This is a genomic window from Proteus sp. LHD240705, from assembly GCF_047921555.1.
Lineage (GTDB): Bacteria > Pseudomonadota > Gammaproteobacteria > Enterobacterales > Enterobacteriaceae > Proteus.
Map to the genome: position 1 here is coordinate 173015 of NZ_JBLRMI010000005.1, position 57671 is coordinate 230685.

The 57671-nt window shown below is 38.2% G+C and carries 48 protein-coding genes and 2 tRNA genes (2 of these 50 running past the window's edge); 16 read left to right on the plus strand and 34 right to left on the minus strand.

The window, feature by feature from the left end; translation table 11 throughout:
- From ACNART_RS11660 to ACNART_RS11705, 10 genes are all read right to left on the minus strand, one after another.
- Window positions 1–697: the 5' portion of a hypothetical protein gene (locus tag ACNART_RS11660; RefSeq protein WP_198620722.1), read on the minus strand. It extends 155 nt beyond the left edge of the window; only the first 697 of its 852 coding nucleotides appear in the window; the start codon lies at window positions 695–697; its stop codon lies beyond the left edge, outside the window.
- Window positions 698–703: 6 nt separating this feature from the next.
- The gene (locus ACNART_RS11665; protein WP_349442872.1) at window positions 704–1240 is read right to left on the minus strand and encodes a fimbrial protein; all 537 of its coding nucleotides are present in this window, start codon (window positions 1238–1240) and stop codon (window positions 704–706) included.
- Complete coding sequence (locus tag ACNART_RS11670) at window positions 1240–1731, minus strand: fimbrial protein (protein WP_109372984.1); 492 nt, start codon at window positions 1729–1731, stop codon at window positions 1240–1242. Before ACNART_RS11670 ends, ACNART_RS11665 begins: the two co-directional genes overlap by 1 nt.
- 16 nt (window positions 1732–1747) lie before the next feature.
- On the minus strand, window positions 1748–2233 hold the full coding sequence (locus tag ACNART_RS11675; protein ID WP_109372983.1) for a fimbrial protein: 486 nt from the start codon (window positions 2231–2233) through the stop codon (window positions 1748–1750).
- A gap of 4 nt (window positions 2234–2237) precedes the next feature.
- The gene (locus ACNART_RS11680; RefSeq protein WP_368927804.1) at window positions 2238–2984 is read right to left on the minus strand and encodes a molecular chaperone; all 747 of its coding nucleotides are present in this window, start codon (window positions 2982–2984) and stop codon (window positions 2238–2240) included.
- Between the two features lie 26 nt (window positions 2985–3010).
- Window positions 3011–5506: a fimbria/pilus outer membrane usher protein gene (locus tag ACNART_RS11685; protein WP_368927805.1), complete on the minus strand. Its 2496-nt coding sequence runs from the start codon at window positions 5504–5506 to the stop codon at window positions 3011–3013.
- A 93-nt stretch (window positions 5507–5599) separates the two neighbouring features.
- Window positions 5600–6166, minus strand: a complete 567-nt coding sequence (locus ACNART_RS11690) for a fimbrial protein (protein ID WP_109372980.1) — start codon at window positions 6164–6166, stop codon at window positions 5600–5602.
- Between the two features lie 1223 nt (window positions 6167–7389).
- On the minus strand, window positions 7390–8667 hold the full coding sequence (locus tag ACNART_RS11695) for a sigma-54-dependent transcriptional regulator (protein ID WP_368927806.1): 1278 nt from the start codon (window positions 8665–8667) through the stop codon (window positions 7390–7392).
- The gene (locus tag ACNART_RS11700) at window positions 8645–11020 is read right to left on the minus strand and encodes an ATP-binding protein (RefSeq protein WP_198620716.1); all 2376 of its coding nucleotides are present in this window, start codon (window positions 11018–11020) and stop codon (window positions 8645–8647) included. The genes ACNART_RS11695 and ACNART_RS11700 overlap by 23 nt, the downstream gene beginning before the upstream one ends.
- Window positions 11021–11077: 57 nt before the next feature.
- Window positions 11078–12367 (minus strand): ABC transporter substrate-binding protein, encoded by a 1290-nt coding sequence (locus tag ACNART_RS11705; RefSeq protein WP_109372977.1) that lies wholly within the window; start codon window positions 12365–12367, stop codon window positions 11078–11080.
- 313 nt (window positions 12368–12680) lie between these two features.
- Here ACNART_RS11705 and ACNART_RS11710 point away from each other — a divergent pair, with 313 nt between their 5' ends.
- Together ACNART_RS11710 and pyk are read left to right on the plus strand one after the other, a co-directional pair.
- Window positions 12681–14018 (plus strand): MFS transporter, encoded by a 1338-nt coding sequence (locus ACNART_RS11710; protein ID WP_109372976.1) that lies wholly within the window; start codon window positions 12681–12683, stop codon window positions 14016–14018.
- A 65-nt stretch (window positions 14019–14083) separates the two neighbouring features.
- Window positions 14084–15535 (plus strand): pyruvate kinase, encoded by a 1452-nt coding sequence (gene pyk, locus ACNART_RS11715; RefSeq protein ID WP_198620715.1) that lies wholly within the window; start codon window positions 14084–14086, stop codon window positions 15533–15535.
- Between the two features lie 106 nt (window positions 15536–15641).
- Here the strand turns inward: pyk and ACNART_RS11720 are convergent, their stop codons facing one another.
- Window positions 15642–16046: a Rap1a/Tai family immunity protein gene (locus ACNART_RS11720; RefSeq protein WP_198620714.1), complete on the minus strand. Its 405-nt coding sequence runs from the start codon at window positions 16044–16046 to the stop codon at window positions 15642–15644.
- Between the two features lie 285 nt (window positions 16047–16331).
- Here ACNART_RS11720 and ACNART_RS11725 point away from each other — a divergent pair, with 285 nt between their 5' ends.
- The 4 genes from ACNART_RS11725 to ACNART_RS11740 all read left to right on the plus strand — a co-directional run bounded on the left by ACNART_RS11725 (window position 16332) and on the right by ACNART_RS11740 (window position 20470).
- Complete coding sequence (locus ACNART_RS11725; protein ID WP_311747760.1) at window positions 16332–17519, plus strand: ROK family transcriptional regulator; 1188 nt, start codon at window positions 16332–16334, stop codon at window positions 17517–17519.
- A gap of 39 nt (window positions 17520–17558) precedes the next feature.
- The gene (locus tag ACNART_RS11730; RefSeq protein WP_198632379.1) at window positions 17559–18857 is read left to right on the plus strand and encodes a hypothetical protein; all 1299 of its coding nucleotides are present in this window, start codon (window positions 17559–17561) and stop codon (window positions 18855–18857) included.
- A 27-nt stretch (window positions 18858–18884) separates the two neighbouring features.
- Window positions 18885–20045 (plus strand): MFS transporter, encoded by a 1161-nt coding sequence (locus ACNART_RS11735; protein ID WP_099660231.1) that lies wholly within the window; start codon window positions 18885–18887, stop codon window positions 20043–20045.
- 158 nt (window positions 20046–20203) lie between these two features.
- Complete coding sequence (locus tag ACNART_RS11740) at window positions 20204–20470, plus strand: DksA/TraR family C4-type zinc finger protein (RefSeq protein WP_198620711.1); 267 nt, start codon at window positions 20204–20206, stop codon at window positions 20468–20470.
- Window positions 20471–20566: 96 nt separating this feature from the next.
- Here the strand turns inward: ACNART_RS11740 and ACNART_RS11745 are convergent, their stop codons facing one another.
- Window positions 20567–22303 carry a pyridoxal phosphate-dependent decarboxylase family protein gene (locus ACNART_RS11745; protein ID WP_198620710.1) on the minus strand — a complete coding sequence of 579 codons (1737 nt, stop codon included), beginning with the start codon at window positions 22301–22303 and terminating at the stop codon, window positions 20567–20569.
- 693 nt (window positions 22304–22996) lie between these two features.
- Here ACNART_RS11745 and ACNART_RS11750 point away from each other — a divergent pair.
- On the plus strand, window positions 22997–23446 hold the full coding sequence (locus ACNART_RS11750) for a hypothetical protein (protein ID WP_196532848.1): 450 nt from the start codon (window positions 22997–22999) through the stop codon (window positions 23444–23446).
- 83 nt (window positions 23447–23529) lie between these two features.
- Here the strand turns inward: ACNART_RS11750 and deoD are convergent, their stop codons facing one another.
- The 13 genes from deoD to ACNART_RS11815 all read right to left on the minus strand — a co-directional run bounded on the left by deoD (window position 23530) and on the right by ACNART_RS11815 (window position 37377).
- A complete protein-coding gene (gene deoD / locus ACNART_RS11755; RefSeq protein ID WP_100158856.1) occupies window positions 23530–24246 on the minus strand; it encodes a purine-nucleoside phosphorylase in 717 nt (238 codons plus the stop codon).
- Between the two features lie 77 nt (window positions 24247–24323).
- The gene (gene deoB, locus ACNART_RS11760; protein ID WP_099074519.1) at window positions 24324–25550 is read right to left on the minus strand and encodes a phosphopentomutase; all 1227 of its coding nucleotides are present in this window, start codon (window positions 25548–25550) and stop codon (window positions 24324–24326) included.
- Window positions 25551–25616: 66 nt separating this feature from the next.
- Entirely contained in the window at window positions 25617–26939 is a 1323-nt protein-coding gene (deoA, locus tag ACNART_RS11765) for a thymidine phosphorylase (protein ID WP_198626229.1), read from the minus strand.
- A 70-nt stretch (window positions 26940–27009) separates the two neighbouring features.
- A complete protein-coding gene (gene deoC / locus ACNART_RS11770; protein WP_109372968.1) occupies window positions 27010–27789 on the minus strand; it encodes a deoxyribose-phosphate aldolase in 780 nt (259 codons plus the stop codon).
- A 519-nt stretch (window positions 27790–28308) separates the two neighbouring features.
- Window positions 28309–29610, minus strand: coding sequence for a NupC/NupG family nucleoside CNT transporter (locus ACNART_RS11775; RefSeq protein WP_109372967.1), 1302 nt, complete (start codon window positions 29608–29610; stop codon window positions 28309–28311).
- A gap of 342 nt (window positions 29611–29952) precedes the next feature.
- Window positions 29953–30747: a TatD family hydrolase gene (locus ACNART_RS11780; protein ID WP_198620707.1), complete on the minus strand. Its 795-nt coding sequence runs from the start codon at window positions 30745–30747 to the stop codon at window positions 29953–29955.
- Window positions 30740–31804, minus strand: a complete 1065-nt coding sequence (locus tag ACNART_RS11785) for a patatin family protein (RefSeq protein WP_368927807.1) — start codon at window positions 31802–31804, stop codon at window positions 30740–30742. Before ACNART_RS11785 ends, ACNART_RS11780 begins: the two co-directional genes overlap by 8 nt.
- Window positions 31805–31933: 129 nt before the next feature.
- The gene (locus ACNART_RS11790) at window positions 31934–32278 is read right to left on the minus strand and encodes a BON domain-containing protein (protein ID WP_198632381.1); all 345 of its coding nucleotides are present in this window, start codon (window positions 32276–32278) and stop codon (window positions 31934–31936) included.
- 694 nt (window positions 32279–32972) lie between these two features.
- Complete coding sequence (prfC, locus tag ACNART_RS11795) at window positions 32973–34562, minus strand: peptide chain release factor 3 (protein WP_109374372.1); 1590 nt, start codon at window positions 34560–34562, stop codon at window positions 32973–32975.
- Between the two features lie 277 nt (window positions 34563–34839).
- The gene (locus tag ACNART_RS11800; protein ID WP_368927808.1) at window positions 34840–35076 is read right to left on the minus strand and encodes a hypothetical protein; all 237 of its coding nucleotides are present in this window, start codon (window positions 35074–35076) and stop codon (window positions 34840–34842) included.
- Window positions 35076–35918: a type IV toxin-antitoxin system AbiEi family antitoxin domain-containing protein gene (locus ACNART_RS11805; RefSeq protein ID WP_368927809.1), complete on the minus strand. Its 843-nt coding sequence runs from the start codon at window positions 35916–35918 to the stop codon at window positions 35076–35078. Before ACNART_RS11805 ends, ACNART_RS11800 begins: the two co-directional genes overlap by 1 nt.
- A 633-nt stretch (window positions 35919–36551) precedes the next feature.
- On the minus strand, window positions 36552–36998 hold the full coding sequence (gene rimI / locus ACNART_RS11810; protein WP_109374374.1) for a ribosomal protein S18-alanine N-acetyltransferase: 447 nt from the start codon (window positions 36996–36998) through the stop codon (window positions 36552–36554).
- The gene (locus ACNART_RS11815) at window positions 36967–37377 is read right to left on the minus strand and encodes a DNA polymerase III subunit psi (protein ID WP_023582915.1); all 411 of its coding nucleotides are present in this window, start codon (window positions 37375–37377) and stop codon (window positions 36967–36969) included. The genes rimI and ACNART_RS11815 overlap by 32 nt, the downstream gene beginning before the upstream one ends.
- 129 nt (window positions 37378–37506) lie before the next feature.
- Here ACNART_RS11815 and rsmC point away from each other — a divergent pair, with 129 nt between their 5' ends.
- From rsmC to ACNART_RS11830, 3 genes are all read left to right on the plus strand, one after another.
- Window positions 37507–38523 carry a 16S rRNA (guanine(1207)-N(2))-methyltransferase RsmC gene (rsmC, locus tag ACNART_RS11820; protein WP_198620704.1) on the plus strand — a complete coding sequence of 339 codons (1017 nt, stop codon included), beginning with the start codon at window positions 37507–37509 and terminating at the stop codon, window positions 38521–38523.
- Between the two features lie 169 nt (window positions 38524–38692).
- Window positions 38693–38779 (plus strand) — tRNA-Leu (locus ACNART_RS11825).
- Between the two features lie 35 nt (window positions 38780–38814).
- Window positions 38815–38901, plus strand: a tRNA-Leu gene (locus tag ACNART_RS11830).
- Between the two features lie 141 nt (window positions 38902–39042).
- On the opposite strand, the gene ACNART_RS11835 is transcribed toward ACNART_RS11830, so the two are convergent.
- From ACNART_RS11835 to ACNART_RS11855, 5 genes are all read right to left on the minus strand, one after another.
- Window positions 39043–39231, minus strand: a complete 189-nt coding sequence (locus ACNART_RS11835) for a DUF1435 domain-containing protein (RefSeq protein ID WP_416303604.1) — start codon at window positions 39229–39231, stop codon at window positions 39043–39045.
- A 207-nt stretch (window positions 39232–39438) separates the two neighbouring features.
- Window positions 39439–39987 carry a GNAT family N-acetyltransferase gene (locus tag ACNART_RS11840; protein WP_198620702.1) on the minus strand — a complete coding sequence of 183 codons (549 nt, stop codon included), beginning with the start codon at window positions 39985–39987 and terminating at the stop codon, window positions 39439–39441.
- A gap of 2 nt (window positions 39988–39989) precedes the next feature.
- Complete coding sequence (locus ACNART_RS11845; RefSeq protein WP_109374378.1) at window positions 39990–41615, minus strand: Na/Pi cotransporter family protein; 1626 nt, start codon at window positions 41613–41615, stop codon at window positions 39990–39992.
- A gap of 420 nt (window positions 41616–42035) precedes the next feature.
- Window positions 42036–43475 (minus strand): alkaline phosphatase, encoded by a 1440-nt coding sequence (gene phoA, locus ACNART_RS11850; RefSeq protein ID WP_196532858.1) that lies wholly within the window; start codon window positions 43473–43475, stop codon window positions 42036–42038.
- Window positions 43476–43662: 187 nt separating this feature from the next.
- On the minus strand, window positions 43663–45222 hold the full coding sequence (locus ACNART_RS11855) for an alpha/beta hydrolase-fold protein (RefSeq protein ID WP_368927810.1): 1560 nt from the start codon (window positions 45220–45222) through the stop codon (window positions 43663–43665).
- 231 nt (window positions 45223–45453) lie between these two features.
- Here ACNART_RS11855 and ACNART_RS11860 point away from each other — a divergent pair, with 231 nt between their 5' ends.
- Both ACNART_RS11860 and ACNART_RS11865 read left to right on the plus strand, forming a co-directional pair.
- Window positions 45454–45723, plus strand: a complete 270-nt coding sequence (locus ACNART_RS11860; RefSeq protein ID WP_072069015.1) for a hypothetical protein — start codon at window positions 45454–45456, stop codon at window positions 45721–45723.
- Between the two features lie 14 nt (window positions 45724–45737).
- On the plus strand, window positions 45738–46088 hold the full coding sequence (locus tag ACNART_RS11865; RefSeq protein WP_198630393.1) for a type II toxin-antitoxin system RelE/ParE family toxin: 351 nt from the start codon (window positions 45738–45740) through the stop codon (window positions 46086–46088).
- A gap of 73 nt (window positions 46089–46161) precedes the next feature.
- Here the strand turns inward: ACNART_RS11865 and ACNART_RS11870 are convergent, their stop codons facing one another.
- The 4 genes from ACNART_RS11870 to serB all read right to left on the minus strand — a co-directional run bounded on the left by ACNART_RS11870 (window position 46162) and on the right by serB (window position 51345).
- Complete coding sequence (locus tag ACNART_RS11870) at window positions 46162–47301, minus strand: ElyC/SanA/YdcF family protein (protein ID WP_198620698.1); 1140 nt, start codon at window positions 47299–47301, stop codon at window positions 46162–46164.
- Between the two features lie 380 nt (window positions 47302–47681).
- Window positions 47682–48926 carry a multifunctional transcriptional regulator/nicotinamide-nucleotide adenylyltransferase/ribosylnicotinamide kinase NadR gene (gene nadR / locus ACNART_RS11875; protein WP_109374384.1) on the minus strand — a complete coding sequence of 415 codons (1245 nt, stop codon included), beginning with the start codon at window positions 48924–48926 and terminating at the stop codon, window positions 47682–47684.
- 11 nt (window positions 48927–48937) lie between these two features.
- The gene (gene radA / locus ACNART_RS11880) at window positions 48938–50329 is read right to left on the minus strand and encodes a DNA repair protein RadA (RefSeq protein ID WP_075672711.1); all 1392 of its coding nucleotides are present in this window, start codon (window positions 50327–50329) and stop codon (window positions 48938–48940) included.
- 38 nt (window positions 50330–50367) lie between these two features.
- Window positions 50368–51345, minus strand: a complete 978-nt coding sequence (gene serB / locus ACNART_RS11885; protein WP_109374385.1) for a phosphoserine phosphatase — start codon at window positions 51343–51345, stop codon at window positions 50368–50370.
- A gap of 109 nt (window positions 51346–51454) precedes the next feature.
- On the opposite strand from serB, the gene ACNART_RS11890 reads away from it, so the two are divergent.
- From ACNART_RS11890 to ACNART_RS11905, 4 genes are all read left to right on the plus strand, one after another.
- A complete protein-coding gene (locus ACNART_RS11890; protein WP_196532861.1) occupies window positions 51455–52183 on the plus strand; it encodes a YtjB family periplasmic protein in 729 nt (242 codons plus the stop codon).
- A gap of 226 nt (window positions 52184–52409) precedes the next feature.
- Window positions 52410–53951 (plus strand): YjjI family glycine radical enzyme, encoded by a 1542-nt coding sequence (locus ACNART_RS11895; RefSeq protein ID WP_198620696.1) that lies wholly within the window; start codon window positions 52410–52412, stop codon window positions 53949–53951.
- The gene (locus ACNART_RS11900) at window positions 53923–54789 is read left to right on the plus strand and encodes a YjjW family glycine radical enzyme activase (RefSeq protein WP_198626232.1); all 867 of its coding nucleotides are present in this window, start codon (window positions 53923–53925) and stop codon (window positions 54787–54789) included. Before ACNART_RS11895 ends, ACNART_RS11900 begins: the two co-directional genes overlap by 29 nt.
- Before the next feature lie 509 nt (window positions 54790–55298).
- Window positions 55299–57671 carry the 5' portion of an autotransporter domain-containing protein gene (locus tag ACNART_RS11905; protein WP_416303605.1) on the plus strand. The gene runs 552 nt beyond the window's last position, so only the first 2373 of its 2925 coding nucleotides appear in the window; the start codon lies at window positions 55299–55301; its stop codon lies off the right edge, out of view.

A 57671-nucleotide genomic window follows, 5' to 3' on the forward strand; every position in this document is an offset into this window, starting at 1 on the left:
TTAAAAAAGAGCGGATGCTACCATCTGGTTTTAAGTTTAAAAAATGATCTTCCATCGAACTGGTAATTTTTACTGGCATAGTTTCATTACAAGTGAGCGCAAATTGTTCTTCCGCCTCATTACCATCAACTTGTGTCACATCAAGTACACCATGTGAAATAGTAAGATTATTAGAAACAAATGCACATTTACCTTCAGGCGGTGGAGCAATACCACATACGCCACCAGGTACCATTCTTCCACTTCCTCCCGTTGCACTACTCGTCATAAAAAAAGCAATACATTCATCAACAGTAACAGATCCAGCATGAGTACTATAATTCACATAAGGGAAAGTCAACCCGCATTGATTAACAGCCACATCGCGTATTTCAGCCATAGAGCTTAAATGTTGTAAATCTACATCACACCGCCATCTCGCTCGATGCTCAGTACCCGTTCCTCCTTTATCAGGTTTTGAGTGGAAGTGGTTTAATTGAATATAACACCGACCACTCAAACCTAAACTTTTACAAGGGTTTGGCGTAAATCCCATTTCCGTCCAATATTCCAACACATAGTCATAACGAATATTACCTTTAATTTCTGGAGAAGGACCTGATTTAGTAATATAAGTAAAATAACCTGCTTGTACACTAAATAGAGAAAAACTGCATAGTACAATTAATAACTTTAAAATTTGCTGTATTTTTTTCATTATCTTTTACTCATATTTCAAAGAAAACACGGCAGTAGCAGAAAAATGCCCCGGCTTAATTGATTTATCTGCGATCGCTTTTGCTGTCGCTTGCAAATAAGCAATAAAATTAAGCTCAAAAATGCCATTATTAGGAATATTATATAAGCTAGTGTAATCCCCTAATTTAATAGGGACTCCTTCTTTAGTCGTAATTTGTATTCCTAAATCAGGATTATTAGCGTTATCGTCTAATGCTAATAATCCGGCAAGTTCATTATGAGTTGCCCCTTCAAATTTTATTTTCACTTGCTTGGCAATAGAGATATCGCACTCTGATAAAGTAATTTTGAAATCCTTTTTCTCGAATTCAAAATAACTTTTATAAATATCATCTAAGCGAATTTCATCAAATACCACATCAACCTGAGAGTGTTCAGGTAGAACTTTGCAAGGTGCGATAATTAATGAACCAAAGATATTAAGATTTTCAGCCGCAAAGATAGAAGATGAAAACAATAAACAACCACCAATAATACAACCAGATAACATTGATTTATTCATTATTGGTACTCCACAAACAAGGTGCCACCCGCGGTAAAATTACCTGGTACCAGTTCACTATTTTCTTTTTTCACCAATACTGCCCAAATTTTTTCAGGGTTATTTAAATTAACCGAATACTTTTTATTTAAATCAATAATGGAATCACCCATCATAAATTTTACGGTTAACTCATTAATATTGGTTCTCAGCCCATTAGGATCGAAGCTACTTTTATTACCATCAATTGATAAATACATATTCCAGTTATTTAAATTTTCTTCACAGGTAATTTGGTAATTAATTTCTCTTTTTTGGTCATAGCCTTTAATTGTTTTTATCGCCACAGGACCAAAATTCACCTCAATCATATTACCGTCATTCACTTTGCAAGGTGGTGGCGTTAATAAATTACCTTTAATCAGCACCTGTGTCTCATTATCTTTCGCTAGACTAGGTGAAGATGATATTGAAAATAAAAATAACATCGTGAGGAATGGATAATAACGCATACTGTTTATTCCTCCGTTAGTTGTAATAAACCTGCATAGTTGCAGTCGCCGTAAAGGAGCCAGTTGGTAGCGCGGCGCCACTTTTTTTCACGAGTACAGCATAAAGCTCAGGTCGAGTTTGATAGTTAAACTTAAACGGCTCTGTCATATAAACATTGGTGTCAGCGGTTTTAAATAACACCCCTAAATCTGTCACGCTTGTTTTTAAATAACGCGTATCAAACCCAGCGCCGTCACCAGTAAATTTCAGTGACATACTTGGGTCACCTGTTGTTTTACAATCCAAGGTGTAATCCATTTTTTGTTTATAATTTTCGTTTTCTATTCTTGTGGTCATCACATCATTAAAGTTCACTTCAATAGGTTTACCATCGTTAATCTTGCAAGGGCGTGACTCCACACTCCCGCTCACAGTCACTCTTAAAAAGCCAGAAACAGCCCATACAGAAGGAGCGAGAAAACTCATACAAAGAAAAAGTATTACACCTCGGAATATAAGCATAATATTACGCCTTCTTATCTTTGATATTTGCTGAACAAATATCTCCACGACATTGGAATGTTAAGTCAACCAGCCCACCAAAATCATTGAGATATTCAAGGGTAGGTGTCGTACCTAAATCACCCACTTTTGTTCCCAGTGAACGTTGACCAAAAGGTTCAATCATCACCGCTTCAAAGTCTTTTACTTCCGTATTGTTCTTTCTGACTTTGGTAATGGTTAAGTAATAAGGCGACGGATTTTTCACATTGTAATGGTCACTTTGTTTTTCAATCACAATGTCTTTTTCCATTGGATTAGCCTCTAAACGGCTTGGTGCAACAATGCTTTTTGGTCGATAAAACACTTTAATTTTTGTCTGCAATGCAATCTGTAAAACATTAGGAGAATCACTACGAGGTGGAATTTCACGAACATTAAGGTAATAAATACTTTCTCTGTCTGTGGGCAACATATTTGTTGCTGGTAATGCCTGTATTTTAATTTGGCTTTTACTACCGGCTTCGATACGCTGAACTGGCGGTGTTACCACAAAAGGAGAATTGATTTTTTCATCTTTACTATTCTCAAGCCAAGACTGTGCTAAATAAGGTTTAGATTCATTTTCATTTTCTAAAACCATACTGACTGAGCGCTCACCTTCATTATATAAAACACGAGTTCTATCTAATGCGATAGCGGAATAAGCGGATTGAGAAAAAAGGCAAAGTATAACGATAGCGCCCAATGTTTTTGTATTGATATATTTCATTTCATTCACCGTTGACTTAAATTTAATTACTTACAAGGAAGCAACAACATGTTGCTTAAATTATTTTCTAGCACTTGAGGTAATTGGAATTGGCAAGTTTCGCCATTCCAAGCAAGATCTAATGTTTCACCTGCTTTTACACCTGATAAATAAACAAAACCATCATCTGAAATAATGCCGACTTCTAATTTATCTTTGTTATAAACACTGGCGCCAAAAGGAGGATGTTTCTTATCAGGCATCGTGATCACCGCTAAGACTTTCTCACCTTCAATCACGTTAAATTTACGGTAACCGATCGCCCCTTCTGTCAAGGTAGCGTATTGGGATGATTGAACAGCATCAGCATTTTCAGGAAGATTATTGATATCAATCGTAATATGGCTACGAGAATAGTTTTGCACACCCATTAAAACTGCTTTACCGTGACGGTTAGTTTCAATTGGTGTTAAACCTGTTTTAATCGGAATATCTTCAACATTATTGGTATCAACCAATATGCGTGAATTTCCCATTGAAGTGACTCGGTGCAATGCTCCCCCTTCTGGGGTTAGCGTTATCCCACCTATTAATTGCATCGATAAAGCGCTTTGATTATTTTGGGTATAAGTTCCACTTGTCGTCAGTTTTGCTAAATTACCGTCGTAATTATAGAAACCTGACAGATTCACTTTATCGCTATCCCACGTACCCGCAGATAAGTTATAGGTACTTCTTTCATTCAGTCGCTCATAATAGTTAACAGAATTACTCGTATTATGGCGATTAAATGATCCCGAATAACTAATATTGGCATCATTACGCTCTAGCGGTACACCTAATGACACATAAACCCCTTCATCATTATTATGGCTAGATTCCACTTTATACGCGGATAAGTTAATGGATAAATTTTTAAAATTAGCCCAATCAAAATAACTAGAAACCGTAAAACTGTAGTTATCAGTTGAAGATCGATTCCAATAGGTTTGGCGAGAATAGTTTAAATACGTATTGATATTGTAATCAGGGAAAGCTGTACCAAAGATGGCGGTATAAAGCTCTTTACCACTGTCAATATGAAGCCCACGATAACGACCATCTAAAAATTGAGTCATACTTAAATAGTCTCGTTGAGAGAAGCGATAACCCGCAAACGTAATCTGGCTATTTATTTGATCAAATTGTTTCGAATAGGTAACGTTATAAGAAGTACCAGATAGTGTCTTATCATCAAAATTACTGCCCATCTCAGCACGCGAAGCCGAAATATTAAAAGAAAGCACCCCAAATGGCGCTAAGTCTTGCCCTAGACCTAAAGCAATATTTTGATATTCAGTTGAGGCTAATAATCCGCCATAAATCGTGGTGTTATTCGCTGCCCCCCATGAAAAGGAGCCTAATGAAAATGCAGGACCTTCAGTGTCATGTTCATTTTTAGTTGGCTTACCCATCACCAGCTTATATAAAAACTGGCCAGGTCTTGTCAGTGTACCTAAACGCGAGGTTTCTACTTTAAATGTTTGAACAGAACCATCTTGTTCTTCAATAGAAACATCTAAGGTACCGCCCCCAAATGTGTTGACGTCTTGAATTCGAAACGGCCCTGGACTTACTTCATTTTGATAAACAATACGACCATCTTGACGCACAATAACCGTGGCGTTCGTTCTTGCAACTCCCGCAATTTCAGGTGCATAGCCCTGTAAACGAGGCGGGATCATCGCGTTATCACTTTCTAATGAAGCACCAAGATAACGGAAGCTATCAAAAAGCTCTGATGAGAGATATTGTTCACCTAACGTTAATTTTGCACCTAAAGATCGAATAGCTCGGAAAATATAAAGCTGGTTCCAACGCCATGATTTATCGTTGCTATTTAAATTACCGCCAGAGGCTTGCCAATCTGAACGAAAACGCCAAGCGCCCATATTAATGCCCATTACACCACTAATATTGGTTCCCGTTTCGGTCCTTTTATCGTTGTTTTCATATCGAATAAGGCGATTACTCATATTGTAATCAAGAAAGGATCCCGCAATACCATCATCCCAACGTGATGGCGGATCCCAACTTGGATCTTGATATTCCATAAAGGCTTGAGGAATGCTGATACTTAAAATACCGGTGTAGAGATCACCCACAGCATTCATATTTGGCACGGAGCGGAAATCAAGACACTGGGTATTATTCGTTGTTAACCAAGTGACTTTTTTTTCCCATTCAGATTTTAAACCTAAAATGGGGTAAACCTCTGGGGTGATACAAGGAATAGATAACTCTGCGTTGTAATCTGGGGAAAAAAATAAAATAGGCTCTTCGTTTCTTACTCTTTGTTTATTAACGTCAGTTGCCAGTAAATGAGTGCCTGGTTGAATATAATTTGCGTAAGAGAATTTAGTAAAGTCAGTATTTTCAATACCTTTGTCTGTTAAGAAATCGGTATTAAAATCTACAGCTTCTTCTGCAAAAATAGGCAACGAAAAAGGAACAAAGAATAAAAGCATTACTTTTGTGATCGTATTTATTTTCATGCTTTTCATTTTGCTATGCCATCCTCAGCATTATTAACAGAAGACAATATTGATGAGATGCATGGCGCCTAAGCGCCACACATCTTATAAAAAAAACAACAATTATTCGTAGATAACTTTGAAGTTAGCTACTGTGTCGAAAGAACCCGTTGTTGCTTTCTTATCAACAGCTTCATTACCTTTCACGTAAGCTGAGAACTGCAATGTTGTGAGAGAGCCGTCACCATTATTTAAAGCGTGACCTGCTACTGGGAAACCTTGACCAAAAGTAATTGGATTATTACCACGGTCAGTGATAACGATACCTGCATTTTGTACTTTGCCACCTAAGCCCAGTAATTCGCCAGTATAACCGTCAAAACCACTTACGGTTGCACCAGTGAATGATACTTTTGCAGTTTTGTAAGTTTCAGTTGAGCAGTTTTTCAGAATAATATCGAAGTTTTCGCTATCTGAACGGAATTTATTGCTAGTCAGTTCATGCAATGCGATTTCACCAAACTTAACAGTTTGATCTAAACTTTTATCATCGATTGAACAAGGAACATCATTGATAAAGCCAGTAAAACGCACTTTACCTTCACGGCTTTCCGCTGGATCTGCTGCAAAGCTAGGAGCAGCAACAACTAAAGATAACGCAACACCTAAAGCTAATTTAGTAAATTTCATAAAATTTCCTTTATATACAATAAAGATAGTGATATTTCTTGGCTTCTGACTAAATAAGCGATAAATAATAAATACATCGCCCTTCTACAATTTAAACTTCTTTAAACTTCACAGATCCATATAAAACCAAAATAGGGGATATTCTACGAATGTGTCCTTTATGCATTCATATTCAAATTAATTTACGGAATAAGTTAACCTTATTAACTTTTTAAACGTCATTTTTAAATATTTTAGAAATTAAGTTTCTTAATTAATAAAAACATCTTAATTTGACATATAAATAATTAATAAATTTTAATCAGAAAGTAAGAGTAAGAAATTAAAGAAAAGAAACAATTTAAATAATATTTCTTTACTTGTTTTGCAATGAAATACTCGCAAAAGGCGTAAATTAAGTCAAAAGTCAAAAAATGATATTATTAGTATAATAAGAGGATAGTTATCAAATGAAACAATTCTTTAGATGAGCAATTAAAGTATTTTAAACTAAAATTACATATAGATTAGATATTATTACTTAATAAAAAATAAAGCCGCCATCATTAACACTCATAGCAAGTAAAATGAATATAAAAACCAAACAAATAAAAATAATAAGTTTTTTATAACGAAAAAATATCAAAATATAGAAAATAATATCTTGCTGACACGATAAAGCCAGCATATATACAAAAACACTTAGGATTCATCTCAATTGAGAAATTATATTATATTCTTTAATTTAATTAGAAATAAGATAATCTAATTATGACAACATATTTAAATATCGTTAATTTGTTCTCAACAAGAATTAAAAATAAATTATAAATACAAATTAAATATGATACTCCTTTAAAGAGCATTCTTTTTAATATAGTCAATTATGGAGCAATAACAATAATATCTCGTAACTGTTATATAAAAAATACCATTATTAACGTCAAATAAAGACACCCAATTTTTATATTTAGCTATTAATAAGATTTTAAGAAAAATAAATTTAAAACAGCTCACTATTTTGACACGCAAAAGGTGTAAATATTGAATAAAAAAATAACAGAGTTTTTATCCACAACAAGACCTATTAAAATATAAAAAATGATAAATTCTATCTTTTTACGATTACAGGTAAAATAAAAGGCAAAATAAACTTAATATAAAATATTAAATATAATAACAACAAAAGAAAACTGTGAAAGAGCGCCAGTATGGCGCTTCTTTGTTATTGAATAGTGGGTAAATCAAACTTTTGGTTTATAGCTATCTTTATCGAGATCATGTTTTTTCATTCGTAAATACAGCTTTTTACGTGGAATACCCAAATAATCCGCCACATCACTAACACGTCCCGCAAATAAATATAACGCATCTTCGATTAATCGACGCTCATATTCATCCACAAGATTATCCAAAGGGCCTTCAGGTGGAATAATGGCGCGATGTTGTTCACTATCAACCATTTTCACAATGCCTACCGCATATAATTCAGCAACATTTCGTAACTCACGAATATTACCCGGCCAATCGTAACGCTTTAAAATATCGAGATAATTACGATCAATTTTCGGTACCGCAATACCGAGCCTCTGTGCACTTTGTCGTAAGAAAGCCCTAAATAACGGAATAATGTCTGGGCGTCTGGCACTTAACGGAGGCAGTGAAAAAGTGATTTGTGAAAAATAGTAATAGAATTCAGGGATTAATCGTCCTTCTGTTACCAGTTGCTGTGTATTATTTTCTAAAATCGCAATCGTTCTAAAGTGGCGCTTTCCTTGGCGTTCCATATCTAATAGATAAGAACTTAACCAGCGTTGTGCCTCAGATGATAAATCATATGGAGAACGTAAAATCAGCGTTCCTACTTCATCCGCTTCAATTTGAGCAATAACCTGTTTGATATCCGATAAATTTTGGCAATCGACTGTTTGGATAGCTTTATCACTATGCGGGCTTAATTCATGCAATAGCTGAGCAAGAAGATGACGCCCTGTTCCCATTTCCCCTTCTATCATTAAATCTTTATCAATATCGGCAATTTGTTGTACTTGCTCTCTAATCGCGGTGATTTGCGCACTGTCTCCCACTAATCGCTCTTGTGTGGTACTTATTACCGCATTCCTAAGCGAAAGAATGGATTGACGCTCTTTGTGTGCCTTCGCCACTAACTCTAAGAAAACAGGTGGATTAATCGGTTTTTCAATAAAATCATAAGCGCCTTTTTTTACCGCTTCTACTGCTAACGGTATATCGCCATGTCCTGTGATCATGATAACGGGGATACGAAAGTCAATTTGTTTAATGCGCTCTAATACTTCCATGCCATTCATTGCTGGCATATAGATATCAAGTACAACAGCACCCTGCCATTCTGGTGTTAAAAGGCTTAATGCTTTTTCTGGTGAGTCGGTTACTCTAGCAACCATTCCCGCAAGATTGAGTAAATGGCGATAAGATTCAAGAATATCTTCATCGTCATCAATTAATAAAACGTCGATATCAGGCATGTGTGATTGTGTCATCTGTAAACTCCAAAACAACCATGGCGCCACCATTTAATGTAGAGGCCAAGTAAATTTCATAACCAAACCGTTGCATAATTGAACGGCAAATGGATAACCCTAACCCAAGCCCCACATCTTTTGTGGTTGTAAATGGGGTAAATAGTTTTGGTAAAACATCTGAATTGAATCCTTTTCCACTGTCCGCGATCGCCACTAATTTTCGTTTAGGATCAACAGATAAAAGATCAATTGTGATTTGGCTTTCACCAACACCCGCAATAGCATCCATTGCATTAACAAACAAATTAACCAAGACTTGCTCAATTTGTGTCGGGTCTGCACAAATGGTTAATTCATCAGGAATATTATTCGTAATAATGCACTGCTCTCGTTTAGAACGGGACTCCACCAGCACCATCGCACTATCTACCAGCTCTTTTAATGGCGCTGAAACAAAGCTAATTTCAGACGAAGATTTACGTGAAAAATTACGCAATGCAGTAATTATTCGATTCATTCGTGCGCACAGCTTTTCAATGCGTTCGATAGAATCAGGTAATTGATCGTATTTTTCCATCTGCATAGTCAGTTTTGCACTGTATAGATAGGTGTTAATTGCAGAGAGTGGCTGATTAAGCTCATGTGCAAGGCTTGTCATCGCCTGCCCTACAACTGCCATTTTAGCTGCTTGTACTAACTCTTCTTGTGTCTGAATTAAATGTTTCTGTGCCTGTTCTCGGCGCAATATCTCTTCATTTAATTGCTGGTTTTTATCCTGCAAATCTTGTGTTTTTAATGCCACCAGCCGTTGAAGCTCTAATCTGCTTAGCTCTTGGCGCGTAATATCCGTGATCGTCACAATATATTTATGTTCATCTTTATGAGGATATTCTCGAATATTAAATTGTAAGAAATGAGGCTCACCTTCTTTTACCATCCTGATAGTACATTCACTCTGCCCTAATAAGTAAAGCTGACCACTTGAACTAAATTGCGCTTTAAGCATGGTGCTCGCCTCACCACTAAACAGTAACCAAAGTGGCTTATTATTTTGTTCTTTTCCTGTACCTAATAGTGTTGCTGCACTTGGGTTTACCGTTTCTATTCTGCCATCGTGGTGACAGGTAATTAAACTTGCATCGGTATTATTAATAAGATTTAACGCATTGCTGGTTTCAACTTCTTTCATTTGACGCCAAAATCGACGAAGCCGGCGACTTAACAGGCCAATTTCATCTTGTCCTTCAATCAGTACAGGCTCGGTTAAATGACCTTTGGCTACATGCGCTAAGTCATCACTTAGTTTATTCAATCTTGCGATAAGTCTTCTATCAATCAAGATTTTCATCACAATAATACTCAGCAATAGTGATGCAATAATGATGACTACAATAACGATTTTCCCTGTTGCCATTAGTTTGCGGGTATTATCATTAAGCTTATTTAGCGCTTCACTTGTAGCAAAAACATTACCTCTGACGGCATTATCAAATTGTGATAATTTTTCATTTAATTCAGGAGTTAATGCTTTGAGCTTTTTCTCGTTTTCCACATCATCAATCAGTGTTTGATAGATATCACCGTCATAACGGGTGATCGCAATAATCTCTTGTAATACCTGACGATGGGCAATAGTCGATGGATAACTTTTTAGTTTCTGATTTAAGGCAATAATTTCATCAATTTTGACGCTGATATAGTGGAAAGCGACATCAATATCACGGCTATAACGTTGATGTGCAATTTCTTCAACCAAGCTGATTAATTCATTTTCTGTCGTAAACAACTCTTGTAATAAGGTTGATTCCAATAGGAGTTGTAGGCTGTTTTCCTGTACATTTTTTTCATTGATCATTTGGCTGACATGCCACTCAATTTCATTAAGGAGTGGTTTAATGTCTTCACCAACGGCGTCATGCATCCACGCCAATTGCCCTAATAATTGTGCAAGGCGGTTTTCTAATTCACGTCGTTTATCCAATAATACATCTTGTTGATTAATAAGCTCCGATAACTCATCAACAAGTTGAGTATAAAAATCACGCTGTGGCTTTTGCTCAATAGGAAACTCACGCAAATTATCTAATAACTGATGAATTTCCTGCTGTTGTTGCTCTGAAATCGATTTTCGTTGAGTCTGTTCTCGCTCTTTTAATAGCATCTGTAAATTGGTGCTATAACGCTCCATGGTATAGCTGGTGGTTAACATCGGTAGAGACTCTCCCACTGACGCATTAATTTGTGTCGCCAGTTTTCCCCACATAAAAAAGATAACCACACCAATCAATAAGGTGAGTAAAGAACTAAAGATAAACGCCATATACAGGCGTCTACCTAGTTTGCCAAATTGTTTAGGCACTAATAATTTCATCCGTAATACCTTTCATAAAAACAGCGCTTCCTGCTGTATATTTGAACCACAAGGCGGTTAGGGTGATTTTGTCTCTTTCAATAAAACCAGTGCTTGTTCAAGCCTTTCAGCTTCTAATGTGCGCCATTGATACAGCACAGCTAATGCTTGATCAGAGTATTCTCGCTGATCGGCTTCTTTCATAAATAACGCTTGTAATGTCGGTGAATTAGCCTCTTTTTCGCTAATAAGCACTGAACTTGCTATTTTTCGCGCTTTACTGATCGCAGAAATACGTTCTGGCGTTTTATTTTCCTGTCTTTCTGCTTCGTGGATATCATTCCAAACTTGGCGCATTAAAGGAAAATTATGAGTGATCATTTGATCAAATAACGCATTAACGACTTCACTACGGCGATACGCCTCATTGCTGTTTAAAATAAATTCCGTGTTATTAGCAAGTTCATCGTTATTACGTAAAATCTCTTTGCTTAATGGGATCTTTGCCATATCACTTTTATAGATGATCTCTTGTCCTTCATCCGATAAAAGAAAGGCAATAAATTTAGCTGCGGTGTCTCTTTTACTGCTTTCGGCAACAATAGCAACATAAGCCGGTAAAATAATCGACTTATCAAAATAGCTAAATTCGACAAAATCAAAGCGTTTCTGATGATTAAAAGCGTAGTTATCGATAATTGGGCCTGCCCCTACAATGCCTCTGGCGATAGCATCACTGACACGGGAACTACGTGCCGAAATCGAGGAAAGATTACCACTGGTTTCGAGTAAGATCTGCCATCCACGCTCCCAGCCGTACTCTTGTAGCACATTTTCCACCATTAATTGCATCGTGCCAGAGTTCGCTGGAGTGGTCATGGTTAAGTGCCCTTGGTAAATAGGATCACTTAAATCAACCCAACTTTTAGGTGCAGGAATACCGAGTTTTTGTAGGTATTGCGTATTACTCATAATCCCAATACCGGAATAACCAACCGTGGTTATCTTATCGTTTAAGATATCACTATGGCGCGTTAACCATTTTGGCGTTTCGTAATTTACGGGTAATCGAGCTAGTAGCCCTTCTCTATCTAGATGATGGAAAAAATTAGCCGATGACGACATCACAATATCAACTGGCTGTGTGGGATATTGTTTCATCATCCGTGTTGCAATCGCGACGCGACGATAAACCACTTGCACCTTAGTATCTGGATAACGAGCGCTAAAAGCCTCTGTAAGTGGTCGCATTGGTGTATCTGAAAGTGTCGTCAGTATAACAAGTGGCTGCTCATCACTACGCACCGGTGTGATAAACAGCCAACTAAACAGTAAACAGACGAGGCTCAGTGTTATTTTTATTCTCATGGACATACCCCTGGTTTTGTTTTGAATAAACATAAAAATGTGTCGAACTTCAAACTTCTGATATTTAGCAATATTTATTATTTTGGGCTAATGAGTCCTTAATGACTCATTTCTAACAATGATACGACGATATCTTCACTCATTTTTAAACCAACGCCTAATAGCGATGTTACAAATTTGACTCACCGATTCAGCAGAATGTGTCATCGATGACTCAAATTCCCTCTTTTGCACCAAGATGACCTAAATGAATAGCATCAGCTCTGAAAACCAAAATCAGCTTCAGACATGAATAATATTCGGAGTCATCTCTATGCTAAGTTTCTTTAAAACCAGAAAGGATCTGCCGCTAATAGAAGCGTCAAGTGAAAAGATCCGCGCAATATATAAAAAGCACCAATGGCAGGTCTTCTTTGGTCTTGTTCTTGGTTATGCCATGTTCTATGTGGTTCGTATGGCACTCGGTGTGGTGAAAAAACCTATGCTGGATGCAGGTATCGTAACCACCGCTGAACTCGGTTTAATGGGTTCTGCGTTCTTCTTTACCTACGCTTTTGGTAAGTTCTCTAACGGCTTCTTGTCAGATTATGCCAATATTGGACGCTTTATGTCCATCTCGTTGATTGCCTCATCCTTTGTTTGTATCTTCATGGGAATGTCAACGGCGAGCCTGTTCTTTATCCTATTATGGGGTATTAACGGCTGGTTCCAATCTGTCGGTTCGGCACCTTCTTGTGTCTCTATCTTCCAATGGTTCTCGCCAAAACAGCGCGGTACAGTTTATTCCATCTGGGGTGGCTCGCGTAATATCGGTGAAGCAATTACGTGGATCTTAACGGCAACCATAGTGAGCTTCTTCGGCTGGCGTGCAGGTTTTATCGGTGCAGGTATCGCAGGTATTGCTGCGGGCATCATCTTGCTGATGATTTTGAAAGATCGTCCTCGTACTTATGGCTTACCTGATCCAGCAACCGCATATGGCGAAGAATCAGAAGCCGTTAAATCAAGTGATCCTAAAGAAACACGTCGCGCTCAGTTATTCGTATTAAAACAACCAACAGTGTGGATCATCGCAGCAGCATGTGCGGCTATGTATATCTCTCGTTATGCAATCAGTTCATGGGCCGTTCTTTACCTACAAGGTTCAAAAGGCTACTCACTGATTGATGCGGGTTTCGCCATGTCGACTTACCCAATCGCGGGTTTCTTCGGCGCAATCTTAGCGGGTATGGCTTCAGACAAACTGTTTAACGCTAACCGTCATATTCCAACTCTAATTTATGGTATCGCCAACATCGCTGGTTTTGCACTGATGTTCTGGGGTCCACAAAGCCGTGTTATGGATGCTGTTGCATTAAGTATGGTTGGTTTTGCAATGGGAGGTCTGGTTGTGTTCTTAGCAGGTTTAACCGCTTGTGACCTGATGCCGAAAAACGCAGTAGGTGCAGTAAAAGGCTTTATCGGACTGTTCGCTTACATTGCAGCATCGGCTCAAGAACTGATTTCAGCATCACTGATTAAAGTCACACAAGTTGGCGATATCACTCACTACGACTTCACCACAGTACAGTATTTCTGGATTGGTTCTGCCATCGTTTCCATGATTTTAGCGACGCTAGTCTGGAATGCGAAAAAAGTTACCATGGATTAATGAATTAATTAAGTTGTCATCAAGGGATACCTTTGGGTATCCCTCTTTAAAAAGAGAATGTCATTATGCGTAAGACAAAAATTGTTGCGACTCTTGGCCCAGCTAGCTGTTCAGAACAGATGATTGAAAAGCTGATTATGGCGGGTGCTAACGTATTTCGTTTAAACTTTTCACACGGCACTCGCGAACAGCATCAGGCCACAGCCGCAACTATCCGTCAGGTCGCAGAAAAACATCGTGTATTTATCGGGATCTTAGCTGACCTGCAAGGCCCGAAAATTCGTATCGCTAACTTTAAAAATGATTCAGTTCAATTAAAACAAGGCGATAGCTTTATTCTAAATGCAGATTTAGACAGCACATTAGGCGACGAACAACAAGTTGGTTTGGACTACCCACAACTTGTTCAAGAAGTCACACCAGGGAATATTCTGTTACTTGATGATGGCAATATTCAATTACAAGTCAGCGCCGTCAATAATAATAAAATAGAGACTGTCGTTACTGTTGGAGGCAAATTATCTAACCGTAAAGGCATTAACTTACTTGGTGGTGGTTTATCTGCTCCTGCATTAACAGACAAAGATAAACAGGACATACACACAGCAGCGGCTATTCAAGCAGATTACATCGCCGTTTCATTCCCACGTAATGGTGCTGATATTGAATATGCACGAGGCTTAGTGATTGCAGCAGGGAGTCACGCCAAAATCGTTGCTAAAGTTGAACGAGCAGAAGTGGTTTCTTGTGAAGAAAACATGGATGACATCATTAAAGCATCTGATGTCATTATGGTGGCACGCGGTGATTTAGCAGTAGAAATTGGTGATGCCAGCTTACCAGGCGCACAAAAGCAACTCATTGCACGTTGTCGCGCATTAGGTTGCCCTGTTATTACCGCAACTCAAATGATGGAATCGATGATTGAAAGCCCAATGCCAACGCGTGCTGAAGTGATGGATATTGCGAATGCCGTAGGTGATGGAACGGATGCTGTGATGCTTTCAGCGGAAACAGCAGCAGGGAAATACCCTGTAGAAGCCGTTAGTGCAATGGCGCGAGTCGCTGAGGGAGCTGAGCGTTCTTTTGCAGCAAACGCAGAAAACCCATGGCAATCACCGTCTTACTATTCACAAACAGGTCGTTGGATTGCATTAGCCGCGGCAACCACAGCATTCCATGACGACAAGCATTTAAGTGTTGCCGCATTAACAGAAAATGGCAAATCAGTGACCTTATTGTCACGCTTTATGCCGAACAACAACGTATATGCATTAACAGATAATCCCGCACTTGCAGGTCAATTAACTGTATTACGTGGTGTAACACCTGTGGCTTATCAACGTCAAAATAACAATGACTGCGATGAAAGCATCATGCAAAAACTGCAAACAGAGGGATTATTAACAGACATGAATTCACTCTTGATCACCCGTTTATCAACTTTTGAGAAAACCGGTGAAAGCGATTGTTGTCATCTTGTTCCTGTAAAACAAGTTGAAGCAGCGACGGCTTGAGTATCTTCCATTAAGGGGCTTATGAGAGAGGCAACCTGAAGTAAATAACAAGAAAAAGAGCACACCAAAATCATTTTAGCCACAGGGAGTGTGGCTATTTTTCTTTCTACTTATCGCAAGGATAAGCATCTTGTAATGCAAGAATATAAACCAATTCTATGGGTGCATTTTTTTGTTTCTGCTTAACAATGGGATTTTTATCTAAATAAGCATCAATATGCTTAACCATAAAATCTCCATTTTGTTCTATTTTAGGCGGTGGGCAATAAAGAGGACGAAAATCATCGTTATTTTGATTCTCAATTTTCACAGCAACAGCATAAAAATTCAATCCATTCGCAATACCGTTTAAATAAGCTTGTGTCACGGACTCTAATTGTTTATTAGCAGGATTATCTTGAGTAAGCAATTGTTTAACTTGAAGATAAGCACTCAGCGTTATCGCTTGTGAATACACTGGGAATAACAATAACATTCCTATTATCCCCTTTAATAACATTCCTTTTTTCATTCTAATGTTCTCTTTATTTCAATAGATATGGATTTAATTCTAGCCGTTTTATTGCGTTAAGAATATGTGCAGTGAATATATACACTGAAGATTTTTTAGAGGATCACATTGTGCAAATCAAACTCATCAAATTGTGATCATAAACTCATTTAGGATGGTTTCTAAACTAATTAGTTGGTTTATACTTTACAAAGTAAATAAAACGGTGCATAACTGTCAAACACAGACGATTTTATATAAAAAAAACATCTTTTAGTTTTGTTTCTAAACAAATGGAGTAGTAACGTGACACCGAACGTACCCAATACATTACGGCAAATGAATGCCTCGCTTGTATTAAATGTCATTCGTCATCAAGGTCCTTTGTCACGGGCTCAGATAGCCAAAATTAGCGGAATTACAAAAGCGACGGTGTCTGAAATTATTAACGATCTCCTTGAAGAAAAAAGCGTTTATGAAAGCGGAGTCAGTTCGCCAGCCGGACAAGGCAGAAAAGGTATTTTAGTTAACTTCGATCCTCAACACAGTTTAGGTGTCAGCATTGACTTAGGTGGAACCAAGATAGCTTATGCGGTTTTTAACTTAGATGCCGAATTGTTGTATGAATATCAAGAACCTACCTTTGATACTGACGACCGTGATGACTTTATTACGCAATTTGCACAAAGTATTGAAAATGTGATCGAAAAAAGCGGCGTAGACCGTCAAAAGATCAATGTTATCGGTGTCGCCACACCAGGGATCATCGATATCAAAAATGGTGTTGTGCTAGAAGGCTCCCCTAACTTACCTCAATGGGATAACTTACCTTTAGCACAACAGCTTACAGAAAAACTCAATGTACCCGTTGTACTCGAAAATGATATTCGTGCAGCACTTGTGGGTGAAATGTGGAAAGGCCGCTGCCGTCATACACACAGTTGTGCACTGATTGGTATTGGCACAGGATTAGGCTCCGCCTTGCTGATGGATGGAAAAGTTATCCGCGGCGCAAACAATGCGGCTGGTGAAATCGGCTATATGATGTTTGCTCGTGATCATCTTTTTCGTAATTGGCGCAATAAAGGGTGCTTTGAGAGTTTCTGCTCCGGCTCAGGTTTAAGTGAGCGAATGGCGAGCTTGCGAGGGGAAAATCTTAGTGCGATTGAGATTATTCAAGCCTCACAACAAGGTGATCCGCTTGCTCAATCCTTAGTTGAGGAAATGGCAGATTATCTTGCTATCGGCATTATGAATTTAGTCGCCATTGCAAATCTGGAAAAAGTGGTATTAACAGGCGGGATCACCCGTTCTGCTGACACCTTTTTACCGCGTGTTCAGGCAAATCTAGATAGACATTTATTTGCTAACACCAAAGTGAATATCGAGCTTTCTGAATTATGGGAAAAAGGCCCGCTTTATGGCATTGCTATTCTCGCCTTAGCTACGGTTTATCCATCAATTCAATTTATGCCCGAGATCCAATTGAGATAACCCTAATAAAAAAGTCTTTAAACGAGATGGGAGCGACTCATGGCAGGAATACATCTTCACCCACATGATATTTTAGACGAAGGCATGCCCGCTATTCTTCAACGCCTTGACGGTATGAAGCATGTTGAGCATTTATTTGTCGAAATTAATACGATTTTTGAACGTAACCCTTACCCTGTTGGCGATCTGCCTCATAACCCTATTCATAATGTGGTTATGGGAACAGGTACATTACACATCAATACTCATACCGATTTTCCTCGTCTAAGCCAACGTGTTGATCCCACAATTTTATCGGGTGCAGATCCGCTAATGACGATAAAAAAAGCCACTGATGGTGGAAAATATAAAGTCATTCCATGGGCTAATATTCTTAATGGCGACTTCATCGGGGATGTAGAACATAATCAAGTAGTGGACTTTAAAGGCCGTCCACAAGCGCATTGGCTCTGCCCTAACGCTCCCGATGTTGCACAACTTTGGCAAAAGACATTCACAGCATTAAAACAAAACTACGGTTATGACACCTTTTTAATTGATCGAATTCGATTCCCTGATTGGGCAGGCAAAGAAGTGAATCCAGCAGGGTTATTTACCTGTTTTTGCCCTCACTGTGAAAAGAAAATGGTGCAACAAGGTTTACCCGTTAATAAAATCAAACATCGCCTTGCTGCTTTAGCTGATTCATTAAAACAAGGGGATTTCGAAACGCCTGTTACCGCATTAAAAGAAGAACCTCTGTTAAAAGCATGGCAACTATTTCGCCAACAAAGTGTGACTCAATTGGTTGAAAGATTACTGTCTGATGCAAAACAAACAGCAGGTGGAATTACGTTATGGCTCGATTTGTGGCCACCCGCTTACAGTTGGATCTTAGGTCAGAACTATCATGAATTAACGCGTTATTCTTCAACACTCAAACATTTCCCTTATCATAAATTAGGGGGTGGTGCAGATGTTCAAGGGTTAATTAATCATTTTGCTCATGACAGTGAAAGCCAAGAGCGTGCATTTACTGCGTTTAAACGTTTATTTGAACTACCTTATGATATTTCATATGAAACCTTTAAACAGCAAGGCTTCCCTATTCACTTTGTTGCAGAACAAAATAATAAAGTTCGCCAGCTTTCACAGCCAAAGACCTTTATTTATAGCGGTATTCAAATGTGGAATTTACCAGCCTCTCAATTAATTGAAGCGGTTATTGCTGCAGAAGAAAGTGCATGTGATTCTCTGCTTTATTATTGCTACGGATGGGCGACGCAAGAATTATTTGATGCGATTGGTGAACACAATACACCTAATAATAACTCTTATAACAACACAGTTAAAAAATAATACACCGTGGAAAATCAGGATCAAATTATGGCTAAACAACAAAAATGGAAAGTTTTTTTCCTTCTGTTTGTCACGATGTTTTTACTCGGTGGCATTCAAAATACAAAAGGGCTTATTCTCGAACAGGTTCAACATGATATTTCATTAAATATGAGCCAAGTAGGCTCATTAATTACCTTTTTCCAAATCGGCTTTTTAGTCGCCAGTTTATTAACGGGCTATTTTACCGATAAGAAAGGGTTAAAAGTCATGATGTTTATTGGCTCATTAATGATGGCTGTCGGTTTAACAGGAACCAGCCTTGCTTTCAATGTGATGCTATTTTTTGGCTTTTATCTGGTGATTGGTTTAGGGATTGGCTCGATGCTTGTCTCTATCGTGACGGTTATTCCGACTTTCTATAAAGAGAAAGCAGGGATGATGTTTAACGTCTCTAACGCCATGTTTGGTGTAGGGATGATTGTCACCCCACTTATTTTACAATATCTCTTCTCACACTCTATTTCATGGCGTACCTTTTATGTGGGTGTTGCCGTTATTGTTGCTGTGATTATTTTAGTATTAAGCACCTTAAAAATAGAAAGTAGCGCACAAGTCGATATGAAATTCAGTGACTTTTTAGAGTTACTGACACAAAAGTCACTGTTACTGGTTATTTTATTTATCACTTTATATGTTGCCGCCGAAGCCGCGTTCTTAAACTTCTTCCCTATTTTCTATACCTCTATGGATATTGGGAATATGAGCAATGCGCAAAAAGCAGAAACAGCGGCTTATGTTATTTCTAGTTTTGCTTTCTTATTTACCATCGGTCGCTTTATTGGTGGCTTTATTAACCTTGCATTAGGTGATCGCAAAACGCTTATTCTGTTCTCACTGTTTTCTCTGATAGCCATTATTGTGAGCCGTATTTTTGTGCAAGACGTGGTTTATCTATTTATGGTGTTTGGTTTTGCATTATCTGTTCTATTTCCAACAGCCGCAGCGGTTGCTACAAAATTAACCAGCAAAAGTGGCTCTGTGATGGGATTGATTTATGTTGCTTCAGGATTGGGCGGAGCCTTAGCTGGTTCATTAATCGGTCAGGTTTCAGAAAGCTATAATGTTTCTGTTGGCTTTAACCTAATTATCGTATTCGTCGCCCTCTTCTTTATTATTTCTCTGTTTATTAGAGAACAAAAACAATAACAACGACGTATTATGCCTCTAAAATTTACCCCTCTGCATGAGGGGTTTTTTATTTCTCTTGCAATATCCTAAGACGCATTTCCCCTTTCTCTCTGTTGATTTTTTCACCAAAGCCCCAATAATAATGTTTATATTCACTGTTAAAGTAGGAGAATATGATGGCAAGTGGATGGGCTAATGATAGTGCTGTTCAAGAGCAAATCGATGCCACCATTGATGATGCAATTGCAAGAGCTCGCAATCAAATGACACACGGCGAAAGCGCTGCGTTTTGTGATGAGTGCGGTGAGCCAATCTCTGTGGCTCGGCAAAAAGCCGTTCCTGGCGTACGTTATTGTTTAAATTGCCAAGAGGTAATTGATAAAAAGAATAATGCCTTTAGTGGATATAATCGCCGTGGTAGTAAAGATAGCCAACTCAGATAATCTGCAACTATTATCATATAAAACAAAAACTGTACCTTAATATGAGTTTCCTCTACTAAAGTACAGTTTGTTTTATTTAATCAGACAAGGATTTAATTAGATTTTTGCAGCCTTTTTCCAGCTCATATTTTGACTCATTTCAGTTAAAATCTTCATGAAATTATCAATATGTGCGCGTTCAGTATTTGGGTTCATAAATACCGCTTTTTCACCTGGAAGATAAATATAACGGTTATTTTTTGCATATTTAGAACAAGCAATAGAATCAACCCAGTTAGTAAATAAGCCTTCTCTACCGCGCTGTAAGAAAAGTTTTCTATGCCACTGAGTATTGTGAACCATAAAATCATACGCTTCTTTGTCTGTAGCGCACGTTAACTCTAGATCAAAAGCAACATTAGGATCTTTCACTAAGTTTGGATCATACAATTTAAAGCCAACACTTGGCCCTTGGTTTTGTGGCACGATCACTTTTGCATTGCCCATCTCTAATAACTGATGGCGCATATAGTTCGCGTTTTGCAAACAGTGGGCAATAATAGTTTGGTAACCTTCAATGCCCATATAGTGCATCGCAGAATAAGCACCAAAAATACCCACACCACTACGTGTACATTCAATAGTTGATTGTAAGTGGGTTTGACCTTCTAATTCGTGCTCAAAATAGGTGAAGTTTTCAGGATCGTTTTCCAGTGCAACGAAGTCATTACCATTTTTCACTAGTACTAAGCTTGAGGTGTAAGGTACATATCCCCATTTGTGGAAGTCGATAGTGATAGAGTCGGCATATTTCAGATGTTTGAATTTCTCAACGTTCTGGCGTAAACCTTCTAAAGTGACATCATTAATTGCTAGAGGGTTACCGCTAAAGTCATATTCTAAGAAGAAAATAATCGGCCAACCAACGGCAGCATCAACGTGGACATGTGGCTTAACAGGGATCTCAAATTCTTCACATAAGCGGTCACGTAATTCACAAACACCTTTCACATCATCGACACCAAAGGTATCTGTTGTGCCTGTGGTTAACATGATAGTTGGCACTTTACACTTAACAGTAAAGCAGGCTCTTAATTCACGCTCTAAGTGTTCTAGATTAATCGTATTATCTTCAGATACTTTAATACGGATCGTTTTGTTATCGACATCAACACCTAATAGTGCAAGGTTGGTCATGTTTGAATAGTGACCACCTTGAGAGTTAATAATGCGATAGTCTTGATCTGCTGCCATACCTAAATGTTTAGAATTTGGCATAGATTTGCGTAAGCCAAAAAGATAACCATATAAGTTACACATGGTGCCACCTTGAGTGAATACACCAGAGGCAACTTCAGGATCGTATCCCACTAATTTTGCGACTTTTTTGATCGTCACTTTTTCTAACGCATCAGCAACACCTGAATATTCGCAATACACCATATTAGGATTGCCCATTAATCCTAAGATTGATCCATAAACACCTGGATCACTTGGCATCGCAATAACGTTTTCAACAGCGAGTGGGTTTTCCCAGTTTTTACACAGTGTCGAAACTAACATCAGTAATTCATTAGGATCGTTTTCTGGGTAATTAATGTTTTGTTGGATTTGTGTATCTGCCATTAAACGTTCAAGTAATTGTGGCCCATTAGAATAACGCTGTAATTGGTCATTATCATTAGTCGTTGTTTTTCTAAACTGTGTAATCGATTGGATGGTTTTATCCTGAAATATCGGCCAATACTTCGGATCTCGGCTGAAAAAGTGAGCAATAACGTCGTGGTATTTCTTCTCAAATTCCGCATTTAGAATGTTAGCAGAAGATAGACCTAATAAATCTTGATTTTTCACTATATTCTCCAAATAGAAACCGACAAAATTTTAAATTGATTGCATAGCAATACTATACATTTTCTAATTAAATTAGTTAGTGCTTCATGCGATCGCATAGGTTCTGCTGGCAACCACATAAAACAAAATATTTTATTTAATATCAATACAATAGAAATTTTCGGAAAGTTAAATTTACAGATGTGATTATTTCATTTATATGCTTATGTGACTGACATCACAATGAAAATAAAGATAAAAACAAAAATAATCACCTGCAATACTATTAACTATTTGAAATATAATCAAAATATAACAATAGAATGCTAACCAACTGATATTACTGAACTCTTAATTTAATTAATTGAATTAATCTGTTATTTCTACAATTGGCACAGTGAAAATTACATTTAATTTAATTAAAAAGAACAAAATCAAAAGAAATCACTATGATATTTTTCATAATTAGCAAATTAATTCTAATTTTAACTATTATTAGGTATAAAATATTGGATAAGGCTGGTTTGGCAGATAACATTCAATGAAAAAATAAACAAAGAAATTATCACAGTTGATTATTCTGGAAATAAAACAAATATTGGTTAAAATGAAAATTAGTAACTTGGCTAAATAATCAGAATATTTACTCTACATATTTTGTTTTCTTTGCCGATACTTAAAGTAATAGAGTAGGTAATTAACGGAGAACACAATATGAAAGCACATATGGCTGTTGTTGCTGTATTCGTATTATTATCCGCAAGTGTCCATGCTGAAGAATTTACCTGCCAACTTGAAAATGGTAAGTATGTCAGTGTATCCGCTGAACAGGGAAAACCCCCTGTGTATCGTTATGGCACACTTGCTAAAACAGAGATAACACTACCAGTACCTCAACAACCCAATAATAATGTCTTTTACGGGCATCAGATGTTTGTTGCAGGGGCATCGACTTATGTTCGATTTAAGAATGGGAACTACAGCTACGTTGTTTACGACGGTGAAGGTAGAGGATGGCAATTTAATGGTGTTATTGTTTATAAAGACAATAATATTATCAGTAAAAAAGAGTGCAAAGGGCCATTAACACCAAGTCTGGATAATTTAAAAAATTACTCAATTAAAATGGATCCTTATTTAGAAACCTATATTTATGCGCCTTAATTTGCCATATTATTGATTAGACATAAAAAAACCCAATTCAAAGAATTGGGTTTTTACTATTATTAAGCAACGAGATGTATTGATTAGTCTTCTAATAACAGAACAGATTCTAATGCAATTTCAATCATTTCGTTAAAAGTCGTTTGACGCTCTTCTGCTGTAGTTTGTGTCCCTTTTTTGATGTGATCAGAGACAGTACAGATAGTTAGTGCTCTTGCACCATATTCAGCGGCAACACCATAGATACCAGCAGCTTCCATTTCAACACCAAGGATGCCGTATTTTTCCATAACATCAAACATTTCTGGATCTGGAGAGTAGAACAGATCAGCAGAGAAGATATTACCAACACGAACTTTAATATCTTTTGCTTTAGCTGCAGATACTGCATTTTGAACTAATTCAAAATCTGCAATAGCGGCAAAGTCTTGGTCTTTGAAACGTAGACGGTTAACTTTAGAGTCTGTACATGCACCCATACCGATAACAACGTCACGTAGTTCAACGTCTGGTAATACCGCACCACATGAGCCCACACGGATGATCACTTTTACGCCGAAATCAGTAATTAATTCTTTTGCGTAAATTGAGCAAGAAGGAATACCCATACCGTGACCCATAACAGAAATCTTACGGCCTTTATACGTACCTGTAAAACCTAACATACCACGAACGTTATTTACTTGACGGACATCTTGTAAAAAAGTTTCAGCGATGTATTTAGCACGAAGCGGGTCGCCCGGCATTAAAACGACATCAGCAAAATCGCCCATTTCTGCGTTAATATGAGGGGTAGCCATAACTCTTCCTTTTAATTGATCTTTTTACTATTTAAATATTATTCGGTAGGTATATTGCTATACCTACCGAAATAAAATTAGAACATCGCTTTACCGTAATCGACTGGTGATAAACCGAAGTATTTCACAACAGTTTGACCGATATCCGCGAAGGTTTCACGATGACCTAATGAACCTGGTTTAACTTTAGGACCATAAACCAGAACAGGAATGTGCTCACGAGTATGATCAGAACCTGGCCAAGTTGGGTCGCAACCGTGGTCTGCGGTTAAAATAAGAATGTCATCTTCTTTTACCAGTTCCATCAGTTCTGGTAAGCGACGATCGAATAACTCAAGTGCTTCACCATAACCTACAGCATCACGACGGTGACCGTAAGAGGAGTCAAAATCAACAAAGTTGGTAAAGACGATAGTGTTATCACCCGCAAGTTTCATTTCTTCAAGTGTCGCATCAAACAGAGCATCAATACCCGTTGCTTTCACTTTCTTAGTGATACCTACGTTTGCGTAGATGTCAGCAATTTTACCGATAGAAACAACGTGGCCTTGTTTTTCATCAACCAGTTTTTTCAACATAGTTGGTGCTGGTGGCTCAACCGCTAAATCATGACGGTTACCTGTACGAGCGAAGTTACCTGGTTTGTCACCGATAAATGGACGCGCAATAACACGACCAATATTGTAATCGCCTTTGTTTAGTTCATCACGAGCAATTTCACACAGCTCATATAATTCATCTAAACCGTAAGTTTCTTCATGACATGCAATTTGGAATACAGAGTCAGCAGAGGTATAGAAAATCGGCTTACCAGTTTTCATATGCTCTTCACCCAGTTCATCCAGAATCACTGTACCAGATGCGTGGCAGTTACCTAAGTATCCAGGTAATTTGGCACGTTTAACGATGTTTTCTAACAGCTCTTGTGGGAATGAATTTTTCAGTTCTTTGAAGTATCCCCAATCAAATAGAACAGGAACACCTGCGATTTCCCAGTGGCCTGACGGAGTATCTTTACCAGAAGAGATTTCACTCGCGTAGCCATAAGCACCGATAATATCTGCGTTTTTGTCTAAACCGATAGGGAATTTACCTGTTGATTCTTCCGCAGCTTTACCTAAACCTAAACGGCAAAGATTAGGTAAATGAAGAGGACCTTTACGGCCGTCTCTATCTGCTTTACCGTCAGCAAACGCTTGTGCGATATGCCCTAAAGTGTCTGAACCTTGGTCACCGAATTTCTCCGCATCACCGGCAGCACCGATACCGAAGGAATCTAATACCATGATATGTACACGTTTCATAATTCTCTCTCCTGTGTCATTCTCCGTAGGCTACGGATATGTCACTTATAAATCGTAATTGAGTTCTTATTCGCTGATTTGGCGGTACACCATTGGTGAAGCTTCGCGTTTGCTGTCACCAATTACCATCGCTTTACGGACTTCAGCCGCAGCTTCTTGCCATGACTTTTCACTGTTAGCATGGATCATTGCTAAAGGTGTATCTGTATTGATCTCAGCACCAAGTGCTGCGATGTCGCTTAAGCCAACACTGTAATCAATAGCATCAGTCGCTTTACGGCGACCGCCACCTAATGTCACAACAGACATACCTAATGCACGTGTATCCATTTCTGTGATGAATCCTGTTTTCTCAGCGAATACAGGTTTACTTAATACCGCAGTTGGCAGGTATTTATTGTAGTTTTCAACAAAATCAGTTGGGCCTTTCTGTGCTGTAACCATACGACCAAAGACTTCTGCTGCTTTACCGTTATCCAACACATCTTGCAGTTTTTGGCGAGCTTGTTGACGATCATCCGCTAAACGACCTGATACTAACATTTCAACACACAGCGCCATAGTGACTTCAAATAGACGTGGATTACGATATTCGCCTGTTAAGAATTGAACCGCTTCACGAACTTCAACCGCATTACCTGCGCTAGAAGCTAATACTTCGTTCATATCAGTTAACAGTGCAGTGGTTTGACAGCCAGCGCCATTTGCTACTTGGACAATTGACTCAGCCAGCTCTTCCGATTTTTGATAAGTCGGCATAAAAGCACCCGAGCCAACTTTAACGTCCATCACTAATGCATCTAAGCCTTCAGCTAATTTTTTACCTAAAATAGATGCAGTGATAAGCGGGATTGAATCAACTGTAGCAGTAATATCACGGGTAGCATAAAAGCGTTTGTCAGCAGGTGCTAATGAATTAGTTTGTCCAATGATGGCAACGCCGACATTGCGAATAATGTCGCGGAATTTCTCATCATCAGGGAAAATATCAAAGCCCGGTATTGCTTCAAGCTTATCTAATGTTCCGCCTGTGTGACCTAATCCACGACCAGAAATCATAGGAACATAACCACCACAAGCAGCAACCATTGGCCCTAACATCAGTGAAGTAACATCACCCACACCACCGGTTGAATGTTTATCAACAATTGGGCCATTTAAGTTTAAGCTTTTCCAGTTCAGTACTGAACCGGAATCACGCATAGCTAATGTCAAAGCAACACGCTCTGGCATTGTCATGTCGTGGAAATAAATAGTCATTGCTAAGGCAGCAATTTGACCTTCAGAAACAGTATTATCTCTGACGCCATTAATGAAAAAACGAATTTCTTCCTCAGTTAAAGGATGACCATCACGCTTTTTACGAATAATCTCTTGGGCAAGAAACACTGCAACCTCCTGGTTTTATAGCATTGGTAACGCCCACAATAACGAAAAGTGGGCGTATTTCACGAATGGATTAGTAACCACTAGACGATTTTTGTTCGCCATGACCTAAAGTGGCTAATAAATTACCTAACAGGCTTGACGCACCAAAGCGGAAGTGACGGGCATCAACCCAGTTGTCACCCATAATGCGGTTAGCTAATGCAAGGTATTGAGCAGCTTCTTCAGCGGTACGTACACCACCCGCTGGTTTGAAACCAACTTCTTTGCCAACACCCATATCGTGGATCACTTGGATCATTAACTCAGCGCTTTCCAGTGTTGCATTTACAGGTACTTTACCTGTGGAAGTTTTAATAAAGTCAGCACCTGCTTTGATTGAAATTTCAGATGCTTTACGGATAAGCGCTGGATCTTTCAGCTCACCCGTTTCAATAATTACTTTCAGTAAAGCACCCGCGTCTGCGCAAGCTTCTTTACATGCTTTAACGATATCAAAACCGATTTGCTCGTTACCTGCCATAAATGCACGGTAAGGGAAAACTACGTCAACCTCATCTGCGCCATAAGCTAATGCCGCGTTGGTTTCTGCTAATGCGATATCTAAATCATCATTACCATGAGGGAAGTTAGTTACGGTTGCGATACGGACTTCTGGAGTACCCTGTTCGCGTAACACTTTACGTGCTAACGGAATAAAACGTGGATAGATACAAATAGCGGCTGTATTCCCTTCAGGGCTTTTAGCCTGATGACACAATGCAGTCACTTTTGCATCAGTGTCGTCATCATTTAATGTAGTTAAATCCATCAAAGACAGCGCAAGGCGCGCTGCAGCGGTTAAATCTGTCATAAAACTCTCCAACGATGTTTCTCAAGCCCTTTTGGGCGTACGCTTAAGGTTAGCGATTAAATTTGTTGGCGAGCGGACTTGGTTCCTTGAAGATGTTGTTGTAACTTGCGCTACAACGACAGCTGAGCTCCCTCTCACCGCGCTATGCTCACTTCGGCGACCCGTCATTGAGCCTTCGCCATTCCATGAAGTTTCAGCACATCTTATTTGAACACGCTAAGGAACAATTAGATGTGCTTTACGTCACACTAATCAAATGCAACTTGCAAACAATGACATATAAGTGTGACCAACATCACAATTAGGTCATTTTCTGGTTTAATGTTACTCGAATAACGCCTCTAAGTCGTCTTTATAACGCAAAAAAAGCGAGATCAATATGAAATGATATCGCTATTGACCCTATTCAATACAAATTGCGAAATATCTCTCACAATAAAAGTAGTTAACATTACAGCAGAAAACAAACATAAAAGAGCAGACAGGCAAAACCCATCTGCTCTTTATAATCAAAATCAATTAAGCAGCAACAACAGCCATTGCGGTTAATGCAAAGAAGAAACCTGCAATCGTCGCACTCATTAAGTTAGAGAGTGTACCAGCAAGTACGGCTTTCATCCCTAAACGAGCCACGTCTTTACGGCGATTTGGAGCCATTCCGCCTAAACCACCTAGCAGTACAGCAACGGAAGAGAGGTTAGCAAAACCGCACAGTGCAAAGGAGATAATTATCTTTGTTTGCTCTGATAAGATGATTAAGCCTGATGCAGCAACTTGAGCTTCATCTTGTAGATATTTGCTAAATTCAGAGTAAGCATAGAATTCATTAATAACTAGTTTTTGACCAATAAATGAGCCAGCAACGGTCGCTTCACTCCAAGGTACACCGATTAAGAAAGCAATAGGTGCAAAAACCCAACCTAATACTAATTCTAATGAGAAATTCTCATAACCAAACCAGCCACCAATGCCACCTAAGATACCATTGACTAATGCAATTAACGCAACGAAAGCAAGTAACATAGCACCGACGTTAAGTGCCAGTTGTAGACCTGAAGATGCGCCAGCTGCGGCCGCATCAATAATATTTGCTGGTTTTTCTTCATCGGTCATTTTATCCAGCGCATCTTTTTGATCGTCTGGCGTTTCTGTTTCAGGGATCAACAGCTTAGCAAAGAGTAAACCACCTGGTGCTGCCATAAATGATGCCGTAATCAAATACTCTAATGGCACACCCATGCTTGCATATCCAGCAAGAACAGAACCCGCAACAGAAGCAAGACCACCACACATAACAGCGAATAACTCAGAGGTTGTCATTCTTGCAATATAAGGACGAACAACAAGCGGAGCTTCGGTCTGACCCACAAAGATATTGGCTGTTGCAGACATCGATTCTGTACGTGATGTACCAAGGACTTTTTGTAAACCACCACCAAGAATCTTAATCACAATTTGCATAATGCCGAGGTAATACAGCACAGCAATTAAAGAGGAGAAAAACACGATAACAGGCAGTACGCGTAGGGCGAATACGAAACCGCCACCACCAAACAACTCGAACATTTTATCTGATACTAGGCCTGCAAATAGGAAGCTCATCCCATTATTGCCGTAATCAATAACATTCTTAACACCATCAGAAACCGCAAGAAGCACTTCGCGACCACCGTCGGAATAAAGAACAAATGCACCTAAGCCAATCTGAATAAGGAATGCGCCACCAACTGTACGTAGTCTAATTGCACGTCGATTGCTGGAAAATAGAATGGCTATCAATATTAATGTTGCCATTCCGACCAAGCTCATAATGAGTTGCATTGAAGGATCCCTGTTCACATAAAAATTTAATGGATTATCAATAATGCTCTAGCCTGAGATTATTGACTCTTTTTGCCAGATAATTATACCTAGTCCAGAAAAAGAACCCTCTATATCCATCACAAATAGCGCTTGAAAAAAGCAACACAAAACCCACAAATGAGAAGTAGATCACATAAATAAACCTAAAAAACGCACTTATTGAATAGGCTAATTTAAAAAAAATATCATTCGATTAACAAATGATGGCTTTAATCTTAAATAGCAGAAATAAATGAACGTTTTATTTGTATAAGTACAATTAAAATAAGGCGTATTTTTAATCTTTTTGATTAAATAAGTTTAGGATAAAGACGAGGTGTTATCTTTTAATCGGAATAATTGTAGGCTATTGAGATAGAGTTGCTCTGCGATCACCTCTGGTGATCCTTGACGCAGCTCACAGAGTTGGGAAAAAACGTTCTGAATACGCTCAGGGCGATTAGGTTCACCTTGAAAACCACTCACAGGCATATCAGGAGCATCTGTCTCTAATAACAGATATTCTAGTGGTAACGAGGCAATTGCGCGGCGAGTTTTTTGTGCTCGCTCATAAGTAATAGTTCCACCAACGCCAATAAAATAGCCTTGCTGAATAAACTTTTCTGCCTGTTGCAGACTTCCTGCAAAACCATGAATAACCCCTTTGCGAGGCACATCATAACGGCGTAAAAGTGCGCTTAACTTATCGTGGGTTTTACGTGAATGTAGGATCACAGGCAAATCAAATTCAATCGCTAGTTTAAGCTGTGCAATTAAAAACGCCTCTTGCTTCTCAGGCTGAGGATTATCCATATAGTCATCAAGTCCTATCTCTCCGATGGCAACACAACGAGAAGCTGTTTTTAATTTCTGTTTTAATTCCAAGAGATGCTGTTCAGTGTGCTCTTCAATATATAAAGGGTGTAACCCCAATGCACAATATAATTGATGATGATTATTCGCTAACTCTGCAACAACATCAAAATTCCAACGTGCAACGGCGGGAATAATTATTTTTTCAATATGAGCTTGATGTGCTAGTGACAAGCTGTTGGCAATATCATCATAAAAAACCGGAAAATCAAAATGGCAGTGAGTATCAATAAATTTATTCATTCTGAATTTGCCTCACGTCAGGATGTACGCTCCGAGCTCCTTGTTGAATAATAGAAGCATTCTCCGCTTTATCAGCCTTCGCTTCTTGTTCAAACAAACTAAAGACTTTTCTATCGTACTGTTTGAATTTTTTCTTAGAAAAATGCTGGCCAATTGTCGCCAGAAAATAACGCCCGCAACGTCTACCCACATGATAATCATGATTTAATGCATTTAAACGACTTCCTAATGCACTAGATTGCAATGTAGTTGGTGGATATATTTCAATAACAACAACATCTTCTGGGGGAGATTGGATAAATTTAATTGTGTCGGTATAGGTTTCGATATGGACTTGAGCCATCGCCATAAAGCGCTGTAAACGGCTATTTTCAAACCATTTTCCCATACGCTCAACCCATTCTGTTGTATATTGATATTCAGAAGGAACGGTACGAACAACGACAATAGTACGACAACCACGTCGATAAGCTTCTCTCACAGGAATAGCATCGCTGATACCGCCGTCATGATAAACAACATCATGAAATAAGACACCATTACGATAAAAAGCAGGAATGGCACTGGATGCTTTGATTATCTCAAGCCAAGTCGGTTCATCGGGCTGAAAATAATTTGCCTGAAAATTATCAGAACGACTTGCCACCATATAAAATTCGCGACCCGCATCAAAACGGCGTAATGCTGTTGGCATATCAAGAGGCATTTCTTTAGCCGTTGTTTCTATATACCAATCAAGATCGAGTAAATTACCGCCACGAACAAAGCGAATAGGATTGAAGAATTGATTATTGGTTGTATAGCGATTAATAATTTTACGTGCATACCCACGCTGACCACAGGCAAAAGCAGATAAATTTTGCGCTCCCGCAGATACCCCAAGTAAAATATCAAAGGGATCAAACTGTGAACGCATAAATTCATCAAGAACACCCGCAGTAAAGATCCCGCGTTGCCCCCCGCCTTCACAAACTAAAGCAACTTTACCTTGTGGCAGTGATGATTGAAATTCGAGTGCCGTAATATTATTTAATGTGACAGGTATATACTTCCCCATAATGTCTCCTTTATACAACTTAACAAAGGATACCCTCACATTTTTTTGGCGTCATTCTTTTTACGTATTCATATAAATAATTTAGACAATATCTTCTTAGAATATGACGAATATAAAAGAAAATCATGTTTATGATTTGATATTTACATCTGAGTCTACGCTTTTAACACCTGCAATTTTATCAATAACTTGCAATATTTTTTCTTCTTGCGCTTTACTATCAACAAAACCTGAAAGAAAGACATGCCCAAATTCAGTACGAATAGAAATATTGTCACTATCGATATCTTGCATTGCCAATAGCGTATCTTTAATTTTATTAGAAATAGAAGTATCGCTTAGATTCTGCCCTGTGTTATTCGTTACAGTATTAATTTCGCTATACCACGATGTTTCGGCTGACGCGCCCATACTGAAAAAAGTTAAGCCCATTGACATTACTAACGCTAATTTTAGCGTTTTATATTGTTTCATTGCTCTCCCCCTAATCACAATAACTGCGATAGGAAATATGTGTATTTTTAATATGTGTATTTTTATTAAGTACTAAAAAATTTTAACAAACTAAGCTATTACACTAATAATCTATTGGCATTTAATAAAGCAAAAAATAACAAATAAAGACTAATCCTAATGATTTTATTCTATTAACAACCCATAAAATTATAAAAAATTTTACATTTATTTATAAATAAGTATAAAAACGAGTATAATTTTAGCAGAAAAAAAAAAGAGTAATTCCGAATGAAGAAGGGCTTTGGGCAGGATATTCAGGGTATACAAAACGAATTTGATAGAGAAATCGAGTATCTCACAGAGTGTTATTGTTAAATAATGTGCAATGAGGTAAAAAAACAAAAAAGGCTATATTAAAAATATAGCCTTTTCATTGAGTTAAATATTCAAATAACAGCACCCTTACTCTAAATAATTCAAGGTGCAACTAGGCGACAAGTGAATGAGTCGCTAGGAGCATACATCAGTATGTGACTAGTGCGAATGAACGTAGTCAACAACGCTGCAACTTGAAACATGGCAAATAAATACTCTAAATAATTCAAGGTGCAGCTAGGCGACAAGTGAATGAGTCGCTAGGAACATACAAAAGTATGTGACTAGTGCGAATGAACATAGTCAACAACGCTGCAACTTGAAGTATGACGAGTATTTAGTGTTCACGGGTCTGATGGAACTCAACCTCAGGATAACGCTCACGCGTTAAATTCAAGTTGACCATCGTTGGTGCGATATAAGTTAAATTATCGCCGCCATCAAGTGCCAAGTTTTGTTCATTTTTACGTTTAAACTCTTCGAGTTTTTTCTCGTTATTACATTCAACCCAGCGTGCTGTTGAAACGTTAACGGATTCATAAATTGCTTCAACGTTATATTCACTCTTCAGTCTTGCAACAACCACATCAAACTGAAGCACACCCACGGCACCTACGATTAAATCGTTATTTGCCAATGGTCTAAAGACCTGTACAGCACCCTCTTCTGATAACTGTACCAATCCTTTAAGTAACTGTTTCTGTTTTAACGGATCACGTAAACGAATACGGCGGAACAATTCTGGGGCAAAGTTTGGAATACCTGTAAACTTCAGGATCTCACCTTGAGTAAAGGTGTCACCAATTTGAATGGTTCCGTGGTTGTGAAGACCAATAATATCCCCAGGATAAGCATGCTCAACATGAGAACGGTCACCCGCCATAAAGGTTAATGCATCTGAAATTACCACATCTTTTTTGAGACGAACTTGATGCAGTTTCATGCCTTTATCATACATACCAGATACAACACGTAAGAATGCAACACGGTCGCGGTGTTTAGGGTCCATATTTGCTTGGATCTTAAAGACGAAACCTGTGAACGTTTCTTCAGAAGCGGTAACTTTACGCACATCGGTTTCGCGTGGCATTGGTGCTGGCGCCCATTTTACAAGGCCATCAAGCATATGGTTAACACCAAAGTTACCTAATGCTGTACCAAAGAACACTGGAGTTAATTCGCCAGCTAAAAATGCCTCATGATCAAATTCATGAGAAGCACCTAATACTAATTCTAATTCATCACGTAATTGACTTGCTAAATCATCACCAATAGCTTCATCAAGCTCAGGGTTATCTAACCCTTTGATGACACGAGAATCCTGAATAGTGTGACCTTGACCTGTTTGATAAAGATAAGTTTCATCTTTCAGAATGTGGTAAACCCCTTTGAAGAGCTTTCCGCAACCAATAGGCCAAGTAACTGGGCTACACGCAATTTTTAATTCTGTTTCAACTTCGTCCATGACTTCCATTGGATCACGAATATCACGGTCGAGTTTATTCATAAAGGTCAGAATTGGGGTATCACGTAAACGTGTTACTTCCATTAACTTACGAGTACGATCTTCGACACCTTTAGAGGAGTCAATGACCATTAAACAGCAGTCAACTGCGGTTAAAGTACGATAAGTATCTTCAGAGAAGTCTTCATGCCCCGGGGTATCTAATAAGTTAACTAAGCAATCTGCATAAGGGAACTGCATGACTGAGGTTGTAATAGAAATACCACGTTGTTTTTCCATTTCCATCCAGTCAGACTTTGCATGCTGATTTGAACCGCGGCCTTTTACGGTTCCTGCACGTTGAATAGCTTGTCCGAATAACAACACTTTTTCAGTGATGGTTGTCTTACCCGCATCGGGGTGGGAAATAATGGCAAAAGTTCTACGACGAGCAACTTCTTGCTGAAAAATAGGATTAGACATCAATGGTGATCTTCTAGTTGATAGACGAGAGAATGTAAAACACTGATATATTGCTATAAGTAACAATTAAAGTGACTATAAAGACATTCAACCCGTAAGTTAATCTTAATTGGCGCTTATTTTCGCCTATCTTGTCAGTATAAACAATCAATGGTTGCGTAATTGGTTACCATTTCTACAATTTAAACTGCAATACTCGATCTTGTAACAGTTAATATTGTAACAGGAGCACGGCATGGAAGTGTTCAACACGACATAAATGTCTATTTTTTAGAAATCATATACCGAGAACATCTTTCAGCTTTTCTAGGGCTTGTGCATGTTTTTCATTCGGCATTCTTGCCAAATTGATTTGTTTCCATTTGATAGCAGGAAGCTCACTGGCTCCATCCAAGCTGAGTAAAGACCAATTGGGATTTCGATTTTTAAAGGATAGCAAAAAAGCCTTTTCAATATTGGTCAGTCCTTGGTGAATGAGGTCTACTAGGCGCACCCTTACGGCTTCTAGTTCCACTAAACTGATCCTTTACTTGCCAATGCCACATGCTGAGGTACTGTTATTAGATACTCTGTATCCAACTTTCCACCTTTAGCAACAACACGTTTACCTGAGCCTAAATCGTAATTTTCTACATTTAACTTATCAAACCAAGGATAAGCTTGGCGTTTTGCAAGCCAAAAGAACAAGCGTTTGGCCTTTACGCTTTTACATGCTTTTAAGAGCGTATCAAGCTTTCTTGGAGATAAGTTCACCAACCCCTGCATTAACTCATCGGCATGTTCAAATGACTCACTTTCAGGCAAACCCACCAACACCTCCAATATGGCTTTTTCCGGACATGAAAAATACACAGGTGGCAATTGCTCTTCCCATTTATACTCTTTAACAAATGCTCTATCTTTGAATAAGCTATCAGGCCAAAGTTTACTTGTACTATGCCCTTCGAACTTAATTGGTAATGACAGTCTCGCAAGCCAGGAGGGAAGCTTTTTCGCTGCATATAAATGAATATGAGGTGTACTCCCTAATGACAAATATTGTGACAAACCAGATATGGAAAGCGCTGACAATCCACCTACCACAACAGGCGGAAGTTGTTCATCTACACTTTTATCCATCATACGCTGCATAGAAGCTACTACGCCTTCCCAAGTGACAGATCGGGAATACTGGCTGTAAACACCTGTAGCTAGTAGCAATAACGTATCGGTTTTGACAGCGTTATCTAATGAATGCGCACTCAAGCCCTGCTCTGCAAGCCATTTCTTTGTAGCTAACATGCCATAAGGTAAAAGAGTTTTAAGAGACTGTTTATAAGACTCTTTCACCGTTTCTCGCAGGGAATGACTAATCATTTCTAAACACCAAATCCTTTCTCTAGTTTATCTTTTTATCATTTTACGGCGAAAATCGCCGTATAATAGCCAATTTTTAAACCCACACTACTAAAACCTAGAAGGCTTACTTAGTTCAGTCTGCGAGTAACATCTGCAATGCTTTGGTTTGTTTGCTTTGTAAGAACCAATCTAACTATCGCCTCATAGAGTAACCTTATTTTCATTGAAACTCTCAGCATACCGATGTTTACTAAAAATTTTACAAGTTACCTTTTTGAGCTACTAATAAAGCAAAGAATTAGCCTATTTATTTTCGGTTAAAATTGGGATTGAATATAAAAACCAAAATAAATACACCTTTATTTAGATTTAATTTTTCTATATTTAGAGATCAATCACTTTATTTAAAATAAAAATAAATACTCAATTTACTTATTTTAAATACTATTCACCTTTTTAACACCGTGATAATCACCTAGTGTTTTAAAATTAAACGATGACAAAAGTGAAATTAACTTTATAAATTTACATTAAGTAAAAATAAAGATAAATTTTAAATACAATTAATAAAAAATAAAATTCTAATACTTTAAATAAAATAAAAAACGCCTAATAGAAGGCGTTTAAAATTTAACTTAAATAAAAATTTAATTAGAAAGAAATAGGATAAGCCATGATAATCGCATCTTCATTCCCCGTCTTTGTTGGGTAATAGTTTTTGCGTTTCGAAACGAAATTAAATCCTATAGATTCATAGAGATTGAACGCTTTTTCATTAGATTCTCGCACCTCTAACCACAAGGTGGTGATATTTTTTTTCTCAAGTTTTTCAATTAGTTCTAGTAAAAGCGCTTTGCCATAACCTTTTCCCTGATAATCAGGATGGATTGCAATATTAAAAAGTGTTGCCTCATCTAATATTAATTGCGTAATTGCGAAACCTACAATAATATTATCAATGCAAATTTTCAGATTAAAATAATGACTTCCTTGGTTACTATAAAATGTTTCTTCACTCCAAGGGAATGAGTGACTTAATTTTTCAATTTGCCATGCTAAAGGTAAATCAGCAGGGTTTAAGAGTGAAATGGTCTTCATATTGATAGATTTGTTTCCAAAGATCGCGTTTTGCATCAGCATCAAAATATAACTGATGTAATGAAGGGCTTCTCAGAGAAGTATATTCAGAGGGAAGTATGAGATCAGTGCCTAATAACCAGCAGGGAAGATCAAATGATTCTGTGAGCATGCTCACATCATCTGTTGTAATACAATAGATTTCGTCTTTATCTATCCCCATGGCGCTAAAAATATCAGAGAAAAGCCCGTTATTTAGATCAACGGTATCATCAGTAATGATAAGTAAACGTGTTGTATCCGGAAATTGAACAGAATGCTCGCCTTTTAACACAGCAGGCTTACGAAGTACCCACTGACGAATTCCAAGTTGGGATAACATTCTGTCTTTACGGCTCATTATGCTTACCTATCAAGTGTAGAACAACGGTACATAGTATCAGAGGGCATAAACTACGCCAATAAATAGCGTCGGTTTCTTTATATCTGATATCATGCGTCTCATGTTTTTTAAGGAGTAATAATCATAATGTCCTCACTGTCCCCTGCTAGCGAAGTTATTCTTCGTCACCTAGATCATTTCGCAGACAGGCATGTACTTATTGCAGGTGATCTTCAAGATACTTTCGCGGCGCAAATTCAGGCGAAAAGTGTCAGAGCATATACCAACCAATATCACCAATGGCTACCATTACTAAAATCAATGGGTGATAACGTACTCTTTGGTTTAGTTGCTGATCAATCCTTTGTGAAATATTGCAATACCTTGATCTATTTTTGGCCTAAAAATAAAAACGAAGCCACTTTCCAACTGCGTAGCCTTTGCTCTAACTTACAAGTGGGTACTGAAATCTTTATCGTCGGTGAAAACCGTAGCGGTGTTAAAAGTGCCACAGAATTAATGAACGGTATCGCTAAACTTAAAAAAATAGATTCAGCACGCCGTTGTAGCTTATTTTTTGGTACTCAAACATATCAAACACTGTTTGACCGCAATAACTGGTGGCAAACTTATCGCCATGACGATCTTACTGTAATGGCATTACCGGGTGTATTTAGCCAAAATGCATTAGATGAGGGTAGCCGTTTATTACTATCAACTTTTGATGATGCAATGGTTGGAGATTTACTGGATATGGCATGTGGCTGTGGTGTTCTTGCTACTGTACTTGGCAAGAAAAATCCAATGTTGAAACTAACACTGTGTGATGTGAATGCTGCGGCAATTTCTTCTAGTATCGCTACCTTAAACGTGAATGAATTAGAAGGTCGAGTGATTGCGAGTAATGTCTATTCAGCAGTTGAAGAGACTTATGATTGGATAATCTCAAACCCACCTTTCCATGATGGTTTAGGTACAAGCTATGAAGCAGCTGAAGATATTATTCGCCTTGCACCAAATTATCTAAAAAGAGGCGGTAAATTACGCATTGTGGCGAATTCATTTATCCCTTATCCAGATATACTGGATCATGTATTTGGCTCTCATGAAGTGCTTGCATCAACAGGTAAATTCAAAGTTTACCAAGCAACTAAAAAAGAGTAATCACAAGCCCTGTTATAAATAACAGGGCTTTATTTTTGGACTGATTTTAAGTAATGCTCCAAGGTGTTTTATTTTTCATCACCAAGATAATTTATTGATAAAAAATAATTGACGCCAAAAATAAAAAGCATAAAATTCGCCACCTATCTGCACAGATGATGTTGATATTGCGAGAGTGGCGGAATTGGTAGACGCGCTAGCTTCAGGTGTTAGTGTTCTTACGAACGTGGGGGTTCAAGTCCCCCCTTTCGCACCAAACAATTTGTAGAGCAAAAATGATTGAGTAAAACTGCGAGGATGGCGGAATTGGTAGACGCGCTAGCTTCAGGTGTTAGTGTTCTTACGGACGTGGGGGTTCAAGTCCCCCTCTTCGCACCACTCAATGAGCCTTTATTTTTTCCTTGTAATAACACCCATTCGATTACACACCGAGTATTCTTTTCTCTATCCATGATACGCGACTAAAAGTGTCATCAAACTGTAGGTTAATACAACGCCTGCGGGGATCATTACCCACATTTATAATTTTTTATGGAACAGCATCAAGGTTGATAACAGCATTGAAACCACTAAAACCAGCGTAAAAGCGGATGTTCCTGCAATAGAATGCGTGATCACTGTTAGTAAAGAAGAAACCGCCAACATTTCCCATAAACTAATGCGAGATGTCCAAGACGTAACTGGAGATAAGCGCGTTGATTTAGCCATAATAACTCACCATTAATGATAATGATTTTCATTATTATATATAACATTTATGCTAAATCAACTTATATAAAGAAAAAAACTTACCTTATATCCTTATTTTTTAAATGGTTATGTGTATTCTTTAGTCTCAGGCATAAAAAATGCCTTATCATTTTCACGATAAAGCATTTCATTTTATTATGTTGTTATCATAGTCAATAAACAAAATTAAGCGTTATTTGGCTCGATAAAATGAAAGACTAAATGAATATCTTCAGGCTCTCTTTCATAAAGCTCTGGATCAGGAATATCAATTAAACGACACCCTAAATGCTGATAAAAATTCACGCTATTTTCAGAAGGTGTTGATGAGATATATAATCCACCAGCCCCTTTTTTCTTCGCATATTCCACACAATAATCAAATAATATTCGTGCTAAACCTTGCCCACGTTGCTGGTGGCTAACATGTAAAAAAGAGAGTTGAAGTAAAGTGCCATTTTGACCCCGTTTTTGTGGATCAACACTTGCCGCCGCGACCAACTGATCTTGTTTAAAAACACCCCAAAAAGGCGCTCCTCGATCAAAACTTTCAAGTAAAACAGGTGTGTAATGTTCTGATTCACCTTCTGGCCAACCTTTCATATCAAAGCGTTGCTCTGATAAAAGCAATATTCCTTCTTTTAAGACATATAGCTTTTCAATAAGCTCGGTTCTATCAATTGCCCATACTTGTGGAATTTCATTTCGTGTTAATTGACGAATAATGTATTTCATTATTAAACCTGTTCTGATGATGATTCACTTCGTTCTAGTACGTGATAAGCCACAGCACAGAACAAGGAATTCAACCGTTTCATATCACCGAGCAAACTGGTATGCAGTGAACTGGTTTCAATGCTTTGCATATTATGCAAATGAAGACGTTCTACATGGGCAAACGAGTAACGCTGGTTGAGTAAACGGAAACGATGTTTTGCTCGACGTAATTTACGAGCATGTTCCATGTTGCCGGAAACAAATACCGACATCGCCAGATTCAGATTACTTTGCAGACGCTCAAGGAGTGTCTGTAATTCACGACGTCCTTCCTCCGATAAAAACAAGTGGTGATTTAAACCTTTGCTAACCACTTCAGCCGACATACGCGCAATAATAGCGGATGATTGTTGTAAATTCATCGCTGTATCAATAATTTCAGCCCAACGTCGAGAATCTTCAGTTCCTAGATCATGCTGTTGAATTTGTGCCATATACAATTTAATGCTGCTGTGGAGTAATTCTACCTCTTCTTCTAACTGGCTAATTTCCCTTTTTTGCTGACGATCGCCTTCCATTAACGCAGTAAAACGTTGCAGCATTTGTTCTATAACATCACCTAATCGTAGTGATTCTCTAACCGCATTAGCAATTGCCAATGAAGGCGTATCAATAGCGGATTGATCTAAATAACGCGGTGCCATTTCAGATCCCGTGGTCGGTAATTCAGGAATGAGTCGCTGACATAATTTCGCCATTATGCCAACAAAAGGGATCATCAAAATACAGCGAGCAAGATTATAAATAACATGAAAATAGATAACGACTTCAGCCGGTGAAAAACCATATTTTTGTATTTCAGAAGCAAGATACGTTATCCATGGTAAAACAATCAATGCGCCAATCAGTTTAAAAAATAAGCTTCCCAACACAACTTGTCGAGAGGCAACGCTTTGTCCCCGACTACTTATTAATGCAAGCAACCCACTACCAATATTTGAGCCAATTACAATGGAAAGGCTGATATATAATGGCATTAACCCTGTTGCACTTAATGTTGCCGTTAACAACACTGCCGCAAGGCTCGAGTAACTCACCATTGCAAAGAGTGCCCCCACCAATAGCGCTAAAATAGTATCGCCACTGAGAGAGGTAAAAATAGCTTGGACTGCACTTGCGTGCATAATAGGTTCTGCCGATGCCACAATGAGTTGTAAAGCCAACAAAATCAAACCAAGACCAATGCCCACACGTCCTAGTTGTCCTACTCGCTCTTTTTTACGACTTAAAAAAGTAATAACACCGATAAGGATAAGGAGTGGCGATAACCAAGAGAGATCAAATGTCAGCACACGCGCCATTAACGCAGTACCCACATCCGCGCCTAGCATAATAACAAGTGCTGGTGTAATCGAAATCAGTCCTTGCGTCACAAAAGAGATAACCAAAAGTGCCGTCGCATTACTGCTTTGCACTAATGCCGTTACGCCCACCCCCGCAAGAAAGGCGTTGGATTTTTTATTAATACTTTTACCTAAAATTCGGCGTAAATCAGAGCCAAAAACACGCATAATGCCTGTACGAACAATATGTGTTCCCCAGACAAGAAGCGCGACAGATGAGAGTAAATGAAGCAGTGTCAGCATAGAAAAAATAACCTTATTCTTATCGTTGTTTGTTTGACTCTGTTCTCCTTCAATCTCATAAAAAAGAGAAAGACCATGAGCAGATAACGCTCTGAGAAAAGATATTTGCTGGTAATGCCTTAATAACACATTGGGTTATTAGACAAAAAGATATTGCAACTTAAGCGCAATAATCAATGGAGAAGTTGAGAATATTATATGGATTAATGTGTGAATTCTGCTAATTATAGCAGAGAAAGTGTCACTTTCAAAATCAGACTATAAATAACCTATTGATTTATTATCATTTTATTTTTAGCAGACTCAATTCTTAATAAAAAAACGCGACTAGAGGGTATCTCTCTAAGTCGCGCGAAAATACAACAATTTAGTAAGGCAATTCGACTACAAGTTCAGACAGACTATAAATTCAACTTGAACTTACTTCAGACCCATCGCATCACGCATTGTGAAAAACAAATCTGTTTGGTCAGTTAACCCAACCACATTAGCCGCATGTGGACCATAAGCGGCAACGCGTAATTGTGCTCCTGTATGCTCTTGAGACTCTTCTTCTGAGTTACCGTAATTCACCACCATAACCGCACCATCTTTAGTGATAAGTGCCTGTGTTAACCCGCTGGATTTCACATCAGCTTCAATAATTTGGCTTGAATGCGCATGATCAGCAGTCACGATAATCAGAGTGTCGCCGTTTTGTTTAGCAAAATCTAAACCGATTTGTACGGCTTCATCTAGCGCAACAGTTTCACCAATTTGTCCGCAAGGATTCGCATTATGATCTTGCTTATCGATAGAGGCACTTTCGACTTGTAAGAAGAAGCCATTTTCATTGGTTTTCAGCAAATCGATCGCTTTTTTGGTCATTTGTGCCAGTGTTGGCGCATTCGGATCAAGTTTAGCGTTAGGTTTGCACTCTAAAGGTGGGTTGTTTAAATTACCGTGGTAAGTCGCTTTAGGGCCTTCCCATGCCACTGCCATATTGCCTTCATGGAATAAACCTAGTACAGGCTTATCTTGGTTCGCAAGCGTAATCGCATCGAGTGATTTGGCATCTTTCACGATTTGATAACCACGCTCAATGGCTTGTTGCTCTAACGTTTTGCCTTTGTATTCACCCGCTACAGCCGTTTGAGCAAAACTTTTTGCTCCACCACCTAATGTGACATCAGCGCGAGTCACTAATAATTGCTCAGAGATAGAACCTCTACCGCCATTTTCCAATGCGTTTGTTGAGCATTTCTCTAAGGTTTCAACAGGGCCATAGCATTTACGTCCTGTTACATGCGAGAACAGAGCCGCAGGTGTTGCATCTTGAATTTCAGAGGTTGTCACGTTCCCTGTCGCCTTTCCATTGGCTTTTGCTAATTCCAAAATAGTTTGATGATCCTTACCAAACACATCAATCCCTAATGCACCATTATAGGTTTTCACACCCGAAGCCCATGCTGTCGCAGAAGCGGCAGAGTCTGTTACATAATTAGGTTTTTGGGTTTTTCTGTCTAAAGCGTAGTGTGTGTATTGACCCGTAATAGGTAAGGCATCGATACCTTTAAAGAAACCACCCGCACCTTCGGCATAGTTACGTGCAACGGTGATTTCAGAATCCCCCATACCATCACCAATAAAGAGGATTACATTTTTCGCTTGGTTATTATTTAAAGCGGCTTTTAATGCCTCAGTTTGATCTTGAGTCATACGGCGAGCACCGCCAAATTCCGTGATATTACCTTTTGCTGCACGATCTTGAGCTAAAATGGCATCAGCAGCAACGGGAGCAGCAAAAGAAGAGAAACTCGCGCCAGCTAATAGCGTTGTTACAATAACGGATAAAATAGAACGTTGGTAACGATGAGACATAGCTTTTTCCTTGCACTCTAAAGTAAAAAACAGGGTTAATGTTTTAAGTCAGGAAAAGCTTACGGCAGTTAAATGACAGAGAAATGAAGAGTAAATGCGATTTTGATGACAGCTTTATGACAGGTTGGTGACAAATTAGAAGCTTATGCCGTTTATCATCACTCATAAGCTTCTGTCATTATCAATATTAATGTTCTTTAGTTAATGCTTTCGCACCGAGATATAGCGTTTCACACCAAGAGATATAATCATGCCCACTTGCCATTTCTAGCGATTGAACTGGGTAACCTTTTTGTTCTAAAACCCGTTTAAGATGGCGATTATTATTTAAAATCCCCCCTTTATCACCACGGTTTTCAAATAACCCCGCCTCTAAGAAAAACTGTAATGGCTTTTTATCTGCTTGCTCAAATTGTCGAATAAGCCATTCAGGCTCTTCATTTTCAGGCGCCCACCAATAAGAGCCTGACATACTCAGCACTTTACCAAAGCGATCAGGGCGATTAAATGCCACCCATGAAGACGCTAATCCTCCATAACTCGAACCTGCCACAATGGTTTCTTCTCCTGATACGTGAATACCTTTCTCTTTTTCCAACCAAACAAATAATTCGTCGGCTAAAAAGCGATAAAAATCAGGATTAGGCGGTAATTCAATACTACGGCGATCACTATCAATGCTATCAACAAAGAGGATCATCATCGGCGCCAATTTCCCGTCTTCGATCTGCTTATCAAAAAATTGATCAAGACCATATTGACGACGATAAGTTTGACCATCAAATAACACTAAAAGTCGAGGTACTTCCATTTTTTGAGCGGGCTGGTAAAGCGCTATTTCACGATCGTTATTTAAGATCTGACTGTAAAAACGCACAATTTCTGTGTTGCCTTTCATTTTTCTATCAAGAATATCAGGCAATTGGCATTCACGTTGACTATCTAACGATAATAAAGAAAAGTGATTATAAATATCCTCAGATTTGCTTGGTGAATCTTGAGAATTCAGCGGATCTGCCTGTGCTGTGGTTAAAATAGCGCGACGTTGTTCGAATGGCTCTGCATTTTCAATGATAGGCACATCAGGCGCTAATTTATATTGCATTAATGTATCGTTAGGTACGATATAGCTACGATACCAAATATCACTATTGGCTAAATGGGTTAATGGATCATGATTACCCTCTGGTGATCCCAATAAATAGACATTCTTCTTTGCACCTTGCCATAAGAAAGTGACTAACTTTTTATCCTTATCATAAGGCTCAATAAGGGGTGTACCTTCATGGCGTACTTGTTGCCAAAATGCCTGAATACTTTGTTGATTGAGTTGTTGAGCAAGTGTTTGTAAACGAGGACTAATAGGTGCAATTTTCGCATCTTTATCTAAAGGTTGATAAGGCTGTGTTGTCAGTATGAGTTGCCATGATTTTCCCTTTTCACCCTGTGCAACTAATTGATAACTTGCGGTTTCAGGCAATAAAAAACGCACTTTTTGTTGCCCATCCGCAGGAATATCTTTTAATAAGCTACGGATATGTGTGCCATTTGGGGTTTCTAATCGCAGGTTTTGTATCCCTTTCACATTCAGTTCGGCATAACGTTGACTCTCTAGTTGCGTGGTAAAACACAACGTGTTGTTGTTATCAAACTGACCTGTTATTTCTTTGCCTTCGGTTACGGTTAAGCAATTGGAAAAACTAGGGAAAGATGCCATTAATGCACATATCATCAGAGGAATTCTCACTTTATTATTCTCGTTATAAACTATTGTGAGAAACAATAGTAATGATAATTGTTATCAATTCAATAAAAATTAAGCGTGTACAAATTTATAATAAATTTGACACCCCAGCGAAAAATAATAAAATAATCATTATCACTCCCTATGTGATAGCAAGATAAAGTCAATAATTATAGGAGTTCGCTATTTATGTCTATCTTGCATATGAATAGCAATTAAATGAAGGTAATTATTATGTCTATAACGATGTCGCAAAAACTAGCTCGAGAAGGACTTGGTAATCCAGAATTATTTCAAGGTGGTGTTTATATTACAAAAAATGGTCAAGCGGAGCTTTTTGTACAAACAGCCGAAGAAAGACAACTGGAGTTACAAGAAAGAGAAAAAGAGCGTCAATCAAATGCTCTATTGAAATTGGTAATGATAGCGAAAGAAGATATAGCAAATGAGCAAGTTATGTCTCCTGAAGATGTCAAAAGAAAACTACGTGGATCTCGAACTTAATATTAGAGGTGCTTTTGAAAAAAACTGTAAACATTAGAGTATCAGAGACGGCTCTATGGTCATTAAAAGATGCGGAATCATTTAAACTCAGTTGCACCAATAACAGTGAAAACGCTGCTGTATTTATAGATCAACTTTTTGACTCAGCTATTGATGCTATTTCTCAAGATCCTACCCGTTATCGTTATAATGCAATGTTGGCAGATAAAGGGATCGCTATTCGTGAACGTATTGATGTAAACAGTCAGTTTCGTTGTTTATATGAATTCAATGAAGAAAATAATACGGTCGATATATTACTTTTTATAAGTACAAAACAAGATATTGAAGGAATGCTTTATCGTTGTTTAATATTGAAAAAATGATGAAAACCTCCTCAATCATTTTTGTTATTGAGGAGACTTTCTTTCTAAGTTAATTAACGTTAAAACGCTCCCATCAACGCTCTTCTAGCGGATAACTGCGGAAACTCCATAATCCCAGCGCTTTTAAGCCATCACGATAAATGCCCTGTATATCTGATTTGCTGGCTTTTTGTAATTCGGCCAATGGTTTATCAGGAGCGACAACCGTTAAGTAAGTAATATCACTTGGACCACTTTGCCAACTTGCGATAGTGAAAATTGCGTCAGCACGACGAACATGGCTACCAGAGCTAATAATCACTGCTGTTTTAATACGATGTTTGGTTAAAGCATAGCGACTAAATAACGCATTTTCGACAGTTGTACGCGCATAGTTCTCTTGGAAAATACGTTCTGGTGCAATCCCATTTTTCACCAGCCAATCTGCCATTAACTTACCTTCAGTTTGGTGCGCTTTAGGTACGCCCCCAGTCACAACAATCATTGCTTCAGGCAATTGTTTAGCGACTTCTAAAGTTTTATTTAAGCGCTCAATTAAAATCTTATTCATAGTGCCATCAGGATTTAACGCATAACCTAATGTCACAATCGCATTATTATCTTTGGTTTTCTTCAATTTCGCTAAATCAGCAGGCGTTAATTTATCGCTTAACGGCATTTTGCTAACGCGATCAATTTGTGCAAAGAAACGACTGATTTCTTCTGCTTTTGCTGGATTTAATGATTTCAATTTATTGAAATACGCTTCGCTCTCTTTATCTTTACCTTCAAAACGAGTCCATGAAGTGACATAAATTAGCGCATCAATATCATCAGGAGCCGCTTCTAAAATCTGTTTATAAATCGTAATTGCGCGAGAAACATCATTGTTATAGATATAAGCACTCGCGGTACTAAATAATAAATCGAGGCGATAAGGTTCTAACTTATAAGCTTGCTGTAGTTTTTGCGCCACAATTTCCATATTGGATGGCAGTTTTCCCGTAAAGCCAGCATCAGAGACACGCGCTGGTGACTTAAAAGCATCTAATGCATCTTGGATCAAACTATCAACCGTTTGGCGCTGAGAGACATACTGTTGATAGCTATTATCTGGTTGATGAACTTTTTGGTAAGCCAATGCATTTGATGAGACGGTAAAACCTAAAGCAGCGATCGCTAACGAAATGACTGTTTTCTTGATATGAAGTGAAACACGGGAAGGTTGCGCCATTATCTTGTCCTTTTACGAAAAATAGTCTGCTTCTTCACCTGAGCGAATGAAGATAGAGAGTGTGACTCCCCACACCTAATGGCAAAAGAAATACACACCGATAAATCTATACCTGCTATCTATAATAGAGATCCCTGCATTAATTTTCAGTAATCTTTTTCACCTTATTGAAAAAAATAGCATTATTACGTAGATAGCTTATTTGACAGATTTTTTTATGTATTTTTATCTTTTGGTAAGTGATTTTGTTCTGATAGATCATCAGTGATAAAGAATACAAACGATCTATTCTTTAGAGGGAAGAGAGACGTTTAAAATTGAGTAATTATTTTTATTATTCAATGTAAAAAACGCCACTAATGGCGTTTTTAATCTTTATATTATTCAATATGCTTTGATTGCATCATCAATAATTCTCTCACTAATTCAACGCAACTTAAGAAACGTTCGTCATAATCAGGGGAATTAACTTTAATATATTCAATATTATTTTTATCGAGCATTTCCATCAGTAAGGTTTGGAAATAACGTCTCTCTTTATCACTGCCTAAACTACGCAAGCCATCAGCTACCCACGGCGTATTGTTTTCTAGCAAGATAACTAAATCAAAACGGTATTCATCAATCAGCGCTTGAACAAAGGGATGCTCTTTACCTTCATAACGTAAACAAAATGCTTGTGTAGTGACAAAATCCGTATCAACAAATGCCACTTTATTTGCATATTTAACAGCAAAATCAATATATTGAGCATGTCCCAATGCAATTTTATCGTAGTCGGAATATTGTAAGGCCATTTCATCCCCACCAAGGTGAGAAAACACATAATCACGACCATATTCCCATGCGCTGGTGGTATTGAAAATATTGGCGAGCTTATTGACTAACGTGGATTTACCACTGGATTCACCGCCTAAAATCGCCACTGTGCGCACAAAGAAGGGTTTTACTTCCGTTGGAATATATTCCCAATATTTAAATGGTGCTTGGCGAATTTGACTGCCACTGATATTCATAAATGAACGCTCAGGATCAATCAAAACCGTTTCAATCCCCAAGAAAGCATTATATTGATCCGCATCTTCTCGTTCGCTGGTATAGATAAAATCAGGGGTTATCTGCTTTTCTCGCAAAAACATTTTGATCCCTTCACTCCACATTTCCCAGCCATGGGGTTGTGGCTCTATACCGTGCTCGTCAAACTCATGAATACGAATATTTTTTTGATATTTAAAGGTTTGTAATAACCAACGCAATCTATCACTCACCGTTGGCTGTTGTGACATTGCACTGTTGATAAATAGATTTTTATCACGAGGCTCGTCATGACATAAAATGACATGTAATTCATCTACTTGGCTGCAAGCACGTTGAATTAAATAAATATGCCCCGTATGAAGCGGATAAAATTTACCAAAAATAACACCAATCGTTTTCTTTTTTACGGGATATTCTAACCCTAAAAATTGGTGTAAAGCCGACATCTTTTGAGCGCTGGGACTTTTGATTTTATTATTAATTAATTGGCTAAGATAGCCTTTTGTCATATCACTTTCATCAGCAACCTGTTGTAAAGTATAACCATTTTTTCTGATAGCCTGTTTGATATAATCAAAAGGTCCCATATTTCACTCCTTTAGAAATCTTCTAAATCATCGAGGACAGATAACGCATCTGACAGCTTTTTCACACCATACACTTTCATATCAGGGGGATTTTTTTTCGGCATATTTGCACTAGGTACAATCGCTCGTTTAAATCCATGTTTTGCTGCTTCTGCAATACGCTCTTGTCCGCTAGGGACTGGTCGAATTTCACCTGCAAGTCCGACTTCGCCAAATATCACTAAATCACGAGGTAAAGGACGATTACGAAAACTGGATACTAATGACAATAACAAGGCTAAATCTGCACTGGTTTCTGTGACTTTTACCCCACCAACCACATTCACAAAAACGTCTTGATCAGACATTTGTAACCCGCCATGACGATGTAATACAGCAAGCAGAATAGCTAATCTATTTTGCTCTAATCCCACTGCAACACGGCGAGGATTGGACAACATAGAGTGGTCAACTAAGGCTTGTATCTCCACCAGCAAAGGTCTTGTACCTTCCCACACAACCATAACAGAGCTACCTGATGTGATTTCATCACCTCGACTTAAAAAGATAGCAGATGGATTGCTCACTTCTCGTAATCCTTGCTCTGTCATCGCAAAAACGCCTAACTCATTAACGGCGCCGAAACGGTTTTTATGACTGCGTAAGGTACGAAAACGAGAATCCGTTTCACCATCTAGCATGACAGAACAGTCAATACAGTGTTCCAATACTTTAGGCCCTGCCAATGTGCCATCTTTTGTCACATGACCAACCATGATAATGGCAACATCATTGGTTTTAGCAAAACGAGTTAGATAAGCAGCGGTTTCTCGCACTTGAGCAACACTACCCGGTGAAGATTGAATATCTGCCATATGCATCACTTGAATAGAGTCAATCACCATTAATTTAGGTTGTTCTTGTGAGGCAATTAAACAAATTTGCTCAATGCTAGTTTCTGACAACATATTTAGCTCTGCTGTCGGTAAACCTAATCGATGTGCACGCATAGCTACCTGTTGGAGTGACTCTTCACCTGTAACATATAGCGTTTTCATTTCTGTTGCTAAACGACACATGGTTTGTAGCAATAAGGTACTCTTACCCGCGCCCGGGCTTCCCCCGATTAAAATGGCACTTCCAGGGACTACACCACCACCTAATACGCGATCAAACTCTTTAAAGCCCGTTGAGAAACGCGGTAAGGCTTCAAGGCTAATTTCAGAGAGCTTTTGAACTCGGCTAACGCCTTTTGCATCACCCGCAAATCCACTAAAGCGCTCATTACGGGAAGAAGGGGCGGCAGCAAGGCGCACTTCTGTAATTGTATTCCACGCATGACAAGCAGAGCATTGCCCTTGCCAACGAGGATAATCTGCACCACATTCATTACATACAAAGGCTCTTTTTGCTGCTTTTGCCACACTTCTCTCCCAACAATAACAATTTTAGAAAAACGCGCTTAACGCTCTTCGTGTTTTAGACCACCACTTAAAACGCACAATACACCCATTAGGTCGGCGTGACGAATAGCGACTTTTGCTTGAGCATACACTTTAGGTTTTGCATGATAAGCAATACCAAGCCCTGCTTTTCTCAACATTTTAAGATCGTTTGCCCCATCACCAATGGCAATGGTTTGTTCCATTGGGATCTCTAAATCTTTCGCTAAACGCGCTAACACTTGTGCTTTGTACTTCGCATCAACAATCGTACCTTTGACTTTACCTGTCAACTTGCCATCTTTAATTTCAAGATGATTAGCAACAGCAGACACTAAGCGTAATTTTTGTTTTAAATTATCCGCAAAATAAGTAAAGCCACCTGACGCAATAGCAATATGCCAATCCATCGCCTGAAGTTTACGCACTAAGCTGGTTAATCCCGGCATAAGAGGCAAATCATCCATCACCTTTTGCAAGATAGATGCATCAGCGCCTTTCAGTTCAGCAACACGCAACTTTAAGCTTTCACTAAAATCCATTTCCCCTTGCATGGCACGTTCTGTTATCTCTGCAACTTTATCGCCCACGCCAGCAAGTTTGGCTATTTCATCAATACATTCAATTTGAATCGCCGTTGAATCCATATCCATCACTAAAAGTCCTGGAGAACGTAAGCGAGGAATTTCACCTAGAGGAACGACATCTAGGCCACATTCATCAGATAAACGGCGAATTCGACGGGTTAGACTACCTGCGATACGTACCACTTGGTAATCGTCAATGCGCCATGAAGAAACCACCACGATTGCCACGCCTAATTTATGTTGGAACTCACTTATTCTTTTCTTATCAAGTTCACGTCCATAAAGTAACCATCCGCTATCACCCGCACGATAATCCAGTGGCATCACCTCTTCACCACTGAGTGATAACGGCAGACCTGGCCATTTACGGATCTCATCCGGTAAATAGCAATAGGTCAGACTATTTGACATACTTATTCTCCTGTTTTCCCCTGTCGGAACAAAATAATCGTTATTCAGCCTATTCTATCTCTGGCTCATCTGGCAACATGCATATACTTGCTTACGCAAAAGGATGAACATGCTTAAAGACAAACTAAAATTCAAACTCCAAAAAACGGCGATTATACTGATTTGTATCGCACTATTGGCATTTCTTATGCAAGGCGCGTCTTATTTTAGCCGTGCTAATCAGCATGCCCGTATTACTCAGTTTGAAGAGCTTGCAAAAACGCTGGCAGAACAAGTTGCGTTCTCTTTATCCACTTATATAGATGACAGTAGCAAAGATAACGTAAATCCCCTCATTATGGCTAATTTAAATCATCTAACTCATGATAGTCGGGTACTTGATGCCAGCCTTTATTTAGAAGATGGCACACAAATAGCGCATAGTGGTGAAAATGTCACGGTTAAAGAGCGATTAGCACTAGAAGGGCAAAAAAGTGGGGGCTCGTTTAATCACCAGCTTGTTGTGCCTGTGCCAGGTAAAGATAAACCCAAAGGCTTTTTAAGGCTCACACTGGATACTCATCAGCTTGTCACTGAATCTAGCCAAGTGGATAACACCACGAATTTATTACGTGTGATGTTATTGGTCGCACTTGCCATTGGCTTTTTGCTTTCTCATAACCTTCTTCAATTAACACCTGTTCATTGGCAACAATCGCCGTATTTATTAACGGCCAATTTACCACCTCGCACTGAAAAAGATGATATTGAAGAAAAAGAAAGTGATGAAGAAGAAGGAGAAGAAAATAATGTCAAAGAGAGAGATAACGACACCGAAAATAGCTCAAATAAAGCATAAACTCTTATCCGATTAAAAAATAAAAAGTGAGTTGAGTGATGAGCTGAACTCACTTTTTAGCCAACACAAATTGAATTTAGATATATCTAATTTATGCGTATTTTCGTGCTATTCCCTTAATCTTTAAAAGGGATTTGTTTAAAATCACAGTAAACCTTAGCCAATTCATTAATCTAAAAAGATAAGTTTTAAATCTTTTTCTGGCTCTTTGAGTGCTGAGGTGGTTATGACTGAACAATCTGTTATCCAACGTTGTCAACAAATCGTAGAAAACCCAACCCTTTCCCCTGAACAAAAACGTCATTTTCTCGCTTTAGAAGCTGAAAATATGCTGCCTTATCCTGCACTTCCTAAAGATGCAGCTAGCGCATTAGATGAACGGGTCATTTGCGATATGTATGAAGGTCATGCACCTTATAAACCTCGTTATGTATTACCTGATTACGCGAAATTTTTAGCACAAGGCTCTCGCTATTTAGAGCTAGAACCTGCACAAGATTTTGATGATGCACTAAACATGCTGACTATTCTTTATCATCATGTTCCATCAGTTACCTCAATGCCCGTTTACTTAGGACGTATTGATAAAATTTTACTGCCTTATGTCGGTTCTCTTACCGAAGAGCAGCTTTATCCTAAATTAAAACGTTTTTGGCGCTATCTTGATAGAACACTGCCTGATGCGTTTATGCATGCCAATATTGGCCCTGAAGACTCCATCATCACGCAATTAATTCTAAAAGTAGATGTCGAGCTTCAACAAGTCGCGCCTAATCTCACCTTTATTTATGATGCGAATTCGACGCCTTCTGACCTATTGCATCAAGCTATAACCAATATTTGCCATAGCAGTAAACCCCATATTGCCAACGGTACTTTACAAGATGCCGTATTTGGTAAAGATGAATACGGCATTGTGAGTTGTTATAACTCTTTACCTCAAAGTGGTGGTGGTAGCACTTTAGTACGGATTAACCTTAAAGAAGTGGCAAAGCGCAGCCAAAATAGCTGCGATTTTCTTGAAAATGTCTTGCCATTTTATATGCAAAAACAAATCGAGATCATCGATGCCCGCTGTGAGTTTCTCTATGAAAAATCCCACTTCTTTAAACAAAGCTTCTTAGTGGAAGAAGGTTTGATCTCACCTGATCGCTTTGCCCCTATGTTTGGAATTTACGGTATGGCAGAAGCCGTTGCTTTATTACTTGAAAAAGAAGGCAAACAAGTCGCTTATGGCGATAACGAATCAGCAAATAAACTCAGCTATATTATTAGTGAAAAATTAGCGCAATTTGTCGCGGATACCCCTGTGAAATATGGCTGGAAACAGCGTGCCATGCTACATGCACAATCGGGCATTAGTTCGGATATTGGCACAACACCTGCAACGCGTATTCCTTATGGTAAAGAGCCAGATCCCGTTACCCACTTAATGACTGTTGCACCACATCATGCGTTTTATACTTCAGGTATTAGCGATATTTTAACGGTAGATGAAACCATTAAACAAAACCCTGATGCATTAATGCAACTGTGTTTAGGCGCTTTCGCTTCAGGGCTAAGGGAGTTCTCAGCAAATGTGGGTGGAAATGATTTAGTGAGAGTCACCGGTTATATGGTGCGCTTATCTGATTTGAAAAAATACAAAGAAGAAGGCTCTCGTTTAAACACCACTTGGTTAGGCGATGAAGCCACCGCGAACTGCCATATTACTGAGCGTAAACCACGAGTTATCAGTTATGAACAGCAGATGCGTTTCGATAAATAAGATACTGCCCTTCTCTTGTGTCGATGGCCCGGGCAATCGCCTAGCCATCTTTTTACAAGGGTGTAATCTACGCTGTAAAAATTGCCACAATCCCTACACAATGGGGATCTGTGACAATTGTGGTGACTGCATTCTGACTTGCCCACAACAAGCACTTTCATTACAAAATGGTGTTATAAGTTGGAACAGTGCCAGTTGTGAACAATGCGACACCTGTATTCAGCAATGCCCTCGTCAATCAAGCCCGATGACATTAAGTTATACCGTTGATGAGTTAATCACTATTACACGTAAATACGCTGCATTTATTAATGGTGTCACTGTCAGTGGCGGAGAATCGACGTTACAACTTCCTTTTTTAATCGAATACTTTAAAACAATTAAGCAAGCCCCCGATCTCAAGCATCTCACCTGTTTAATCGACAGCAATGGCACACTTTCTCTTAATGGTTGGCAAAAAATAGCCCCTTATATGGATGGTGCCATGATCGATTTAAAAAGTTGGAGTGAAAAGACACATGTTTATTTAACCGGTCGTAGCAATCAGCGTATTAAAGAATCAATCAAATGGTTAGCTAATAATAATTTGCTTACAGAATTACGCCTTTTATATATTCCAGAAAAAACTGATTATTTAGAGAATATTGAATTACTTTCTCAGTTTATTAATTCGCTTGGTAAATCAGTATTAGTTAGAATTAATGCTTTTCATCAGCATGGCGTATATGGCGAAGCAAGTAAATGGACATCAGCACAAAAACAACATATTGATTTATTTAGTAAAGAATTAAATAAAAGAAATATATTCAACGTTAAAACCCCTGAAATATATTCATAACAAAAATCAATAAAAACAAAAAATAATAATTTAAAATTATAATAAATATAATTAGCAATGCATTTTAAAATAAAATCCATTTATATTGACAGAAAAAGAAGATCAAATTAGTCTTCAAAAAAACCTGCCAATATAAATGGAATACAATTTATGCTTATGAATAAAAAAAACTAAAACTATCAATTATTGCTTCAATAATAATTAATTCTACATATAGCTACGCTTTAAATAGTCCATCACCATTAATAGAAACAAATGACATTGAATTTAAATTTCAGGAGATTAATCGTAATAATTTAAACTTAGGTAATAATAGACATTTACATGGTACGTTTTCCGATAGAGATTTACCTCATTTTTTAAATCAGAAAAACACTCTAATTATTACAGATATAATCCTTGATGGTAAAGATAAAATTTTAAGTAAAAGAAAAAGAAATCTTATTAGCTACAATTCTGGAGCGAGCTTTGAAGAAATAAAAATAGACAACTTGCACAGAATAAATTTTTTGTCTTTATCAGATAATGGACAATTTGCGACAGGTTATGGAAAAACAGATGACAAAGAAAATGTTTTTTTCATCTATGATACACAATCAAAAGAAATTGTAACTATTGATGATATAGACAATCATTATTTCACTACTCATGACGGTTTATTCAGTCTTTATTCAAGAGATAATGATAGAGAGAAAACTTATGTTCCTTTTAAAAAAAGAACATTTTTTATTTATGATCTTAATAATAAAACAAAGATATTACTTTCTGAACTTGAAAATAGCGCACTAAAAGATCATCAAGAAAAAGAGAAATTTAAAGCTTATCAAACTCTCGATTTTTTAAAAGATAATCAACAAGATGAATATGATCGTGATAACATAATCGAAGATCAAAGTCCTGATATTATGGGAGTATCAGCAGATGGTCATTTTCTATATGGTTCACTAGACAGAAAAGGTAATCCACGCTTTCCGGCTCAATGGAAAAAATTAGAGAAAATAATACCCAGTTTAAAGGATGGAAAAGATTTAAAACTAACTGAAAAAGATATTGAAGAAATAGAGAAAACTGGTGCATTAGCTTACGAGGTAATAAAAAGAATAAGATTAGGTTATGTTTATGATAGAAAAAAAAATAAGTTAAATATTATTCGAAAAACTACTTATGGTTATGGTTCATCAAAAATAAATGCTTTTTCTGATAACAATATAGCCATTGGTTGGTTAGAGACAATGTTAACCGAAAAAGTAGCTATTGATTATGGTATTGATAATGTTATTGGCAAAGATATCAAACTGTTACGTAAAGCATTCGTCTATGATGCAAAATTAAATAAAATAATAACACCTCAAGCATTCACTAAAAACGAAAATTACAACTCCGAAGCAACCGATATTTCTCGTGATGGTAACATTATTGTTGGTTGGTCAGAAAATAATAAAAAAAGAAAGAATTTTGTAAAAGAATACAACGATGAAAATAGTGATATTGAATCAGAAAATCTGAGAAATGGCTTTGCTTATTTTTATAATAAGAACGAAATGATTTCATTACAAGGTCTAGGAAATGCTGATAATGAATCCGAAGCCCACTCATTGTCTAGAGATGGTCATTCTATTTTTGGTGTTGCACAAGATGGAGATAATAAATGGAAACTTGTCGCATGGAAAATAAATAATACAAAAGAAGATAAACAAATTATCGATGAAGAAACACTGCGACAAGAAGAGGCTAAACGCCAAGAACTCGCAGAGAAACAACGCCAAGAAGAAGCTAAGCGCCTTGAACTAGCAGAGAAACAACGCCAAGAAGAAGCTAAGCGTCAAGAACTCGCAGAGAAACAGCGACAAGAAGAAGCTAAACGCCAAGAACTCGCAGAGAAACAGCGACAAGAAGAGGCTAAACGCCAAGAACTCGCAGAGAAACAGCGACAAGAAGAGGCTAAACGCCAAGAACTCGCAGAGAAACAACGCCAAGAAGAAGCTAAGCGCCAAGAAGAAGCTAAGCGTCAAGAACTCGCAGAGAAACAGCGACAAGAAGAGGCTAAACGCCAAGAACTCGCAGAGAAACAGCGACAAGAAGAGGCTAAACGCCAAGAACTCGCAGAAAAACAGCGACAAGAAGAAGCTAAACGCCAAGAACTCGCAGAGAAACAGCGACAAGAAGAAGCTAAACGCCAAGAACTCGCAGAGAAACAGCGACAAGAAGAGGCTAAACGCCAAGAACTCGCAGAGAAACAGCGACAAGAAGAAGCTAAACGCCAAGAACTCGCAGAGAAACAGCGACAAGAAGAGGCTAAACGCCAAGAACAAGCAGAAGCTAAGCGCCTTGAACAAGAAGAGAAACAACGCCAAGAAAATACTAATGTTGAGATAGATAAAAATATTGAAAACACTATCTCTGTAGAAGATGAACTTGCACAACGCACTAAAGAAAAGGCCAAAGAGAAAGAAAACACAAAACCATCGATCGTTATCAGCAAACCTATCGACATTGAAAATACTTCTAAATCAATGCAATTAATGGCTGAAAACGGTTATAAACTGATGGATATGCAACAAGGACAACTGCGCCATTTAGCTTCAGCAACTTGTTCTGTGGGTACTGAAAAAGCCTGTATTAGTGGCTTTGCACACTACCAAAACATAAATAAAGCCAATGCAACACAAACGGGATTAAGTGGTGCTTATCGTTTTGATATCAACACTATTCCATTCGTTGTCGGACTTGCCATTGATACTGATGTCTATTCCTCATTACCTAAAGGGTATCAATATCAAGGTTATGCATTACCTTTAATTGGTTTTAGCCTAGATTTAATGCCATCACTCAATGCAGAATTAAATAACAATGCATTACATCTGTCATTAAAAGGGGCTTAT

Coding starts and splice junctions, on each gene's coding strand:
- ACNART_RS11665 (WP_349442872.1), bottom strand. CDS start 1,240: ATGAATAAATCAATGTTATCTGGTTGTATTATTGGTGGTTGTTTATTG.
- ACNART_RS11670 (WP_109372984.1), bottom strand. CDS start 1,731: ATGCGTTATTATCCATTCCTCACGATGTTATTTTTATTTTCAATATCA.
- ACNART_RS11675 (WP_109372983.1), bottom strand. CDS start 2,233: ATGCTTATATTCCGAGGTGTAATACTTTTTCTTTGTATGAGTTTTCTC.
- ACNART_RS11680 (WP_368927804.1), bottom strand. CDS start 2,984: ATGAAATATATCAATACAAAAACATTGGGCGCTATCGTTATACTTTGC.
- ACNART_RS11685 (WP_368927805.1), bottom strand. CDS start 5,506: ATGAAAAGCATGAAAATAAATACGATCACAAAAGTAATGCTTTTATTC.
- ACNART_RS11690 (WP_109372980.1), bottom strand. CDS start 6,166: ATGAAATTTACTAAATTAGCTTTAGGTGTTGCGTTATCTTTAGTTGTT.
- ACNART_RS11695 (WP_368927806.1), bottom strand. CDS start 8,667: ATGACACAATCACACATGCCTGATATCGACGTTTTATTAATTGATGAC.
- ACNART_RS11700 (WP_198620716.1), bottom strand. CDS start 11,020: ATGAAATTATTAGTGCCTAAACAATTTGGCAAACTAGGTAGACGCCTG.
- ACNART_RS11705 (WP_109372977.1), bottom strand. CDS start 12,367: ATGAGAATAAAAATAACACTGAGCCTCGTCTGTTTACTGTTTAGTTGG.
- ACNART_RS11710 (WP_109372976.1), top strand. CDS start 12,681: ATGCTAAGTTTCTTTAAAACCAGAAAGGATCTGCCGCTAATAGAAGCG.
- pyk (WP_198620715.1), top strand. CDS start 14,084: ATGCGTAAGACAAAAATTGTTGCGACTCTTGGCCCAGCTAGCTGTTCA.
- ACNART_RS11720 (WP_198620714.1), bottom strand. CDS start 16,046: ATGAAAAAAGGAATGTTATTAAAGGGGATAATAGGAATGTTATTGTTA.
- ACNART_RS11730 (WP_198632379.1), top strand. CDS start 17,559: ATGGCAGGAATACATCTTCACCCACATGATATTTTAGACGAAGGCATG.
- ACNART_RS11735 (WP_099660231.1), top strand. CDS start 18,885: ATGGCTAAACAACAAAAATGGAAAGTTTTTTTCCTTCTGTTTGTCACG.
- ACNART_RS11740 (WP_198620711.1), top strand. CDS start 20,204: ATGGCAAGTGGATGGGCTAATGATAGTGCTGTTCAAGAGCAAATCGAT.
- ACNART_RS11750 (WP_196532848.1), top strand. CDS start 22,997: ATGAAAGCACATATGGCTGTTGTTGCTGTATTCGTATTATTATCCGCA.
- deoD (WP_100158856.1), bottom strand. CDS start 24,246: ATGGCTACCCCTCATATTAACGCAGAAATGGGCGATTTTGCTGATGTC.
- deoB (WP_099074519.1), bottom strand. CDS start 25,550: ATGAAACGTGTACATATCATGGTATTAGATTCCTTCGGTATCGGTGCT.
- deoC (WP_109372968.1), bottom strand. CDS start 27,789: ATGACAGATTTAACCGCTGCAGCGCGCCTTGCGCTGTCTTTGATGGAT.
- ACNART_RS11775 (WP_109372967.1), bottom strand. CDS start 29,610: ATGCAACTCATTATGAGCTTGGTCGGAATGGCAACATTAATATTGATA.
- ACNART_RS11780 (WP_198620707.1), bottom strand. CDS start 30,747: ATGAATAAATTTATTGATACTCACTGCCATTTTGATTTTCCGGTTTTT.
- ACNART_RS11785 (WP_368927807.1), bottom strand. CDS start 31,804: ATGGGGAAGTATATACCTGTCACATTAAATAATATTACGGCACTCGAA.
- ACNART_RS11790 (WP_198632381.1), bottom strand. CDS start 32,278: ATGAAACAATATAAAACGCTAAAATTAGCGTTAGTAATGTCAATGGGC.
- prfC (WP_109374372.1), bottom strand. CDS start 34,562: ATGTCTAATCCTATTTTTCAGCAAGAAGTTGCTCGTCGTAGAACTTTT.
- ACNART_RS11805 (WP_368927809.1), bottom strand. CDS start 35,918: ATGATTAGTCATTCCCTGCGAGAAACGGTGAAAGAGTCTTATAAACAG.
- rimI (WP_109374374.1), bottom strand. CDS start 36,998: ATGAAGACCATTTCACTCTTAAACCCTGCTGATTTACCTTTAGCATGG.
- ACNART_RS11815 (WP_023582915.1), bottom strand. CDS start 37,377: ATGAGCCGTAAAGACAGAATGTTATCCCAACTTGGAATTCGTCAGTGG.
- rsmC (WP_198620704.1), top strand. CDS start 37,507: ATGTCCTCACTGTCCCCTGCTAGCGAAGTTATTCTTCGTCACCTAGAT.
- ACNART_RS11835 (WP_416303604.1), bottom strand. CDS start 39,231: ATGGCTAAATCAACGCGCTTATCTCCAGTTACGTCTTGGACATCTCGC.
- ACNART_RS11840 (WP_198620702.1), bottom strand. CDS start 39,987: ATGAAATACATTATTCGTCAATTAACACGAAATGAAATTCCACAAGTA.
- ACNART_RS11845 (WP_109374378.1), bottom strand. CDS start 41,615: ATGCTGACACTGCTTCATTTACTCTCATCTGTCGCGCTTCTTGTCTGG.
- phoA (WP_196532858.1), bottom strand. CDS start 43,475: ATGTCTCATCGTTACCAACGTTCTATTTTATCCGTTATTGTAACAACG.
- ACNART_RS11860 (WP_072069015.1), top strand. CDS start 45,454: ATGTCTATAACGATGTCGCAAAAACTAGCTCGAGAAGGACTTGGTAAT.
- ACNART_RS11870 (WP_198620698.1), bottom strand. CDS start 47,301: ATGGCGCAACCTTCCCGTGTTTCACTTCATATCAAGAAAACAGTCATT.
- nadR (WP_109374384.1), bottom strand. CDS start 48,926: ATGGGACCTTTTGATTATATCAAACAGGCTATCAGAAAAAATGGTTAT.
- serB (WP_109374385.1), bottom strand. CDS start 51,345: ATGTCAAATAGTCTGACCTATTGCTATTTACCGGATGAGATCCGTAAA.
- ACNART_RS11890 (WP_196532861.1), top strand. CDS start 51,455: ATGCTTAAAGACAAACTAAAATTCAAACTCCAAAAAACGGCGATTATA.
- ACNART_RS11895 (WP_198620696.1), top strand. CDS start 52,410: ATGACTGAACAATCTGTTATCCAACGTTGTCAACAAATCGTAGAAAAC.
- ACNART_RS11900 (WP_198626232.1), top strand. CDS start 53,923: ATGAACAGCAGATGCGTTTCGATAAATAAGATACTGCCCTTCTCTTGT.